This is a genomic window from Collinsella aerofaciens (genome assembly GCF_025289055.1).
In the GTDB taxonomy this organism is placed as follows: domain Bacteria; phylum Actinomycetota; class Coriobacteriia; order Coriobacteriales; family Coriobacteriaceae; genus Collinsella.
In genome coordinates this window covers 1-55937 of the sequence record NZ_JAESIQ010000019.1, presented here as the reverse complement: position 1 = coordinate 55937, position 55937 = coordinate 1, and the positions used below count along the sequence as shown (strand labels likewise).

The following is a 55937-nucleotide window of genomic DNA, read 5'->3' as shown; positions in this document are numbered from 1 at the left end:
AGCTGCGGAAACGCGGGGTCCGTTCAGGCTGTTGCGTTGAGATTGAAAATCAACCGCACTTACGGGTTTTCCTGGGACGGCGGATAAAACCCTGATGCAGCAAATACGCTATTGCAGTACCGGTGTGGACTTCGGTCTTTGCGGTAGATCTTACTATGTTGCTAATGCCTGTGTCGGCCAACAAACCCAGGGGGCTGTGATCTAGTTCCCACTCTAGGCCGTGCTCGCTTACCACCGTCCCAGGGGCAATGGCGATGATTGAGAACGTCTTGCCTTCGGCGCCTTCGATAGTCCACGACTCACCTGCGTGAAGGATACGGGCGACCACCTTGTCCTCGGTAATCCAGACAGGGGCATCCTCGTAGCCCGCGAGCAGGCCCAGTACGGAAAGCGCCATGTCCGGACGGCCGCCGGTGGCGCAGGTCGCAACCACTTCGGATCCCGGCCAGCGACGGCGGACGGAATCGAGCGCCAGCGCCAGATCGGTATAGTCCTTGTACGGGTCATGGCGCTCAACTTCAAAGTTGGTGGCGGCATCGACCAACGCGCGACCTGCGTCGCTCACCGTGTCGGCATCCCCCACATAAACGTCGCAGCCCAGGCCGGCACTCAATAGCGCGTCGAGGCCGCGGTCCACGGCGACAACGTAGTCGCACTCCCCTGCTAGCCTACGCAACAGATTCGCGCTCGCCACCACGGGCGAGCCGCAGACCACTAATACCTTGCAAGCCACAGCCCTCGCCTATCCCTCAAACGAAAGCACGCGGGCCAGATCCAGGTCCTCATAGCTGTCGATAAAGATGTCGCAGTTGGCGCGCACGTCGTCGCGCTTCATGCGGCCGTGCGGGTCATAAATGCCTACACGCTTAAAGCCGGCGACCCCAGAGCTCTTAAGTCCAAAGACGGCGTCCTCAAACACCCATGCGCGCTCAAACTTGTGCCCATGGCGCTCCTCCAGGCGGCGCAGCGCAAGCTCGTATACGTCGGGGAACTGCTTGGAGCGTCCTGCCTCACCCGTCGTGGTAACAAACTCCATGTAAGCGTCGAGCCCGGCACCAGCGAGCGCGGACTGCACCAGCTCGGCCGGCGTGGACGTGGCAACGCACATGGCAATGCCCGCCGCCTTCGCCTGCTCCAAAAATGCCAGGAGCCCCTCGCGAGGCGGCACCTTCGAATAGCCATCGATCAGGATGTCGCTCAGTTCGCGATACAGCTCCTCGCCATTCGCGCCAATGCCCCACGTGTCGTGGTAGGCCTGGCACTCGTCCTCGAGCGACAAATGCTCAAACTGGGCAAAATCGTCGACCGTCACGTCGACACCGTGCCGGTGCAATAACTCGGGCTGAGCATAAGCCCAAACGGGGGTGCTATTAACCAGCGTGCCATCGCAATCGAAAATAAAAGCAACCTTGGGAGTGGCGGAATGGGGCATAAACGAACCTTTCGATATCAAATGGTAAACATCCTGCTAAAAACGTTTTACCAAACGTCAGACAGACAATTTTGAAACCCAAATTGGTAAAACTGTCAAGAGTTTTACCACGGCAATTCTGCCAGTGGTATAAACATGTCGCTTACCGATTAAACGCCCCCGCAAATCCGCTTTCGTCCATAAAACTAACGCACAGGTGTTATCGTAGTTTCTGCCGAAAGTTCCACCGAGCACGCGAGGTGGAACGAATCACAGAAACTTCGCCGTCCCTTCGATTCGTGCAGCCTTGGACCTTTCGCATCTAGTCACCAAGGCAACACGCTGCCGCGTCATGATGGGATCAAACGTGAGCGATAAAAAGCTAAAGCCAGCAACCAAAAAGCCTGCTACCCGTAAAGCCGCCCCGCACGCGCCGGAGCTCACCAAAGACGATGTCTATCTGTTTGGCATCGGCACGTGGGAGCGTAGTTGGGAAAAGATGGGCGCGCACCCCGACACGCAGAACCGTACGCGCGGCTGGCGTTTTTGCGTTTGGGCGCCCGATGTAAAGAGTGTCCATGTCATTGGCGAATTTAACGACTGGGATGAGCAGGCCAACCCGTTGGTGCCCGTGCATACGAGCGCTATTTGGGAAGGCTTTATTCCCGGCGCCGAGCAGGGTCAGCTCTATAAATACCTCATCGAGACCAACGAGGGCGAAAAGCTCTACAAGGCCGATCCGTACGCCTTTAAGGCCGAGTGCCCTCCGGGTACCGCCAGCGTGCTGTGGACCCTCGATGGCTACAAGTGGAACGACGCCGCGTGGCTCAAGCGCCGAGCCGGCCACAACCACATGTCACAGCCGCTCAACATCTACGAGGTGCATATTGGCTCGTGGAAGCGCCACGGCGACGCGCCGCAGGGCGAGCCCGACGAGTACGGCAACTACCCCGGCCCCATGGACCCCTTCCCCGCGCAGCGCGGCGAGTTCTACACCTACGACGACCTGTCGGTGGAGCTCGTGGACTACGTGCGCGACATGGGCTATACGCATATCGAGGTCATGCCGCTTATGGAGCATCCCTTCGACGGCTCCTGGGGCTACCAGACGACCGGCTACTATGCCGCCACGTCGCGCTACGGCAACCCGCAGCAGCTCATGCACTTTATCGATGCGTGCCACGAGGCGGGCATCGGCGTGATCATGGACTGGGTGCCCGGCGGTTTTTGCGCCGACTCCCACGGTCTTGCCACCTTTAACGGCCACATGCTGTTTGAGCACGAGATTCACCCCAACTGGGGCACGCATAAGTTTGACTTCGCCCGCGGCGAGGTCCGTTCCTTCCTGGTCTCCAACGTGCTGTACTGGCTCGAGAACTTCCACGTGGACGGCATTCGCATGGACGGCGTGTCCAGCATGCTGTACCTCAACTTTGGTATCGACGATCCGGGGCAAAAGAAGTTCAACAAGTACGGTACCGAGGAGGACCTGGACGCCAGCGCGTTTATCCGCCAGGTCAACTGCACCGTGGAGGCCCACTACCCTGACGTGATGATGATGGCCGAGGAGTCCACCGCGTGGCCGCTCGTGACCTACCCGCCGCAGGACGGCGGCTTGGGCTTCCACTACAAGTGGGACATGGGCTGGATGAACGACACCCTGCACTACATGCAGACCGATTTTCCGTGGCGCCCCGGCAACCACGGGCTGCTCACGTTCTCCATCATGTACGCCTTTACCGAGAACTTCATCTGCCCGCTGAGCCACGACGAGGTCGTGCACGGCAAGTGCTCGCTGATCGGCCGCATGCCGGGCGACTGGTGGCGCCAGTTTGCCGGTCTGCGCACGCTGGCCTTCTACCAAATGACGCACCCCGGTGCCAAGCTCAACTTTATGGGCAACGAGATCGGCCAGTTTATCGAGTGGCGCTATTACGAGTCCATTCAGTGGTTCCTGACCGAGGAGTACGAGACCCACCGTCATCATCAGGCGTTCATTAAGGCGCTCAACCACCTGTACACCGCCGAGCCCGCCCTGTACGAGCGCGGCTACACCGACGACGGCTTTACCTGGATCGACGCGGATAACTCCAAGCAGTCCATCGTGAGCTTTGTGCGTCAGGGCGAGGACGTCGATGACGATCTGGTGATCCTGATTAACTTTGACCCGGCGAGCTACGAGAGCTTCCGCGTGGGCGTGCCGCGTGAGGGTGACTGGGAGGTTGTCTTTGACTCCGACCGTCCTGAGTTTGGCGGCAGCGGCTATGCCGGCGAGGAGCCCTACACCTGCTCGAGCGAGCCCTATCCCTGGAACGGGCAGATGGACTCCATCGAGATTAAGGTGCCCGGTCTGGCAGGCGTGGTGCTTAAGCGCCGCGGTCCCAGCAGCTACAAGCCGCCCGTGGTCGAGGAGCCCAAGAAGACAACGCGCAAGCGCACGTCCTCGGTGAAGCCCAAGGTCGCGGCCGCCAAGAAGGCTCCGGCCAAGTCCACCACGGCCAAGAAGGCAGCCACCAAAAAGGCTGCTCCCAAGGCCAAGGCAGCTGCTGTTAAGGCTCCTGCCAAGAAAGCGTAACAAAGGCGTTACCACTGTAATTACCCGCCTCGCCGAGGCGTAGGATACAAGTCATAACCGTTCCGGGAGAAACATCCCCGGGGGAAAGGAACGTATGAATAAGATCTTCGACAACAAGCAGGAGTTTACCGAGCTCTATCGCGATGCCGTCATGAGCATCAGCGGCAAGAGCGTCGAGGCCGCCAGTGACCTCGACCGCTTTAACGCCCTGGCCAAGCTCGTGGCCGAGAAGGCCCGCACCGTTGCCACCAAGAGCGACGCCCGCGCCACCGCCGAGGGCAAAAAGCGCGTGTACTACTTCTCGATCGAGTTTTTGATCGGGCGCCTGCTCGACAACTACCTGCTCAACTTTGGCGTGCGTGACATGGTCGCCGAGGCGCTCGACGACATGGGCTTTGACCTGTCCGTCATTGAGAACCAGGAGCCCGATCCGGCACTGGGCAACGGTGGTCTGGGCCGTCTTGCCGCGTGCTTCCTGGATTCCATGGCAGCCGAGGGCATTGCCGGCTACGGCAACGGCATGCGCTACCGCTACGGCCTGTTTAAGCAGGAGATCGTCAACGGCAGCCAGGTCGAGGCCACCGACGAGTGGCTCACCCACGGCTATCCCTGGGAGGTCCGTCGTCAGGATAAGGCCGTGACCATTAAGTTTGGTGGCCATGTTGAGGGCTTTGAGGAGAACGGCCGCACGTTCTACCGCACGGTGGACACGCAGGACATCCTGGCCGTCCCTTATGACATCCCCGTGGTGGGTTATGCCGGCGAGACCGTCAATAAGCTGCGCGTCTGGGCCGCCGAGCCGGTCGAGGAGCACTTTGACCTGGAGGCCTTCAACCGCGGCGACTACGCCCTGGCCGACGCCGAGCGCGCCGAGGCCGAGGCCATCAGCGCCATCCTCTACCCCAACGACGCCGGCGAGCACGGCCGTCTGCTGCGCCTGAAGCAGGAGTACCTGTTTGTTTCGGCCGGCATCTACAGCCTGCTCGACACCTTTGAGAAGGAGCACGGCGAGAACTGGGAGCTGCTGCCGCAGTTTGTGGCCATCCATACCAACGACACCCACCCCGCCATGTGCGGCCCCGAGCTCATGCGTATCCTCATCGACGAGAAGAAGCTCGAGTGGGACGACGCCTGGAACATCGTGACGCAGGTCGTGAGCTACACCAACCACACCATCCTGCCCGAGGCTCTAGAGAAGTGGCCCATCGGCACGTTCTCCAAGCTCCTCCCCCGCGTGTACCAGATCATCGATGAGATCAGCCGTCGTTGGCACGAGTCGTTCGACACCACGCAGGAGGGCTGGCAGGAGCGTCTGCGCCAGACCGCCATCCTGTGGGACGGCGAGATTCGCATGGCCAACCTGTCCGTGATCTGCAGCCACAGCGTCAACGGCGTGGCAAAGATCCACTCCGACATCATCAAGAACATCGTGCTCAAGGACTTCTATGCCCTGACGCCCGAGAAGTTCAACAACAAGACCAACGGCATCTCGCACCGTCGCTTCTTTGCCGAGGCCAACCCCACCTACGCCAAGCTCGTGACCGAGGCCATTGGCGATGGCTGGCTGAAGGACGCCTTTGAGCTGGAGAAGCTCAAGGAGTTCCAGAACGACACCGAGTTCCTGAAGGCCGTGGGTGCCTCCAAGCGTGCCAACAAGGAACGCCTGGCCGCCTACGTCAAGGCCGAGACCGGTCTGGTCATCGACCCCAACACCATCTTCGATGTTCAGGTAAAGCGCTTCCATGCCTATAAGCGCCAGCTCATGAACATCATGAAGGTGATGGACATCTACAACCGTCGCATCGCCGATCCCAACTTCCACGTGACGCCGACGACCTTCATCTTTAGCGGCAAGGCTGCCTCGAGCTACACCTTTGCCAAGGAGACCATCCGCCTCATTAACTCCGTGGCCGACGTCATCAACAACGACCCGCGCGTCAACGAGGTCATGAAGGTCTGCTTCATCCCCAACTTCCGTGTGAGCAACGCCCAGCTCATCTACCCCGCCGCCGAGATCTCGGAGCAGATCTCCACGGCCGGCAAGGAGGCCTCGGGCACGTCCAACATGAAGCTCATGATGAACGGCGCCATTACGCTGGGTACCCTCGACGGCGCAAACATCGAGATCGCCGACCTGGCCGGTCGCGAGAACGAGGCCATCTTTGGCCTGACCGCTCCCGAGGTCGAGCAGCTCTGGGCATCCAACAGCTACTTTGCGTGGGATACCCTCAACGGCGACCGCGAGCGTCTGGGCCGTGTGATGGACGAGCTCAAGGACAACACGTTTGCGGGTCTTTCGGGCAACTTCGAGAGCATCTACAACGAGCTCATGAACAACAACGACCCAGACCTGGTCATGGCCGATTTCCGCAGCTACGTCGACGCCTGGGAGGCGCTCACGGGCAGTTACGGCGACCAGGAGACCTGGAACCGCAAGGCGCTGCTCAACACCGCCTCCTCCGGCTGGTTCTCTAGCGACCGCACCATTCGCGAGTACCGCGACGAGATCTGGCACGCTTAAAGGCGCGCGAGCTCCCCTATGCCAGCACGGCATTACTCGACGGGCGTGACGTTGCGCCGCGCCCGTCGCTAATGGGTTTAGGAACATCGATGACAGAAGGAGAAATCGATGAGTAAGAAAGAATGCATCGCGATGCTCCTCGCAGGAGGACAGGGCAGCCGATTAGGGGCACTCACCCAAAAGATCGCTAAGCCGGCGGTTAGCTTTGGTGGCAAGTTCCGCATTATCGACTTTTCGCTCTCCAACTGCTCCAACTCGGGCATCGACACGGTGGGCGTTCTGACGCAGTATCGCCCCTACCTGCTGCATGCCTACGTGGGCTCCGGCGAGGCGTGGGATCTGGACAGCCGCGACGGCGGCGTGTCGATCCTGCCGCCGTACGAGACGCAGACCGGCGGCGCCTGGTATGCGGGCACGGCCGACGCCATTACGCAGAACCTGGACTACATCAAGGCCAACGACCCCAAGTACGTCCTGATTCTTTCGGGCGATCACCTGTATCGCATGGACTACCGCAAGATGCTCAAGACGCACATTGAGAACAACGCCGACCTCACGGTGAGCGTTATGCCCGTGCCTTGGGAGGAGGCCAGCCGCTTTGGCATCCTGACCACCGACCCCGAGGACGGCCGCATCACCAAGTTCACCGAGAAGCCCGATAAGCCCGATTCGAACCTCGCCTCCATGGGCATCTACATCTTCTCGGCCGACGTGCTTATCGAGGCGCTCGAGGAGGACGCTCTGGACCAGCGCTCGAGCCACGACTTTGGCAAGGACATCATCCCCAAGCTGCTCGGCGAGGGCAAGCGCCTGTACAGCTACGAGTTCCACGGCTTTTGGAAGGATGTCGGCACCATCGCCAGCTTCCACGAGACCTCGATGGACCTGCTGGGCAATAACCCCGAGTTCGATCTGTTTGACAAGCACTTCCCCATCATGTCCAACATCACCACGCGACCGCCGCACTACATTGGCCCGGACGGCCGCCTGGACGACTGCCTGGTCTCCAACGGCTGCAAGATCTACGGCACCGCTCGCCACTCGATCCTTTCGACCGATGTCATCATCGAGGAGCGCGCCGTGGTCGAGGACTCCGTGCTGCTGCCGGGTGCGCACGTTAAGAGCGGCGCGCACATCTGCCGCGCAATTTTGGGCGAGAACTCCACGGTCGAAGAGGGCGTGAAGCTCGGCTCTGTCGATACCACCAAGGATACGGCCGTCGTTGGAAATGACGTCGTTATCGGGAAGGGGGAATGATCCGATGATCAATCGCAAGGCCATCGGTTATATCACCGCTAACTACTCTTCGACTTACGGCAGCGTGCTGCTCAAGGATCGCCCCATCGCGTCCGTCCCGTTTTTGGGCCGCTACCGCCTGATCGACTTCCCGCTGTCCAACATGATGAATGCCGGCATTAAGACCGTCGGCGTTGTCATGCCGGGCAACTACCGCTCGCTGATCGACCACGTGGGCTCGGGCAAGGACTGGGGCCTGGACCGCAAGAAGGGCGGCATGTTCCTGGTTCCCGGCAACGCGTACGGCACCACCAAGGGCGGCATGCGCTTCCTGCTGCGCGACATCATCTCCAACAAGACGTTGTTCCAGCGCTCGGACAAGCCCTACGTTGTGATGATGGGCACCAACATCATCTTTAACATGGACCTCAACACCATCATCGAAGCCCACGAGAACTCCGGCGCCCAGATGACCGTCGTGTACTGCAAGGCCACGCGCAACGTCGATGACGAGACCAAGCTCGAGATCAACGAGAACGGCCGTCTGACGGGTGTGAGCGCCGGCGTCGTGTACGGCGACAACGCGTCCATGGACTGCTGCATCGTCAACCGCGAGACCCTGCTCGAGATTATCGATCACTACCAGGCCGCCGACTATCTGGACATGCTCGAGGCACTCCAGGGCGACTTTGGCAACATCGACGTGTGCAGCTACGAGTACAAGGGCGAGGTCGTGGGCGTGTTTAGCGAGAAGTCGCTGTATCGCCGCAGCATGGACCTGCTCGACCAGACCGTGGCCGACCAGCTCTTCGATCCCGAGCGCCCGATCCTGACCAAGGCGCACGACGTGCCGCCTTCGCGCTACGCGACCGGCAGCCATGCGTGCAACTCGATCATCTCGGCCGGCTGCATCATCAAGGGCACCGTGCGCAACTCGATTCTGTCGCGCGGCGTTGTGGTTGAGGAAGGCGCCTCGGTGACTAACTCGATCATCAACCAGAGCTGCGTCATCAAGAGCGGCGCCCGCGTTGAGAACGCCATTCTGGACAAGAACAACGTGGTTCCCGTCAACACCGAGCTTCGCGGCACGCCCGAGAATATCTTGGTGCTGGGCAAGGCTCCGTTAACTTCCGATACCACCATCGCTCGTTAACATTGGTGTCGCATAATCGCACGTAAACTGAAGAATAGCCGCCCGGTTAGCGCCTGGCGGCTATTCTCGAATTGCAACATGGGAGACAATATGGCAGAAACCAGCAAAAAGATGCAGATCGTGTTTGCCTCGGCCGAGTGCGCACCGTTTGTTAAGACCGGTGGCCTGGGTGACGTGGCGGGCTCGCTGCCTGCGGCGCTCGTGCGCGCCGGCGCCGAAGTCATCGTGATGGTGCCCAAGTACGCCACCATCAAGGACGAGTACAAGGCGCAGATGGAGCACTTTGCCGACTTTTACGTGAGCCTGGGCTGGCGCAACGAGTACTGCGGGCTGGAAAAGCTCGAGCACGACGGCGTCACCTATATGTTCATCGACAACCAGCGCTACTTTGCGCGCGACTATCCGTACGGCTTCTTTGACGACGGCGAGCGCTTTGCGTTCTTCTCCAAGGCCATCACCGAGAGCCTGCAGCACCTGCCCGAGGGCTTTGAGTGCGACATCCTGCACTGCAACGACTGGCAGACGGCACTGGCGCCCGTGTTTTTGCGCGAGTTCTACCAGGGCCTGCCGCTGTATGACCGCGTTAAGACCGTGTTCTCGATCCACAACGTGGCGTTCCAAGGCCAGTTTAGTGACACCGTGATGGAGGACATCCTGGGTGTGGCGCATATTCCCGCGGCCGCCTCGCAGCTGCGTTGCGACGCCTGCAGCATCAACTACATGCTGGGCGCGCTGCGCTATGCCGACGCCATCACTACGGTAAGCCCCACCTATGCCAACGAGATCCAGACGCCCGAATTTGGCGAGGGCCTGGACGGCGTTCTGCGCGAGCGTTCGTACGCGCTGCAGGGCATTTTGAATGGCATCGACGTCGCGGGCTTTGACCCGGCGACCGACAAGCGCATTGCCGCCAACTACACCGTCGAGGACCGTTCTGGCAAGGCCGTGTGCAAGGCCAAGCTGCAGGAAGAGCTGGGGCTCGAGGTTCGCGACGACCGTCCGCTTATGGTCATGGTCACGCGTCTGACGCGCCAGAAGGGCATGGACCTGGTCATGTACGCGCTCGACCGCATCCTGGCCGGCGGCGTGCAGGTGGCGGTGCTGGGCACCGGCGACCGCGACTACGAGGACGGCCTGCGCTACTTCCAGGACAAGTACCCCGGCACCATGGCGGCGCGCATCGAGTTTGATCCGGCACTGTCGCAGCGCATGTATGCTGCCGCCGACATGTTCCTGATGCCTTCGAAGTTTGAGCCCTGCGGTCTGTCGCAGATCATCGCCATGCGCTACGGCACCCTGCCCATCGTGCGCGAGACCGGCGGCCTAAAGGACACCGTGATCCCGTACAATGAGTTTACCGGCGAGGGCACGGGCTTCTCGTTTAGCAACTTTAACGGCGACGAGATGGGCGACGCCGTGTTCCGCGCGGCGCGTCTGTTCTGGGATAACCGCGATGCCTGGAACCAGCTGGTCACGCAGGCCATGAGCCAGGACTTTAGCTGGACGCGCTCGGCCGATAAGTATCTTGACCTGTACTTCTTTATGCATCCGGAGATTGAGCGCCCGGCGGGTGTGACTGATGTTGCAGCTGTCGATGAGCCCGCTGCCGCTGAGGCCGAGCCTGCGGCGACCGTTAAGGAGCCCGCTGCCGCTGAGGAGCCCAAGGCCGAGGAGAAGCCGGCGGCCAAGGCCGAAGTTAAGCCCGACGCGAAGCCTGCCGCCAAGAAGACGACGGCCCGCAAGACGACGGCTAAGAAGGCCACGACCACGAAGGCCGCTGCTAGCAAGACTAGCGCCGCTAAGGCAACTACTGCCAAGGCATCGACTACGCGCAAGCGTACGACCGCCGCTGCCAAAAAGGCCGCCGAGGCCGAGGTCGCTCCCAAGGTAAAGGCCGAGCCCGCGGCAAAGGCTCCGGCCAAGACCGCTGCCAAGAAGACGACCGCGTCCAAGACCACGACCGCCAAGAAGACCACGGCAACGAAGTCGACGACGACAAAGGCTGCTACGACGAAGGCCGCCGCGAAGACGACCCCGAAGGCTGCTGCAAAGCCCGCCGTCAAGGTCGAGGAGGCGCCCTCCGAGCCCAAGGCCAAGGCAGCTGTCGAGGCAAAGCCGACCGCCAAGACCACCACGCGCAGGCGCGCTACGACGACGGCCAAGAAGGCCACGACCAAGGCTGCTGCTCCCAAGGCAGAGGCTAAGGCCGAGGAAAAGCCCGCAGTAAAGGCCGAGCCGGCTCCGAAGGCCGCAGAGGTCAAGACCACTCCCAAGGCCAAGGCAAAGGCCGAGCCCGCCAAGGAGGCCCCGGTCTCCCCCGCCACTCCGGCCGAGGAAAAGGCTCCGACCAAGAAGACCTCCGTCCGTAAGGCAACGGCTACCCGCAAGCGTCACTAGTCTGGACGATTAAAACTTAATCCAACGCAAAAGAGGGCGCCCCAATTAGGCACCCTCTTCTTGGTTGAACTTCTGTATTAAAAAGAGGGCCGGTTTACTACGACAAAATAGCTCTGGCCGACCACGGCGTGCAATCTACGAAATTGGCAACGCTTCTACCTGCGGTTTTAGTATCACTAAAATGACTGTGGTTGAGATCATTCAAATCGTCGTAGTAAACCGAAGTACTTTTGTTTGACTACAAATAGTATCCGTCTGGGCGTTTTCGAATACCGCGAAAATTTGGATGGTAAAACGATTTTCTAGGACAACCGTTCGCCGATGGTAAACGGATGTTGTTTATACAGCCTGTGTACAACAGATATACTTACATCCTGTGCGTAAAGCCCATGGCCCGCAGGCCGTGATTCTATTGAACTGGACCGTATTATGAGATTGATTCACAACAGCCGTCTACCGCAGTTTCGCACTCCTTTTGGCGCCGTGACCGCTGGAACTTCTGTTTCGCTCTCGGTGATTTTGGAGGATGCCGACCCCAACCAGGCAACGCTCACCCTGCGTACCTGGGTCGATGAAATCGGTGAGTCTCTGTACCCCATGACGCACGAGGGCGACGGCATATTTACCGTAGAGCTTGAGTGCACTGAGCCCTGTCTTATCTGGTACAGCTTTATCTGCAATATCGAGGGCCAGCCCGAGGTCCGCTTGGGTGCACCGCAGGGCCGCACCGGCGGCGAGGGCGTAACCTACGACTACGCCGAGGTCCCGTCGTTCCAGATTACCGTCTACAAGCACCGCGAGAATCGTCCCACCTGGTACGAGCGGGGCATGGTCTACCAGATCTTCCCCGACCGCTATGCCCGCGACGAGCATTGGCGCGAGCGTACGCTGGCCGAGATCGAAAAACCGCGCAACGGAATCCAGCGCCGCATGGTCGAGGACTGGAACGAGCCGCCCGAGTACGAGCGTGCCGAAGACGGCTCCATCAAGACCTGGGATTTTTACGGCGGCTCGCTCAAGGGTATCCAAAATGACCTGCCCCGCATTGCCGAGCTAGGCTTTACGGCCATCTACCTCAACCCCATCTTTGAGGCCGCGAGCAACCACCGCTACGACACGGCCGATTACACCAAGATCGACCCGATTCTGGGCACCGAGCAGGACTTTACGGAGCTGTGCAAGGCGGCCGAGAAGCTCGGCATTTCTATCATCCTGGACGGCGTCTTCAACCACACGGGCGACGATTCGATCTACTTTAACCGCTACGGCAATTATCCCGGCGTCGGTGCTTGGCAAAGCGAGGACTCGCCGTGGCGCGATGCGTTTTACTTCCATGAAGACGGTTCGTATGACTGCTGGTGGGGCGTGGGCAACATGCCCGCCATCAACGAGAGCTCCGAGCTGGTACGCGAGCGGCTCCTGGGCAAGGACGGCGTGATCCGCAAATGGCTGCGCGCCGGTGCCCATGGTTGGCGCCTGGACGTGGCCGACGAGCTTTCCGATGACTTCCTGGCCGAGATCAAAAAGGCCGTGCTCGCCGAGAAACCTGACGCGCTGCTGCTCGGCGAGGTCTGGGAAGACGCCTCCAACAAGATCAGCTACGGCCATCTGCGCCGCTACCTGCAGGGCTCTGAGCTCGACTCTGCCATGGACTACCCCTTCCGCGACATGGTCATCGGCTTTTTGATGGGCTACAAAAACGCCTACCAAGCTGCTGAGGATATCGAAACCCTGCGCGAGAACTACCCGCGCGAGGCGCTGGCCTGCGCACTCAATCTGCTTTCGAGCCACGACCGTCCGCGCATCATCTCGGTGCTCGGCGGCGGCCCAGACGAGTCGCAGCTGCCCGAGAGCGAACGCAGCAAATGGCGCCTGGACGATAACTCGATGGGCCTGGCCAAGAGCCGTTTTTGGCTGGCGACGCTCATGCAGATGACCTTCCCGGGCGTACCCTCAATCTATTACGGCGATGAGTACGGCTTGGAGGGCCTCACCGATCCGGGCAACCGCCGTACCCTGCCGACCAAGGACCAGCTCCACGACTTCGATACGCTGGCCATTGTTAAGAACGCGTCTGCCGTCCGCCGCGCGCTGCCGTTTATGGTCGACGGCGAGATCAAGGCCTTCGCGCTCAACGACGAGGTGCTGGCCTACAACCGTACCGGTAAAGACGGCGAGTCCGCGACCGTCATCATCAACCGCAGCCTGCGCAATTCGCATCGCGTGACGATCCCGGCGCTCGGCGAATGCGCGAGTGACGTGATCAGCGGTCACGAGTGTGAGATCCATAACGGTACGGTCACGCTCGATCTGTATCCGCTGGGCTCGTCGATCATCTATCACCATGCCGAGCAGCGCCTGCAGGAGCCGCTCGATCACGGTGCGGGTGTTGTGTGCCATATCACATCGGTGCCGACCGACGACGGCAAGCCCGGTACGATCGGTGCGCCCACGCGTCGCTTTATCGACCATCTGGCCGCCATGGGCATGCGCTACTGGCAGGTTCTCCCCGTCAACCCCACGGACTTCTTCCGCTCCCCATACGCCGGTCCTTCGGCCTTTGCAGGCAATATCGACCTGCTACCCGAGAGCCACGAGGAGCTGGCCGCCGACTTTGAGACCTGGAAGGCCCGCGGCGGCGAGGATGCCGACCCGCTGTACACAGCGTTTAAGCATCGCAATGCCGATTGGCTCGAGAAGTACTGCGTCTACATGGCCGTTAAGAAGTACTTTGAGGGCGAGTCGCGCCACGATTGGCCGGCAGATGTCGCGCGCTACAACGAGCACCTAATCGACGACAAGCGCTTTCACAACGAGGCCGAGCTTCAGGCGTACATGCAGTACCGCTTTGACCTGGCTTGGTGCGAGCTCATGAACTATGCGCACAAGAAGGGCATCGAGGTTATTGGGGATATTCCTATGTACGTGTCTGACGATTCGGCAGACGCGTGGAGCGAACCCGAGAACTTCTGGCTGTCCGATACCGGCAAGGCAATCGAGATTTCCGGCGCGCCGCCCGACAACTTTGCGCCCGATGGCCAGGTGTGGGGCAACCCGACGTTCCGCTGGGACCACATGAAGCAGAACGGCTATACTTGGTGGATGGATCGCCTGCGCCGCGCGTTTTCGCTCTACGACCGTGTGCGCCTGGATCACTTCCTGGGATTCCACAGCTACTATAGTATCCCCGCGGGTAAGGCTTGCGCCGACGGCCGCTGGCTGGCGGGCCCGGGCAAGGACCTGTTCCAGACCGCCTACGACGAGCTGGGTCCGCTCAACTTTATCGCCGAGGACTTGGGCTATCTGACGCCCGGTGTTCGCGCCATGGCATCGACCTGCGGTTTCCCCGGCATGGACGTGCTGGAGTTTAGCGACTACGACGTCCGTTGCGGTGTGTATCCCACGCCCGGCAAGATTCTGTACACCTCGACGCACGATACGTCGACGCTGGCCGGTTGGTGCACCCGTATCTTTGCGGGCGGCGATGAACCGAGCGGTGTTGAGGTGGCGGCCAAGCTGATGAGCGACGCGCTGGCAAGCGATGCTCCCCTGGTGATGATGCCACTGCAGGATGTCCTGGGGCTTGGCGACGACGCGCGCATGAACGTTCCGGGCGTGGCCACGGGCAACTGGACCTGGCAGGCTGACGAGGCGGACATTGCAGCCGCCGAGAACAAAACCGCACAGCTCCTGCGCAACAACCATAGATTCTGGGGCGAAGCGTGATAAAACCCCCGATATAGGGTACAGTTACAGACGTTTGAATTTATGCGGGCAGAGTAATCTGCCCGCTTTGTGCTGAAAAGGAAGTACTATGGCGCGCTACGATTACAAGTGCTCGAGCTGCGGCAACGTGTTTGAGGTTGAGCATCCCATGTCCGAGACTCCCGAGGTCGTGTGCCCCAGCTGCGGTGCCCCGGCGGCCAAGACGTTCTCGGCCAGCGGCATTAAATTTGAGGGCAGCGGTTTCTACAACACCGATCAACGAAGCGGCGGCTCCAGCACCAACGCCACGAGCGGCTGCTGCGCCAATTGCCCGCATAGCCACTAGAAACCAAGCAGCCCCGCGACCGGCACCGATCGTAGGGCTGACTCTTTAGCTACCCAGGTTTCCTTGTGAGTTGCGGTGAAATAAGGACTGTTTGGCGGACAGAAGCGGCTTTTCAATCCCTATTTCACCGCAACTTAGTCGTTACTTGTGGACCAGTCTGGCGCAGAAGTGGCCGTCGTAGGAGTCGGCGTTTACGGGAACGCTTTGGAAGAGGCCTCGATCGTTCTGGCGTACGGAAACGAGCTTCTTGGCCTGATCGAACTCGGGGAGTTGCAGAATCTGTGCTTCGGAAAGCGGCGCCACGCTAAAGCCGGCACCCTCGGGAGAAGCAAGGAACGCGTCCACCACCTGTGTGTTCTCCTCGTCGAAGACCGAGCATGTCGCATAGATGAGCTCGCCGCCGGCAGCCACGCGCGCGGCAGCTTCCTTGAGCATCGTCAGTTGCAGTTTGGGCAGCTCAACCGTCACGTCCTTTTCGGTCAGTCGCCAAGGGATCTCGGGATGACGGCGCATGGTGCCGGTGCCCGAGCACGGCGCATCGATAAAAACCGTGTCGAACTTAACCGGCTCGCCAAGCATGGCATCAAACGATGTGAGCACCTCATCAAGCTCGCAGGCATCACCCGAAACCGTACGAACACCCTGAATACCGGCCTTATGCAGGCGAGCGAGATTCAGATCACACTTGCGATCATGCAGATCGAGCGCCGTATGCTGACGCTCATAGCCCGCACGCTTGGCCTGGCACATCATCACATAGGTCTTGGTGCCGCGACCGGCACCAATCTCAAGGCAGCTTCCAGGGCGCGTGGCAGCCGTGGCGATAAGCTGCGCGTTGAGATCAGATGCCACCGCGGCAGCACGCTCAAACACACCCGAAGCAACGGTAACCTGGGCATCAACCGGGGCATGGCAGCCCGGGAAGACAGGCGCGACGAGCTGCGAGATATACGGATCGGGCTTGGTCGCAAAGGCGTTCTCATGCAGGGCCAGCGGCGCGGGGGCCAGATTGCCAGCAAAGTTGAGCGCACCCTCTGGGGTATCGAACGAGGCCATAATACGAGCGCAAAGCCAACGCGGCAGACCCATCAGGCGCGACAGACGAACCAAGCGTCGCTCAGACTCATCTACATCGGACGCAGTGGCAAAGTTCTCAACGTTGTCCGCGACCTTATGCAGCACGGCATTGGCCAAACCTGAGGCAGACTTAGCTCCGCTGCGCACCAGCTCAACGCCCTGACTCACCGCAACGCGGCCAGGCGTATGTAGATAGAGCATCTCGAAGGCCGAGATACGAAGCGCCATGCGAACACGCGGCGCAACCTTTTTCGGCTTATCGAGAAACTGATCGAGCAGCTCGTCCAAAATACCCTGCGTGGCGGCAACACCGAGCGCCAGGCGGGCGGCAAATGCGGAATCGCGCTGGTCAATAGCCTTGGCCGATGCGCGAGAGGACAGCACATCACGCGCATACATACCGCGGCGATCGGCCTCCATCAGCACATCGAGCGCAAGCTTGCGTGCGGGAGACAGCTTGCTCATGACAAAACACCCCAGATAAGATCGGCGCCTTGCAGGCCAGCAGCCCAAGCAGAAGCGGCCATAGCACGCTTGCCATCGGGCTTAACCTCGAGCAACTCAACCGAGCCATCGGAAAGGCCAAGGTACACACGCTTGTTCTTAACGTCAACAGCGCCCTCGCCAAGCGAAACATCGGCCAGCGCAGCATCGAGCACGCGCACGGTCTTGCCGGCAATCACGCAACGGGCGGGCGCGGTATCGGATGAGGCCAGCACATGACGCACGCAATCAAGCGCCGCCATTTGCGGATCTAGACGCATCTCCAGTTTGGAAATCTTGGCAGCATGAGTGACGAGCGACTCATCCTGCTCAGTCCACATGGCGGTGCCATCTGCAAGAGAAGGAAGCGTATCGGCAAGCAGTTTGCCGCCAAGCTCACCAAGCTCCATGGTCAGCGCCTCAGCATGCTTACCGGCAACCGACGTGGAAGCCTGAGCACAATAAGCACCAGTATCCACGCCATGCCCAATGCGCATAATGGAAACGCCAGCAACCTCATCACCAGCAAGAATGGCACGCTGAATGGGAGCAGCACCACGCCAACGAGGCAGCAGCGAAGCATGGACATTCACAATACCAAGCGGCGCCATATGCAGCACGTCATCAGGCAAAATGCAACCATAAGCAGCCACACAGAAAATGTCAGCCTGGACAGCCTGAAGCGCCTCAACGACCTCAGGCGTCATACGATTTGCCTCAACAACAGGTAGACCAAGCTCAAGCGCCTTGGCCTTAACAGGAGACGGCTCCAACTTTTTACCACGCCCACGAACAGCATCGGGACGAGTAATAACAAGCGCAATCTCATTACCAGCCTCAACAAGCGAAGCCAGCGAAGGCACAGCAAAATCAGGCGTACCCATAAACACAATACGCATAAAGTTAGTCTCCTCTCAATAACGAGCCGAGACGGCTACAAAAAAGCGTTCCAGGTCGCAAGCGCACCCAGCCGCAAAAACAGTTCAACAAAGACAAATATACCCAAAACCAAAGAAAGAGCCGCATAAAAGCAGCCCTCCCAACAAAGCACCTATCAGCGAAGACGCCCTTCCCTGGCCCGACGGCACCCGGGCGAGACAAGCAGCGTCAACGTAGTCCCCGGAGCGCCCGCCTATATCGTCCCGCGCGCAGTTTCGCAGCGCAGCGAGAATGTTTGAGCACGGGATGATATAGGCGGGCGCCCCGGGGACGGACAAACCTACTCCGTCTCGCCCGGTCGAGCGCCGCGGGCCAGGGCGTCCTGGTACTCCTTGACGGCTTTAATCCTCTGCATCGGCTTCAGTCGCTCAAACATAGTGTTGCCGTGCAGATGGTCGATCTCGTGCTGCAGGCACACGCAGAACAGATCGCCCGTGGCCTCATAGCGAATCAGGTTGGCATCCAGGTCATACGCCTCGACGACGACATGGTCGGGACGCTCGATCTCGCAGCTAATGCCGGGGATGGACAGGCAGCCCTCGCTAAACGGAACGAGATGGTCGCTTTGCTCGACAATCACAGGATTGATGAGCACGTACGGATCGTAGTCGTTCTTGTCGCTGTAGTCGCAGTCGATGGTGACGAGCTGAATGAGCTCACCGATCTGCGGGGCGGCCAGGCCGCAACCGCCGTTGTCGAACATCATCTTCTTCATCTTCTCGGCAAGCGCCTCGATCGCAGGGGTAATCTCCTCGATGACGGCACACTCCTGGCGCAGACGAGGGTCGGGCGACAGTACGATTCCGTTGGCTTCCATGGCCATCCTTTCGGGTTGTTACATCAAATCATAGGCGTCGACGTCAACGCTCACGCTCACGCCGCGCACAGAGCCCACCTCTTTGAGGCAGGCGTCGATATCATCAGAGACATGGTACCCCACGGGCGACTTCACAAGCAGATGGAAGCGGTAACGGTCCTTGGCTCTCTCGATTACACACGAAGCTGGGCCCAGCACCTGCGGCACCGCGCTGCCCGCCCGCAAAAAGTCGGGCGCGGCAGCATGCCAGCGGCGCTTTAGAAGCTTTGCAATGCGCCCGATGTAGTCCTGCGCGTCGTCTCGGTTCGCCGACCACACCAAAATGTTGACCAGGCGAACAAACGGCGGATACAGGGCGTCGCGGCGCTGGTCCAGGTCGTAGACGGTAAAGATCGAGCGGTCGTGCTCGGCAACGGCGCGAATGACCGGGTCCTCGGGCAGGTAGGTCTGGATGATCACCTCACCGGGGCGATCGCCGCGGCCGGCGCGGCCCGCAACCTGCTCCAGCAAGTCGTAGGCGCGCTCTCCTGCGCGGAAGTCCGGCAGCTTGAGGGCGAAATCGGCATTGACCACGCCCACGAGCGTGACCTCGGGAAAGTCGAGGCCCTTGGCGATCATCTGGGTGCCCAGCAGCACAGCACAATCGGCGGCATCGAACTGCTCGAGCAGCTTTTTGTGCGCATCCTTGCCGCGCGTGGAATCGGCATCCATGCGAATAATGGCGACGTCCTCGGGAAGCATCTGGTGTAGCGCGTCCTCGATCTGTTGAGTGCCCAGACCCATTTTTGCCAGGTAGCGACTGCCACATTTGGGGCAACGGCTCGTGGGCGCGGGATACGGCTGCACGCGCCAAGACGAACCGCAGGTGTGGCACTGCAGCGTGTGTGTGCGCTCGTGATACGTAAGCGCGGTGGAGCAGTGGTTGCAGGTGGGCACGCAGCCGCATTCGCGGCACATCAGAAACGGCGCAAAGCCACGGCGGTTATGCAGCAGCACGGCCTTCTCGCGGCGCTCGACCACACGCTCTAGGCCCTCCATCAGCGGTTTTGAGAACATGGAACGGCTGCCGTGCGAGAACTCACGGCGCAGGTCGGCGATCCGAACCGTCGGCAGGACTGCGTGTCCCGGGCGCTCGGGCATCTCGACGCGCGTCCAGGTGGCACCGTTATACGTGCCACGGCGGCAGCGATCGAGGGCCTCAGCAGAAGGCGTGGCGGAGCCCAACACGAGCGGGCAGCGGTAGCGCCGCGCCATCTCGGCCGCGACCTCGCGCGCATGGTAGCGCGGACTAGAGCCCTGCTTATAGCTGGTCTCGTGCTCCTCGTCGATGATGATGAGACCCAGGTCGCTGAGCGGGCAAAAGAGCGCCGAACGCGCGCCGACGACAACGCGGGCCGCACCGCTGGCGACCATATCCCACTGGTCCAGGCGCTCGCCAGCAGAAAGACGCGAATGGAACACGGCTACCGTCTCGCCAAAGCGCGAGCGGAAGCGGCCGACGGTCTGGGCCGTCAGCGAGATCTCGGGCACCAGCACGCAGGCCGAACGGCCGGCCGCCAGCACGCGCTCAATCGCCGAAAGGTAAACCTCGGTTTTGCCGGAGCCGGTGACGCCGTCGACAAGGACCACGTCTCCGTGGGCGTCCAGACGGGCGCGCTCAATCTGCGCGAGTGCCTGTTGCTGGCCGTTGGTAAGGGAGACCGGCGCCTTACCGTTTGCTGAGGACAGCGTGGTCTGTTCATTGCAGCCACGCCACGCACGGCGTTCCTCCACCACCACGACGCCGCGCTTTTCGAGCGCCTTGATGGTCGCCGACATACTGTTGTAGAGAAGGTTGAGGTCGCGCGTCGTGACCGGCCCGCACTGGAGCGCCTCGATGAGCTGACGCTGGCGGACAGCAGTCCTGGGCGGCGTATAGTCGAAACCCTCGGGCGTGAGCATGACCCAGCGGTTTTGGATAGGCTTGACGGCGGGGCGCACAACTGTCCACACGCCGTCGTCGCCCTTGACCACACGCGGGCTGACGCCCGGGGGCAAGAACAGGCGCAGGCACTCGGAAAGCGTCGCGACATACTCACAGCTCATCCAGCGTGCGATACGGGCAGCCTCGGCGGTAAAGAGCGGTTTGCTGAGGATAGCCTCGATAGGCTTAATGCGCGCGGGATCGAGAGCGCTGTTGCCCTGCAGGTCGTCCAGCTCAGACGCAATGTCGACGATATAGCCCGCGGCGGCACGGTTACCAAAGTGGACCAGGACCGTGGATCCGATCTGCGCCTCGTTGGCAAGGGACCGGGGAATGCCGTAAGCAAACGGCTCGGACAGCGCACGGGTGGGAATGTCGAGGACTACGCTCGCATAGGCGGCGACGGGTTCAGGTGCGAACTCAGGCTTGGCCGGAGTCTCCTCCGGTTCCGGCGAACCAAACAGTGACAGTTGCTCGGCCATGGTCTCTGTACCTCCCATCCCATACGTCTTTAGAAACAAGAGCCCCACTCGTGGTGAGCGGGGCTCGGATACAAGCGTTTACACGGCTGCTACAGCGCCATCGTGCGGGCGCGGTCGATGCGCGCCAGGCAGTCGTCGCGGCCGACGAGCGCCATGGTCTCGCCCAGTGGAGGGCTCACCATGTTGCCGCAGACGGCGACGCGCACGGCCTGGAACACCACGCGCTTCTTAAGGTCCATCTGCTCGGGCAGCGGCTCAAGCGCGGCGTCGATGTTCGCGGCGGTCCACTCGGTGACACCCTCGAGAGCGGCCTTGGCGGCGTCCAGGATGGCACCCATGCCTTCCTTGGCTAGGCCCTTGTTAACGGACTTCTCGTCATACTCGAGCGTCTCGGCCGTGGCAAAGATGGGAGCGGCGACGGTCACGGCGTCGGTCGGCATCTTAGTGCGCGGCTTGACGATGGCGGCAAGCGCGTCGATCCAATCCTCGCCGTACTCGACGTTACCCTCGATGAGACCCGCCTCGTGCAGCTCGGGGACCATGATCTCGTCGGCAAACTGAGCATCGGACATGCCGTTGATGTACTCGGCATTGACCCAGTCGAGCTTCTTGGGGTCGAAGGTCGCCGGGTTCTTGGAGATGCGGTCGAGCGAGAACTTGCTGGCCAGGACATCGCGCGGGATGATCGTGGTCTCGCCGTCGAGCGACCAGCCGAGCAGCGCCAAGTAGTTGACGAAGGCGTCGGACAGGTAGCCGGCGTCGCGGTACTCCTCCACCGAGGTGGCGCCGTGGCGCTTGGAGAGCTTCTTGCCGTCGGCACCCAAGATCATGGAGATGTGGGCGAACGTAGGCACGGGCGCGCCGAGGGCCTCGTAGACCATAACTTGACGCGGGGTGTTGGACAGGTGGTCGTCGCCGCGGATGACGTGAGTGATCTTCATCATGGCGTCGTCGACGACGGTCGCGAAGTTGTACGTGGGCGTGCCGTCGGAACGGAAGATGACAAAGTCGTCAAGCTCCTTGGCGTCGAAGGTTACCTCGCCGTGGACGGCGTCGTGGATGACGACGTCGCCGCGGTCCTCGGGCACCTTGATGCGAAGGACGTAGGACTCGCCGGCCTCGATGCGACGGCGGGCCTCCTCGGGATCAAGATCGCGGCAACGGCGCTGATAGCCCTGGAAGGGGTCCTTGCGCTCCTGCGCGGCCTTGCGGTCGGCTTCGAGCTGCTCCTTGGTGCAGAAGCAGGGATAGGCCTTGCCCTCGTCCCAAAGCTTCTGGGCGGCCTGCTTGTACAGGTCCAGGCGCTCGGTCTGGGCGTAGGGGCCAAAATCGCCGCCCACCTCGGGACCCTCGTCCCAGTCCAGGCCCAGCCAACGCATGGCGCGCAGGATGATCTGCGTGTTCTCGTCGGTGGAGCGGGTGGGGTCGGTGTCGTCGATGCGCAGGATGAACGTGCCGCCGTTAGCACGGGCGAAAGCCCAGTTATAGATAGCGGTGCGGGCGCCGCCGATGTGCAGCTTGCCCGTCGGTGAGGGTGCAAAGCGGACGCGAACGTCTGATGCCATGGATATCTCCTCGATTGCAGGATGGATGTCTAACCGCACCAGTATAAAGCATCAAAGCAACCTCCGCACAAAGGGCACCGACCTACTCATTGGGGACAGACTTAAATGACCAGTCGTTGGAGACGTTCTTAGTTTAAGGCTGGTCATTTAAGTCTGTCCCCAATGAGTAGGTGCGGAAAGGGTGTGAATGTTTGATTTACGCGTTATGATGTGCCCTTGCATAGAGAGCCCGGCGGAATGGTAACGGTCGCCGGGACACGTTTTTGAAAGGACAATCATGTCAGAAGAACTTCGTTCCATCCCACCCCAACACGGGTCCTTTGTTTTTACGTCGGAATCGGTGACCGAAGGTCATCCCGATAAGATCGCTGACCAGATCAGCGATGCCGTCCTCGACGCAATCCTCGCCAAAGAAATAGAGCTGCAGGAGCAGGGCTACATCGCCCCCAACGGCGTGCCCGCCAACGTGGAGAACGTCCGCTGCGCCTGCGAGACCCTCGTTACCACCGGCACCGTTATCGTCGCCGGCGAGATTCGCACCCAGGCCTACGTCGACGTTCAGGAAATCGCCCGCGGCGTTATCCGCCGCATTGGCTACAACCGTGCCAAATTCGGTTTTGACTGCGATACCTGCGGCGTTATGAGCCTCATCCATGAGCAGTCACCCGATATCGCTCAGGGCGTTGACGAGTCCTTCGAGACCCAGACCGGCGCTACCACCGACCCGATCGACCTGATCGGTGCCGGCGACCAGGGCATGATGTTCGGTTACGCCTCCAACGAGACCAAGACCCTCATGCCCATGCCTCACTACCTGGCAAGCCGCCTGGCCGAGCGCCTGGCTGCCGTGCGCCACGACGGCACCCTGCCCTACCTGCGTCCCGATGGCAAGACCCAGGTCACCGTGCGCTACGAGGACGGCAAGCCCATCGAGGTCACGACCATCGTCATCTCCACGCAGCACGCCGCCGAGATCGAGGACATGGGCAAGATCAAGGCCGACCTCATCGAGCACGTCATCACCCCGGTCATGGCCGCCGAGAACATGCCGTGGGACAACGCCGACATCTACGTGAACCCCACCGGTCGCTTTGTCGTGGGCGGACCTATGGGTGACACGGGACTGACTGGCCGTAAGATCATCGTCGACACCTACGGCGGCTATGGCCGTCACGGCGGCGGTGCCTTTAGCGGCAAGGACTGCACCAAGGTCGACCGCTCCGCCGCGTATGCCGCGCGCTGGGTAGCCAAGAACGTGGTCGCCGCCGGTCTGGCCGACCGCTGCGAAGTCGAGCTTGCCTACGCCATCGGCGTTTCCAAGCCCCTTTCAATCATGGTCGACACCTTTGGTACCGCGCATGTTGCCGAGGACAAGATCGTTGAAGCCGTAGAGAAGACCTTCGACCTGCGCCCGGGCGCAATCATCCGCGACCTAGACCTGCGTCGCCCCATCTACGAAAAGACGGCAGCCTACGGTCACTTCGGCCGAGAAGACGCCGACTTCACCTGGGAAAAAACCGACCGAGTCGAAGAACTCAAAGCAGCCTGCGGCCTGTAAGCTAACGGCAAAAGCTACAGCCAAGAAACAACGCACCAAAAGAAGTACCGGCTCCAACCGGTACTTCTTTTTTATTTAAAGGTGGTGAAGATGAGCCGACCTGGGACATGGAATAGGTCATAGGCCGATAAATTTCGCAGCAGAGCGACTCCAACCATGTATCCTAAGTTCCGAGGGCTTTGGTATCTGGTCGGTCGCGAGTTCCGCACGAGCCGGAGAGCACTTAATGTGCTCTCCGTGCGAGCAGGACTGCCCGAGCAGGCGACCAAATACCAAAGCCCTCGGAACGGCGGGATAGAGTATGCCCCGCCCCTCGGGACGACGGGACAGATTAAAGGAGCACCCATGGCAGGCAAGCCGCAAACACTAGCTACGACCTCGGCATTCGAGATCTTGGGCCCCGTCATGGTCGGCCCCAGTTCATCGCACACCGCCGGCGCCCTGCGCTGCGCCCAAGTTGCCGCCAGCCTGCTGGAAGGCCGCATAACCAAAGTCACCTTTGGCCTGTGGAACTCCTTCGCCCACACCTACCGCGGCCACGGCACCGATCGTGCGCTCGTCGCGGGCATCCTGGGTCTCGACACCGATGACGAGAACATCAAGCAGGCCTTCGACCTCGCGCGCGAGCAGGGCCTCGAATATCACTTTGACATCAAAGGCGACGACGCCTCCATCCACCCCAACACCGTCGACATCGAAATGGTCGACGACACGGGCGCCACGGCACAGGTTCGCGGCGAGAGCCTGGGCGGTGGCAAGATGCGCATCAGCCGCATTAACGGCGTCGGCGTCGACATCTCGGGCATGTATTCCACGCTCTTCGTGGCACACAAGGACGTCCCCGGTGTACTCGCCGCGCTCACCAACCTGCTCGCCTACGCCCACGTAAACATCGCTTTCTGCCGCACCTACCGCACCGAAGTGGGCGGCCAGGCCTACTCCGTCTTTGAGACCGACGGCGCGCCCGACGACACCGTCGTCCCCATGCTGCGCAAGCTCGACAATGTCGATTACGCGACCTTTATCGAGCTCCCCGGTTCTGCCTCGTCGCTCTCTCCCGGCGTCTCGGCCAAGGAAATCTTCGACGACGGCGAGCAGCTGCTCGATGCGTGCGAGGAACTGGGGCTCAGCATCGGCGCCGTCATGGCCGTGCGCGAGGCGCGTCTGACCGGCGAGGCCCACGCCGTCGCCGCCATGCGCCGCGTGCTCGACGTCATGCGCGAGGAGACCACGGCTCCCATCGCCAATCCGCAGCGATCGCTCGGCGGGCTTATCGGCGGCGAGGCCAAGCTCGTCGAAGCCACCAGCCGCAACGATTTGAGTGCAAGCCTGATGGGCCCCGTTCAGACCGACGCCGTGGCCCGCGCCATGGCCGTGCTCGAGCGCTCCGCCACGATGGGTGTGATCGTCGCAGCTCCGACGGCAGGCTCCGCGGGTGTTGTGCCCGGCTGCGTGCTGGCGCTCGCCGATCGTCTGCAGCTCGACGACGAGCAGGTCATGGACGCGCTCTACTGCGCAGCCGCCATCGGCCTCAACCTCACCACAAGCGCCTGCGTTGCCGGCGCCGAGGGCGGCTGCCAGGCCGAGGTGGGAAGCGCCGCCGCCATGGCAGCCGCCGCTCTGGTGCAGATGCTCGGCGGCACGCCCGAGCAGGCGCTCGACGCCAGTTCCATCGCGCTGAGTAACCTGCTGGGCCTCGTTTGCGACCCCGTCGGGGGCCTAGTGGAGGTGCCCTGCCAAAACCGCAACGCCATCGGCGTGGCAGCGGCCTTTAGCTCGGCACAACTCGCCCTCGCAGGCATTAAGAGTTTAGTGCCGTTTGACCAGATGGCACATGTCATGCTCTCGGTGGGTCACGCGTTGCCGGCCACGCTGCGCGAGACGGCAAAGGGCGGCATCGCGCAGGCTCCGGCCGCACTTTCGGCCTGTGCAAAATGCGGTGTGTGCGGATAACGGCAAAGAACGACTCAAAGGTGGGACAAATGTCCCACCTCTTTTGAATGCCACCGTTTCCGTACCACAAACAGCAGGGCAATCGCTATAATGCAAGCCCAGTAAAAACACGATGAACCGCAAGGCGAAAATCGAAGGATATGCATACGATGTCGCAAAACGATCGAACTCAACTGATTCCCGATCCGCAGCAGCCGAGCAGGCACACCGGCGGCGTTCAATCGCCGCGTCCCATCGCGCCGAGCCACGGTCAGCAGCGTAGTGCAGCAAACGCTTCCCAACACCCGAACCAACAGCGACAGCAGCGTCAACAACGTCAGCAGCGCCGGGCAAACGGCAATGCGCCCAAGCAGCCCCCCACGCACGCTCGAGGCGATCGCGGCCCCGCGCGCAAACCCGCCGAGAACAATAAGTCGGGCAAAAAGACGACGTTCTTTGTCGTCCTGGGTCTAATCGTCATTGTCTATATCGTAGGCGTCGTAGCGTTTTCGCAGGTAGCCTACCCCAACACCACCATTGCCGGCGTCGACGTCTCGTTCTCCAACGCTTCGTCTGCCGCCACCAAGGTCAATTCGGCATGGAAGCACTATAAGCTCGCCGTGACAGGCGATGACTTTAGCTGGACCTATCAGCCCGAGTCCGATGAGCCCATCGTCGACGGCGAAGCTGCCGCAAAAGAAATCATCAGCCACAACGAAGCCTTTGTATGGCCGGTCCGCCTTGTGGAATCCTTAAGCGGCAAGACCAAAGCAACCGCCACCTCCAACGAAGTCGATCTTGATCAAGACGTCGACCTGTCCATGCTCTCCGACACCTTTAACCAAAAGCAGTTTGAGAAGGATCTGGGCGCCGCCATCGACGAGTTTAACGAGGGCCGTTCGGGCACGTTCGAGGCCAATAGCTCCTATGACGAACAGGCCGGCAAGTTTACCGTCGAGAAGGCGCGCTCCAACGAAAAACTCAACCGCGAGCATGTCATTAAATATGCCGAGCTCGAGCTTGCCTCGCTGGCCGAAACCGTAGATCTTTCCAAGCTCGGCAACGATGCCTATGAGCCGCTCAATGGAACGCTGACCGATGATCAGATTCAGGCCGCATGCGATGCCGCCAACAACTTCCTGGGCGTCAACGTGACCCTCAAGCTCAACGGCGAGGATGCCGGCAAGGTTGATGGCAGCTCCGTGTTGCAGTGGATCAGCTTTGCCGATCCCGCCAACCCCACGCTCGATACTTCGCAGATCAGTAGCTGGGCAGCCGAGCTCGCCAACGGCTTTAATACCGTGGGCTCCACTCGCTGGTGGACGCGCGCCGATGGCAAGCAGTGCGCCGTCGAAGGCGGCGACTTTGGTTGGTCCATCGACAGCAGCTCGCTCGCCAAGCAGGTCGAGGACGCCATTAACAACAAGCAGACCGGCGAGATCGAGATCAAGTACTCCCAGAAGGCCGACACCTTTACCGCAAAGGGAGAGCCCGACTGGAAGGCGTATATCGACGTCGACCTGTCCGAGCAGCACGCGCGCTACTATGACGAGAGCGGCAATATCGTTTGGGAGGCCAACTTTATTTCCGGCAAACCGGGCGAAGACGCCACCCCCGAGGGCGTATGGCAGATCAACAGCAACGACGGCGGCAGCACCCTGATCGGAGCCAAGGACCCCGAGACCGGTAAGCCCAAATACGAGAGCCCGGTGAGCTACTGGATGCCGTTTGAGGGCAACATGATCGGCTTCCACGACGCTACATGGCAAAACGACAAGAGCTTCGATAATGCCGAGTCCTATAAGTGGTGCGGCAGCCACGGTTGCATCAACCTGCGCCTGGCAGACGCCAAGGCACTTCACGACTGCATCAAAGTCGGTCTGTGCGTAGTTGTCCACTCGTAGTGCAACGCGCGCGTTCCTACAACGTGGAACCGCTGCGACCAATCTAACAGTTCCGAAAGAAACCATCCTATGCGCCCGCCCCAACCGGTGGGCGCATATACTTATCGAGGTACTTTCTATAAAGGAGACGCTATGCCGAATGTCCCCACGATCACCCCAGGCCCGGATGATACCGAGCACACGCCCGAAGATGTCACCGAAACGATTCCTCTGATTACAAACGTACATGCCGACAAGCAGAACGGACGCGCGAGCGATGCGACCGAGATTTCAGATGAAGAGGCATATGCCAAGCTCAAGGCAAAACGTGCCGAACGTCGACGCAAAAAGCTGATTCGACGCGGTATTGCCGCCGGCGTCGTATGTGCCATCGCGCTCATTGCCATTGTCGCAAACCTGGTTATCAATGCGCAGCCTCAGAGCGCTAGCGGTCCTGTGACCGATATGGTGACCGAGGGCACGTTTACCACAACGGTCGAGGCGAAAGGCCAGCTCAAACCCATTTCGTCCTCAGTGGTCTCCCCTTCTGTCGACGGTACGGTCGATTCGATCAACGTGCAGGCAGGCCAATCCGTCAACGAGGGCGACGTACTTATGACCATTAAAAACGACGAGCTCGATCGCAACGTTGCCGAGGCACAGCGTGCAGTTGCAGCCGCTCAGGAAGACCTCGCCAACGCGCAGAAAGCCGCAGCTGCCGCGCAGGCCACCCCAACGACGGACGTCGATGGAGCTTCCACAGCGGCTGGCGTCTCCGCCGCATCAGCGGACACGAACGCCGTATCGGCCGCGCAGCGCAGCCTCGCATCGGCCCAGGCAAACCTCGAACAGGCGAACGCCAAGGCAGCCAGCCGTACGGTCACGGCCCCGAGCTCGGGTAGCATCGTGGAGCTCAACGCCAAGGTGGGCGCCACGGTAACAGGCGGCATGATCATGGGCGAAAGCGATACGAGCAGCGGCAAGCAGTGCATGCAGATCGCCGACCTATCCAAGATGAAGGTGACCGTACAGGTGGGCGAAAAGGACATCGCCAAGATCGCCGTTGGGCAGAGCGCCAACGTCACGTATCCCGCGTTTCCCGATATCGTGAGCCAGGGCACCGTCACGGCTATCGCGTCGGTGGCAAACTCCGACGCCGCCAACGGTGGCGGCGGCAGCGTAACCTTTAACGTCGACATTCTCATTGAGGCGCCCGACGCGCGCCTGAAGCCGGGCATGACGGCCGAGGTATCGGTGGTGACCGAGCAGCTCGACGACGTGGTGATGGTGCCGACGATGGCGCTCATGACCGAAGACGGCGAACACTATTACGTCAACGTGACAACCGATGACGAGGGCAAGCAAACCCGTCGCGTGAAGGTGACCATCGTGACGCAAAACGACAACGAAGCTGTGGTCGGCAAGACGCAGGTCAAGCGCGACGACCAGGGAAACGAGATCAACCCTAACGTGCCGGTTACCAAGCTGCGCGATGGTGACACCCTCGTCATGGACACCGGAGCGAACGCAACGGCTGACGGCGGCTACAGCGCAGATTCTGGCAGTATGTCTGCCGATGAGGACATGTAATGCGTCCCGTCATCGACATTCGCAACGTGCACCGCATCTTTGAGAGCGAGGCGGGGTGCGCCCACATCCTGCACAACGTGAGCCTGGCAGTAAATCCCGGCGAATTCGTCGCTATTACCGGCCCTTCGGGCTCGGGCAAGTCAACGCTCATGAACATCCTAGGCTGCCTGGATAAGCCGACGGCGGGCGACTATTACCTGCAAGGGCTCAACGTGGCCGAGCTCGATGATGACGAACTCACCGAAGCTCGCGCCCTGAGCATTGGCTTTGTCTTTCAGAGCTTCAACCTGCTGCCGCGCCTGTCGGTTATCGAAAACGTTATGCTGCCGCTGGCCTACACCAATGTGCCCCGTAGCCAGCGCGAGATGCGCGCCGTGCACGCGCTACAGGCCGTCACGCTACCGGTCGACCACTGGGACCACCGCATATCCGAGCTCTCGGGCGGCCAGATGCAGCGTGTCGCCATCGCGCGCGCCCTCGTTAATGACCCGCCCATCATTTTGGCTGACGAACCGACGGGAAACCTGGACTCCGCCACTGGAGCGCTTGTGATGGAGACCTTCCATAAGCTCCAGGAGCGCGGCAAAACCATCGTGCTTATCACGCACGACCCCGGCATTGCCGCCGAAGCCGACCGCGCCGTGACCATCCGCGACGGCCGCATCCACGACGGCGCGTATATTCCACATGCACCGAAGACCCTGCGCAGCGCCGTAGATAGCCTGCCCAAGATTTCCGCCTCCGTCAACCCGCCGAAAGGAGAGATGGCATGAGCGCCCGCGATCTCATCCAGGAAGCCCTTCACTCGCTCGAGGCCAACAAGGGTCGCAGCCTGCTCACCATCCTGGGCATCGTCATTGGCATAGCCTCGGTCATCGCCATGACCTCGCTCATCGGCGGCATCCAAAACAGCCTGGTCAACAGCCTAGGCCTCAATGCAGCTCGTATGGTTCAGATCTATTCGTCGCAAGAACTCACCGATTCTGACGTTCAGAAGCTTCAAAAACTGGTGCCGCAGATAGAGCAGATCGGCATTGTCGACAGCGCTTATACCGAGTACAAGACCGGCGATAAAAGCTATACCGTCATGGCACAGGGTGTCGATAGCGACATGCTCGACGCCGTGGGGGCCAGCAAGCTCGTTGCGGGGCGTACTTATTCCCAGGCCGAGTCTCAATCAGGCTCGCGCGTGGCGCTCATCAGTCGCGGCGGAGCCGATCAGCTTTACGGCAACGAACAGGATGCGCTGGGGAAAACCATCAAGGTGTCCAACGGCGAGGTGCAGATTGTAGGCGTGATTGATGGCGGCAGCGACTCCATGGGCTCGCTCACGCTGTATATGCCACGCGAAACCATCTCCGGGCTGTTTGGCGACGAGAATCCTTCATTCCCCAGCGTGACGGCACTTGCCGCCGAGGGCACGGACATGGATGAGCTTTGTAAGACCATCGAGTCCAAGGTGCGCGCAATGAAGGGCATCGCGGAGGAGGATGAGTACGACAGTGTATCGGCGACATCCATGAAAAGCGCCATCGATGCACTCAACTCCTTTATGGGCGCGTTCTCGCTCATCATGGGTGCTGTCGCCAGCATCTCGCTGCTTGTCGGCGGTATCGGCATTATGAACATGATGCTCACCAACGTGACTGAGCGCATCCGCGAGATCGGCATCCGCCGCGCTCTGGGCGCCAGTCGTCGCGATATTACCGCCCAGTTTTTGGCCGAGTCCTCGGCGCTGTGCGTCACCGGCGGACTGTTGGGTGTCCTGATTGGCTATCTGCTGGCCTGGGCTCTTGCGATGTTTGCCTCCGGATCCGGGATTCTTGGCGAGCTCGGTGCCAGCGGGCAAATCACACCGAGTTTTTCAATCGCCACGGTGCTGCTGGCCTTCGCCGTCTCCGTCGGCATCGGCGTAATCTTTGGCTTCTACCCCGCTCGACGCGCGGCAAAGCTCAACCCGGTGGAGTGCCTACGCTACCAGTAAGTCACCACCAACAAGTTGCGGTGAATTAGGGACTGAATATGCTATCTAGCAGCAAAAACAGACACTATTTCACCGCAACTTATTGAAGGGCTGCTTGCGCCAGTTCCGGGCTTCGTCCTCGAGCTATTGGCGGATGACGGTCTTGTACGGTTCGAGCTTGCTCGAGGCGCTTCTCCTCGCTGGCGGGAGGGCGCACAGGCGCGGCGAGCGCCTAGCGCGCGAACTCCCGTAAGAGCGCGTCCTCCACTTCCCTAAGCGAAAGGGCCCCGCCTCCCTCGGCGGGACGGGCGACCACGATACAGCGCGCTCCCACGTCGCGCGCAGAGGCGATCTTCTCGGCCGTGCCGCCTACGGTTCCCGAGTCCTTGGTCACAAGCCACTGGGCGCCCACCTGCCGAAGCATCGCCTCGTTGAGCTCGCGGGTGAAGGGCCCCTGCATGCCGATGATGTGCGATGGCGAAAACCCCGCGTCGATGCACTTCGTTATAGCACCGGGCAGCGGGAGCACACGCACGAAGAAGCGCTCCGCGTAATCGACGACGCTCGTGTAGGGAGCAAGCTCCTTGCTCCCCGTCGTGAGAAGCGCGCGACCCGGGTTCTCGGAGAGAAAGCGCGCCGCGCAGGCGATCGACGTGACCGAGACGACGCCTTTGGGCAGCGCCTCGACCGGGCGCGCAAGGCGCAAGCATCGTGCACCCACGGCGAGCGAAGCGGCCCGGATGTTGCCGCTTGCGAGCGTAGAGAAGGGATGCGTGGCGTCGACGACGATGCGCGCGCCGGAAAGTTCGCGCTCCATGTCGGCCTCTTCGAGCCTGCCCGCATGCACCTCGATGCCCGGGAGCTCGCGCAAAAGCTCGCCTCCGTACTCGGTTGCCGCGTAGGCACGGGCGGGGATGCCCACCCCGCTCGCCCATTCGCACAGAAGGCGGCCCTCGGTGGTGCCGGCGAAGATACGCAGCGCCGGCGCGGATGCGGGCGCCGTCACTTCAGGCCGCCTGGGCGCGTGATCTCGTAGAGCAGCGCGTTCATAATGGCGGCCGCCACGGTCGAGCCGCCCTTGCGACCCCTCGCGACGATGGCCGGCACGCGTCGCGCGAGTAGCTCCTCTTTCGCCTCGACCACATTCACAAACCCGACCGGCACCCCAACGACGAGCGCGGGCGCGATCTTCCCCGCGTCCATGAGCTCGGCGAGGCGCAGAAGTGCTGTGGGAGCGTTACCGACGGCCACGATGAGCGGACCCTCGATGCCGCAAGCTTTGTCCATGCTCGCAACGGCGCGAGTCGTGCCCGCGGCGCGCGCCGTTGCGGCGACATCCGGGTCGGCCATGTAGCACACGGCCTGGCAGCCGATCTTCGCGAGCGCGGGCTTGCTTATGCCTGCGAGCGCCATGTTCGTGTCGGTGAGCACCGTGGCCCCTGCGCGCAGCGCGTCGAGCGCACAGTGCGCGGCGTCATGGGTGAACACGAGGGAATCGGCGTACGAGAAGTCAGCAGTGGTGTGGATGACGCGCTTCACGACGGGCTCTTCGAGCGGCGGGAACGTGCGGCCGCCGAGCTCTTCGGTGATGATCTCAAAGCTGCGCCGCTCGATGTCGCCGGGCGCCATCTCCTTGGAATCCATCTAGTACTCCACTCCTTCCCTTGCACATATCCCCTGCTCGTAGGGGTGTTTCTCGCACCGCATCTCGGTTATGTAGTCGGCCTTCTCCACGATCTTGCGGGAAGGCGCGCGCCCGGTGAGCGCTACTTCGACGCCGCGCGCGGACATATCGAGCGCGCGGTCCACGAGCGCCTCGTCGACAAGCCCCTTCGAAAGCGCGTCGAGCGCCTCGTCGAGCACGAGCAGCCCCTCCTGCGCGCCCTCGAGCTCGGCGAGCGCGGAAGCGAGGTTCCCATCGTGCAGCTCGCGCGTCGCGGCAAGTTCTTCCGACGTCATGGACCAGGTAAACTTGTCCGACGCCTTCCCCGCGAACACGGGCACGCCGAAATGCTCGGCGAGCAGGCGCACCTCCCCGCTTTCGCCGTCTTTCAGGAACTGCACGACGACGACGCGGCGGCCTGCGGCGAGCATGCGAAGGGCGAGGCCCATCGCCGCCGTGGTCTTGCCTTTGCCGTCGCCATGATACACGTGGATCATACGCCCTCCTCAATGATGCGGTAGACATACTCCATGTCGAGCGCCCCGCGCACGACGTCGGCCAGGCGGTCGAACTCGCGCGCACGATGATCGGCCGCGGACGCCGCGCCCGCGGCACCCACGACGCTCTCGGGCAGGCCGCGCATGCGCGCGAGCGAGCGCGCGAGGGCGAGCGCCACCCCCGGTTCGTCGAACAGGCCGTGGAGATAGGTTCCGAACACGTTTCCGCAGGCCGCGCCTTCTGGTTTGCCGCCAATCGTGCCCGCATGGGCGCAGGAGACGGTCGTTTCGCCGTCGTGAATCTCGTACCCGCGAGCCGTCATGCCGTTCCACACCGAGAACGCGCCTTGGGCGCCCGTGATGCGCAGTTCCGACTGGGCGAGGCGCTTTTCCTCCTTGAACACCGTACTTGCAGGAATGAGCCCAAGCCCGCGCGCGGTGCCAGCGCCTTCCCTGCCGTGCGGGTCGGAAAGCTCGTCTCCCAAAAGCTGGTAGCCTCCGCATATGCCGAGCACCGGCGTGCCCGCGCCCGAAAGCGCGCGTACACAGGCTCCGATGCCGCTAGCCGCAAGCCAGCGCGCGTCGTCGAGCGTGGTCTTCGAGCCGGGGAGCACCACCAGGTCGGGTCGGCCCAGATCAGTCGTCGAGGAAACGTAGCGCACGCCCACGCCGGGCACGCGCGAAAGCGGGTCGAAGTCGGTGAAGTTCGACAGATGCGGAAGGCGCACGACGACGACGTCGATGACGCCGCGCGCCTCGCGGGCAGATAGGCGCGGCGCGAGCGAGTCCTCATCGTCCAGGTCGAGCGTAAGATACGGCACGACCCCCACGACGGGGACCCCGCACATCTTCTCGAGCGGGGCCAAACCCGGGCGCAGGATTTCCACATCGCCGCGGAACTTGTTCACCACAAGCCCCCGCAAAAGCGCGCGATCCTCGGGCGCAAGGAGCGCGACCGTGCCGTAGAGCTGGGCAAACACCCCGCCTGGGTCGATGTCGCCCGCGAGCAGCACGGGGGAGGACACGGCGCGCGCGAGCCCCATGTTGACGATGTCGTTTTCGGCAAGGTTGATTTCGACGGGGCTGCCGGCGCCCTCGATGACGATGACGTCGTTTTCCTCCGCGAGCGAATCGAACGCCTCCAAAATCTGCGGCATGAGCGCCTTCTTTCGCGCGAAGTAGTCCCTCGCGGCGAAGGCTCCCTGCGCCTTGCCGGCCACGATGAGCTGGCTTCGGTGATCGCTTTCGGGCTTGAGCAGGATGGGGTTCATGCGCACGTCGGGCGCGATGCCGCACGCCTCGGCCTGCATGATCTGAGCGCGCCCCATCTCGAGCCCGTCGGCCGTGACACCGCTGTTAAGCGCCATGTTCTGGCTCTTGAAGGGAGCCACGCGCAGGCCGTCCTGCGAAAGCACACGGCACAGCCCCGCCGCAAGCAGGCTCTTCCCCGCGTTCGACATGGTACCCTGGATCATGATGGGCTTCGCCCTACCCACGGGTATCGACCTCCTTCGCCGAGCCTCGGCCATCCGCGCCCGCCATAGCGCCGCTGCAAGAAGCGCCGCCCCGTTCGTCGGGTTCGCCTTCGCCCGATGCACCTTCCGCCCGAAGCGCGCGGCTGAACGCCATCGCAAGCCGGGCATTCTCCTTGTGCGTGCGCACGGCGACGCGGCACCAGAAACGGGACAGTATCGAAAACGAGTCGCATGTGCGGACCAAAACCCCCTGTTTATACAGGCGCTCGGGGATGTCTTTCGCCGGCGTGCGGACTAAAAGGAAGTTCGCATCCGACGGCACGACGGAAAGCCCGAGCGAGGAGAGCTCGTGGGAAAGCCACGCTCGCTCGCCCGCCAATACATCGCGCGTGCGCGAGACGTATTCGACGTCTTCCAGGGCGGCGATGCCCGCGGCCTCGGCGACCGAGGAGACGGGCCACGCCTGCCCCGCCCGACGAATCCCCTCGATGAGTTGGGCGTTTCCGCTGATCAGATACCCCAACCGCAACCCTGCCATTCCGTAGAGCTTGGTGAACGCGGAGAGCACGGCCACATGGTGCGAACACGCGGCGCGTGCGGCCACGCTCCTTTCGCGGGCGTCGGGCGCAAATCCGAGGAAGCACTCGTCCACGACGAGCAGCGCGCCCACCTGCTCGCAGCGGCAAGCCGCGGCATCGATCACGCGGGGGTCGACGAGGCGCCCCGTCGGGTTGTTCGGATTGCAGAGGTACGCCACGTCTCCCGGCCCCTCGATCGCGCGGGCGAAGGAGGCGGGCACGTCGAAGTCATCCGCTTCGGAGAGCGGGAACTCCTGCACGCATGCGCCGTAGTACGATGCCGCCTCCGCATATTCAGAGAACGTCGGCGCGCACACGACGATGCGTTTCGGGTGCACCGCCGCGGCGAGCCGCCAGATGATGTCGGACGCGCCCGCGCCGCAAACGATAGTATCTTCGGGAATGCCCTGGGTGCGCGCTAGGGCACGAACGAGGGCGAGGCTTTCCCTATCGGGGTAGGCGTCGATTCGAGAAAGCGCCTTGCAAGCTGCGGCGACGGCGCGCGGCGATGGGCCTGCCGGATTCACGTTCACCGAGAAGTCAATGAGGTCGGATGCGCCCCCTTCGCAAGCGATGCCGAGCGATTGCGAGCTGCCCCCATGCGTACGGGCGCGGAGGATTCCCCCGGCAGCCCGGGGCGCGGCGTGGTCTTCCCTCATACCATCGCCCCCACGGCGAGCACGACCGCCGCGCGCGCGGCGCCGAAGACGACGAGCGCGCATACGGACGCGGCGAGCATGAGCCTTGTCGCCCGGGCGATGTCGCCCCACTCGATTTCGCGGGACGCGTCGCCTATCGTCGGTTTCTCAACGAGCTTGCCGAAATACACCGCGGGTCCTGCCAGGCGCAGCCCGAGCGCGCCCGCGCACGCTGACTCGGTCTGCGCCGCGTTCGGGCTCGCATGGCGACGCCTGTCGCGGCGCCAGATGCGCGCCGCCCCGCACGCGTCGAGCCCGACGATCGGGCACACGGCGATCATGAGCAGGGCCGATAAGCGCGAGGGAATCCAGTTCACCGCATCGTCGAGGCGCGCCGAGGCGCAGCCGAAGTCGATGTAGCGCGCGTTTTTGTAGCCCACCATGCTGTCGAGCGTGTTCACAGCCTTGTACGCCATGCCCAAGGGCGCACCCCCGATCATAAGGTAGAAAAGCGGCGCGATGACGCCGTCGCTCGCGTTCTCCGCCACCGTTTCCACGGCGGCGCGCGCAACGCCCTGCTCGTCGAGAACAGACGTGTCGCGTCCCACGATGAGCCCGACGGTTTCGCGCGCCGCGACAAGGCCGCCCTTCGAGAACGCGCGGGCCACGGCCAGGCTCTGGCGGCGCAGCTCGCATGCCGCAAGAATCTGATAGCTCGCCCATGCCTCGGCCACGAAGCGCAAGCCGGGGTGAACCATGCCGCAAAGATGCAGGATTCCCCAGGTCAAAAGCCCACACGCAAGCGGAAGCGCCACGGCGAGCACAAGCCCTGCGGCGCGCGTGCCCGCGGACGTTTGCGGGAATGCGCCCCGCAGGCGGCCTTCGGCCCACGTGATCGCGCGCCCCATGGCGACGACGGGATGGGGAAGCCAGCGCGGGTCGCCGAAGGCAAGGTCGGCCGCGAACCCGGCGGCGACGGCAAGAATCGTCATCACCGGGCATCGCCCCCCGAAGCGGGGCGAACGTCGCGAAGGCAGCGCCCATCCCAGGTGGCGGCCCATGCGCCGCCCGGCTCGGTATACACGTCGAAGTATTCCATTTTCGGGACAGCAAGCTCGGAAAGCAGCGCTTTCACGGTACCCGCGTGAACGACGAAGACGGCGCGCCCACTCCCCTGGGCGCGCTCCGATTCGCACGCCTCCCGAAACGCCGCGACGACGCGGCGGGTGAAATCGCTCTTGCCCTCGCCATGCGGGCAGCGCGTCTCGCACCAGGAGTCTACCCAGGCGCGGTAGCGCGCATCCTCTTTAAGCTCGGCGGCGCTTCGCCCCTCGAAGTCACCGAAATCCATCTCGCGCAGACCGGGGCATGCCATAAGCTCCGCATTCGGGAAGAGGATGCGTGCCGTCTGGTCGGTGCGGGCCATGCCACTCGTGATAACACGGAACACGTCACGATCGCACGCGAGCTCGCGCAAAGCGCGCTCGCCCGCGCTCGACAGGGGCTCGTCGGTGCCCGCCCCGCTGTAGCGATGGTCTTCCGTGCCCGCCGTGGCACCATGGCGCACGAAGACGACTTCCAAAGGCGCGCCCGCGCCCTGCGTCCCTCGAGGCGCATCGGCAAGGTTTCCTTTGATGACCTGGGAAATCCCGCACGTCATGCGCACGACGACGTCGGCGCGCGCAGCAAGCGCGCATCCCAGGCGCCCCGCGCGCTCGCGCCATTGGGCGTCTTCCGCACGCATAGGGACGACCCCCGAGCCGACCAAGGGCAGAATCACTGCGTCGAAGCCGATCAGCCGCTCGAGCGCCCGGTCAGCGTCGAGCGCGCGTACGAGTTCCTCAGCACGGTACGCGACACGGCCGGCAAAAGCCGCGGGCACGCCGCCCTCCGCAAGCTGCGCCGCGTCGACGAAATTGTCCGCCGCGAACCCGAGCTTTTCGCGCACGAAGGTCCTCTTCCCCGAATGCGCGCCACCTACCACGAGAATCATAGGAGCATACCCCCCGCCACCAGCATGGCAAGCATCGCGAGCTCGGCCCATTGCAGAAACCATCCGGCCAAATCCCCCGTCACCCCGCCGAAGCGGGACAGGGCAACATGACGGTACCATGCGAGCGCCAAAAGCCCCGCCACCGCCATAAGGGCGCCGACGGCCTGAGCGCACGCGACCATCCCTGCAGCCGAAGCCGCAGCGAAAGCGCAAAGCGGCACGACGATCGCCGCGCGCTTCTTAGCAGGCGAGAGTCCTGCGGCCATGCCGTCCGCCCGCGCGGCAGGCCAGCATTCTACGGCGAGCCCCGAAAGCGCGCGGGAGAACACGAGCGAGCACAGAAGCGCGAGGAACGCCCCCGCCGTAAGCGGCAGCGCGGTGAACAGGGAAAACTGCAGAATAAGGTACACAACAACACCGATGACCCCGAAGGCGCCCGCCCGCGGGTCGTGCATGATCTCGAGCTTTCGCTCGCGCGGGGCCCAACTTGCAAGCGCATCGGAGGTGTCGCAGAGCCCGTCTAGGTGGATGCCTCCCGTCACCGCCACAGGCAACGCCACGAGCACGGCCGCGACGATGGTCGCGGGCACGCCGAGCAGGTTCGCCACGTGCCCCCACGCCGTCATGAGGAAGCCTTCCGCGAGGCCCACCAGGGGAAACGCGGCAAGCGCATGGGTTGACCCGAAATCGGTCCAGGCCGATTTCGGGACGGGGATGCGCGAGAACGTTCCGAACGCCGCGCCAATTGCCTCTGCTATCTTCACCTTGTAGGTCCTTCGCCTTTCAACCACACGGGAATCCCGCATACCACTTCGACTGCGCGGTCGGCCAGCGCCGCCACGCCCGCGTTCACGCGCGCGAGCGCGCGCCTCCATGCCTCGGTCCCCTCATCGTAGCGCATCCCATCGCCGAACACGTCGACGGAGACCACCACCGTATACGCAGCCGCCTGAACGAGCCGTTCGATGTCTCCGAGCACCTCGCGCGCCGTAGCGTCGGGGTCACGTGGGGACAAGCCGCCTTCCGCGAAGAGCTCGTTCGCAACCAGGTTGCCCACGTCCTCCAAAAGAAGCGTGCAGCCGCGCGGAAGCCCGGACACTGCGGCACCCACGTCACGCGTGCGCTCGAGGGTGGAAAACCCCTTGCCCTCGCGCAGCGCCCGATGGCGCGCGATGCGGAGGGCGCCCTCTTCCCCGAAGGGCTCCATCGTTGCCAGGTACACGCGGGGGCCGTCGTGCCCAAGGCACAGGGACTCGGCATAGGCGCTCTTGCCGCTCGCGGCGGCGCCGATAACGAACGTCACCGTCATTTCCCAGCCTCGAAATGCTCGTAAGCAGCCATGCCAGTCGCCGTGAACGTCTTCCCATCCCGGTACACGCGCAGCGCAGAATCCAGAAGGGGCAGATACGCCATGGCGCCCGCGCCCTCGCCCAAGTGCATGCCTGCGTCGAGGGGTGCCTTTATGCCGAGCTCGCGAAGGAGCTCCTGGCTTGCGGGTTCACTTGATGCGTGGGTGCCCACGAGGTAGCCCAAGGCGTTGGGGCAAAGGCGCGCTGCGCACAGGGCCGCCGTGCAGGATATGACCCCGTCGAGGAGCGCCGGCGCCTTCGAGACAGCGGCCCCCAGGTAGAAACCGCACATCGCCGCGATGTCGAAGCCGCCCACCTTCGAGAGCACGTCGATCGGGTCGGCGGGATCGGGCGAGTTCGCATCGATAGCGCGCTCGACCACGTCGCGCTTGCGCGCGAACGAGGCGTCCGAGAGCCCCGCGCCGCGCCCGACGAGGCTCCGTGCGTCCGCCCGGAGGAGCACTGCGGCCACCGCCGCCGAGGTGGTCGTGTTGCCGATGCCCATCTCGCCCGCGGCGAGAAGGCGCACGCCGGCGCGGGCAAGCCCGCACGCGACGGCGATTCCGACTTCGATCGCGCGCACGGCCCCATCGCGAGACATAGCGGAACCGTGCGCGATATTACCGCTCCCCCGCCGCACGTTCGCGAGCACCATGCGCGCGTCTTCTATGCCCCGGGCCATACCCACGTCGACGGGCACGACCTCGGCACCCGCGAACGCCGCCATGCGGCAGGCACTCGTGGCCCCCTCGCACATGTTGCGCGCGACGGCTCGCGTCACGTCTTGTCCGCTTTGCGACACGCCTTCGGCAACGACCCCATTGTCGGAGAAGAATACCGCGAGCGCACGGGGAAACTCGGCCACCTCGGCGCTCCCCTGAGCTGCGGCGATACACGCGACGGCGTCTTCAAAGTCGCCCAATCCCCCCAAGGGGTGCGCGATGGAGTCCCACGCGGCGTACGCGGCGGCGCGGGCGCACTCGTCTGCGGGCGCGATCCGGGAGAGCGCGGCTTCGAGCACGGCGCCCGGCGCCGACGAGAACGCGCGCTCGACTTCCTCGCGGATGCAGGCAAGCGCGGTTTCGGTTGCTTCAGCCATGCCGTCTCCTCTCTGCGAACGACGCTGCGGCAGATGCAAACGCGCGCGCAACGTCGGGGTTCGCAGGATAGTACACATGCGGGAAGCCCGCAACCAGGGACGGGGTGGTCGTCATGCACGGCCAGCCCTTGTCGCGCCGGGGCTTCTGCGCCCAAAAGTCGCCGCCCGGGCAGGTGGACTGCCAGTAGTGGAACTCGTGCGCGCGGATGCGTGTGCCGCGCGGCCCGTAGAGCCCGTCGCGTTGAGAAGTGAGCTCCACGTACCCGAAATGGGACAGCCTTCCCCCGTTCTCGCTTGCGCCCTCAAGGGCGCCCGCAACAGGCCAGCGCCGCCCCTCGCTATCGGCGATTTCGCGCTGCAGATACAGAAACCCACCGCATTCGGCGACCGTCGGCATGCCGGATTCCACCGCGCGCCGCACCGCCTCGCGCATCGGCGCGTTCTCGGAGAGCTGCCGCGCATGGAGCTCCGGGTAGCCGCCCCCCAGATAGAGGGCGCTTGTCCCCCGGGGCAACTCGCTATCACACAGAGGGCTGAAAAAGGCCAGCTCGCAACCCAGGTCCTCGAGCGCGCGCAGGTTCTCCTCGTAGTAGAACGAGAACGCCTCGTCACGCGCGACGGCGACGATGGGCCGCGCTCCCGCGATCGGCTCCAACCGGTATGGTTCCTCGCGGATATCGGGTGCCGTCGCCGCTATTTCGAGCAAGCGGTCGACGTCGACGCTCTTTTCCACCAGCTCGGCCATCTTGTCGATGCGCGCGGAGAGCTGCTTGACTTCGTCGGCGGTCACAAGCCCCAGATGCCGGCTTTCGAGCGAGAACGCCTCGTCGGCGGGGATATTACCCAAAACCGCGACGCCCGTGTGCTTCTCGATCGCAGGCTTCGCGTAGGCGCAGGCAGCGGCGCTCGTCTTGTTCAGCACGACGCCGCGCACGTTCGCACAAGGCAGGAACTCGGCGATGCCGCGGATTACGGCGGCGAGCGATAAAGACGCCCCGCGCCCGTTCACCACTAAAACGACCGGCGTTTCCGTGTCGCGCGCAACCTGGTAGCTGCTCGCGTCGGCCACGCCGGGCGCCATGCCGTCGTAGAAGCCCATGACCCCCTCGAGCACCGCGACATCCGCGCCCGCGGCGCCGCGTGCGAGTAGGGCGCGCAGCGTCGGGGAGTCGGTGAAGAAACCGTCTAAGTTGCCCGAGCGCGCACCCACGACGCGGCGATGAAAGAGCGGGTCAATGTAGTCGGGGCCGCATTTGAAGGCCGCGCATGCAAGGCCGCGGCGCGCGAGCGCGCGCAGGAGCGCACACGTTACGACCGTCTTGCCGCTCCCGCTCGAGGGCGCAGCGACCATGAAGCGCGGGATGGACGTGCTCACCGGGCACCGCCTTCCCCACCTGCACCACGCGCGCTGACGAGGAACACGGGGTTTTGCGCCTTCATAAGATGATGCGAGCCTACAGCCTCGGCGCGGGCGGCCGACAACTGGCACGCCTCGAACCCCTTAAAGCGCGAACCCGAGAGGAGCGCGCACGCCTCAGTGAGTGTCTCAATGGTGACGCATGGCACACACAGGCGAACCTGCGAATTCTTCTCGAGCGCCGCCTCCACGATGGAGGGAAGCTCGCCCGCGCTCCCGCCGACGAACACGGCGTCGGGGACGGGCAGTTTCGCGAGCGCTTCGGGAGCGACGCCGGGGACCGCATACACGTTGCCGCACCCGAATGCATCCGCGTTCTCTCGGATGAGCCGCACGCCGGTCGCGTTGCACTCGACCGCCCATACCGACCCCGCTCGCGCGACGAGCGCCGCCTCGATCGACACGCTCCCCGTGCCGGCGCCGACGTCCCACACGGTGTCGGTCGCGGTAAGGCGCAGCTTCGCGAGCGCGACGGCTCGCACCTCCTGCTTGGTCATGGGAACGTCACCGCGGATGAAGAGCTCGTCGGGAATGCCCGAGGAAGCGTACGGCCAGCGGGAGCTCGCGGCGCGGGATGCGCCCGCAGAGTCCACCACGGAAGAAGTCGCCGCGGGCGCAGACGCGCCGGCCGGCGCCTCGGAGGCTGCGCTAGAGCCCGCAGGCGACCCGGCGCCGCCTGCGAAATCGATAAGCATCACGTTCAAGTCGTCGAACGTCTGACCTGCGATTTCACTTGCGGTCGCACAGATGATGCGCTCGTCGGGGTACGACAGGCGCTCGGCCACCGTCACGCGCGCGTCCCCGAAGCCCGCCTGCACAAGCTCGCCGGAAAGCCGCGAGGGGTCTTCCCCGCCCGACGTGACGAGGAAGAGCTCACCTGCGCGCTCGGCCTCGGCCACGATGTCGCACGCCACGCCGTGAGCGCTCGCAAAGCGCCAATCCTGCCATGGACGCGCGAGGCGCGCGGCGAGATACGACGCTGAGCTTATGCCGGGAATGACGCGCACGTCCACCTGCGCGTTGCCGGAGAGCGCCTCCACCAGGCGGCGCGCGCCGCTGAACAGCCCCACATCGCCCGTCATCACGACCACGGCGCGCTGCCACGACGCCGCATCGGTGAGCGCGGCGACGATGTCCGCCGTCTTCACGAGCTCGCATCTCACCACGTCGGGCGGCACGTCGATGCCGGCAAGCGCGCGATGAGCGCCGATGACCACATCGGCGATGTCGATCGCGTCGAGCGCCGCGCGCGAGAGCAAGTCGGGGTTTCCGGGCCCCGCCCCGATGATCGTTACCTTTCGCATGGAATCTCCCGATACCCGCGCGGCGTGACCATACGGCCGCCTACGAGCTTCGTGTCCGCGTTGCCGACGAACACGGTGGTGAACATGTCGGCGTCGATCTCCCCCAGCTCGGAGAGCCTGCACATGCCCGACTGCTGCCCCTCGCGCCCGATGTTGCGTACCCAGCCGCAGAGCGTGTCGGGGGCCTTCCATTCGAGCATAATCTTCGCCGCGCGTGAGAGCCTGTCGGCGCGCTTTCTGCTGCGCGGGTTGTACAAACAGATGCAGAAGTCGGCGCTCGCCACGGCGGCGAGCCTGCGCTCGATGACCTCCCACGGCGTGAGCAGGTCGGAGAGCGACACGACCGCGAAGTCGTGGGCAAGCGGGGCGCCGAGCACCGCCGACCCGCTCTGAGCCGCGGTGGCCCCGGCGATAACTTCCACGTCTACATCGGGGTAGTCCTCCGCAAGCTCCAGCACGGGGCTCGCCATGCCGTACACGCCCGCGTCACCGCTGCACACGAGCGCCACGGCTTCTCCGCTCTGCGCGCGCGAAAGCGCCAGGCGGCATCGTTCGACCTCGTGCATCATCGGCGTCGCGAGATGCGCCGCGTCGGGCACGGCGGCGAGCGCGAGCTCCACGTATTTCGTGTACCCCACAACGATGTCGGCCGCCTCGAGCGCGCGCCGGGCCGCAATCGTCATGCCGTCGGGGCCGCCCGGGCCGATCCCCACCACGAAGAGCTTTCCCATCACCGCTCCTTAAACGAAAGTTCGATAGTTACCTTGGAAAACGCGACGGTCACGCCGCCATGAGCGAGCTTCGGGAAGATAAGTTTGCCCCCGTCCGCGAGCGCCGCGCGCTCGCACACGTTGTCAACCCCCACCGTCGCGCGCACGAAATCAGATGGCGAAACGCTGCCTTCGACTTGCGACAACTCATCTGCGGAATACGTCGCAAGCGGAATATTGCGCGCGCGGCAGAAGGCGAGCAGACCCTCCTCGTGCGCCTTCACGTCAATCGTCGCCGCCTTGCGCACGGCCGAAGGCGAGATACCCGCCTGCCCGCACGCGAGAAGAAACGCCTCCTCGATCGCTTCGGCGCACGCACCGCGACGGCACCCTATGCCCGCAACGATGCAGGGCACGACAAGGCGAAGCGGCTCGGGCGCAGGCGCCTGCGCCCGCACGCCCGCCGGCTTCCCCGTCTCACCGGCGGGCACGACCTTGCCCGTTGTCTCCGCCACGCGAACGGACGCACCTTCATTCGCGCCAGCAAACGGCGACACGACGATATCGGCCCGAGCGCGGTCGGACGCAATGTCAACTCCCTCAGGCGGTTGTCCCGAAATCGGCATGTCGGAATAGAGCGCCACGCGCCCGCCAGAAAGCAGCCGCGCCGACACTCGCTTGATGGCCTCGGGATTCGAAACGGGGAGCCCCGCACAGCGCGCCCACGTATCCACCGCCCACACGCCGCGGACGTCGGTCGCCGTGGTGATGACGGGGATGGCCCCTGCCGCGCGTGCCACAGTTTGCGCAAGCTCGTTCGCACCGCCCAAATGCCCCGACAAAAGCGGGACGGCAAAGCGCCCCGCCTCGTCGATCGCCACAACCGCGGGATCGTTTACCTTCGAGGCGACATGCGGCGCGATCGCCCGCACGGCGATGCCCGCCGCGCCCACGAACAGAAGCGCGTCCGACGCTTCCCACGTGAGCGCCGTCCATGCGCGCAGGTCGGCCTTCCCCTCGCCGAACCCGCGCGAAACGGAAACGTCCCAGCCAGGGTCATCTTCACCTGTCTGCGCGCAATCGGAAAGCGCGCGTGCGGTGCGCTCCGCCAACGCATACCCCCTCTCAGTGAACGCTATGCAGGAAACCCTCATCTAGCGCACCACCATCGTCGAGAAGTAGCTGCCCCGATCGGGCACATCGTCGAGCGAGCGGTACACGCGCTCGCCCGGAAGCCCACAGTCCTCTACGAGCTCGGCACCGTCGAAGGCGCCCTCCTCGCGAAGGATGCGCTTCGTGTCCTCAAGCGAGCGGCGCGCCTTCATGACCACCTTCGTCCCCGGCCAGCCGATTGCGCGGCGCACCCCGTACAGCACGCCTTTACTCATACGTCGCCCCCAATTCCCCGATAACTGCATCGGCGCCCGACGTGCGGAAAAGCTCGCGGCGCTCGGCGTCGAACACGACCGCGGCGATGTCGCATGCGCCCGCCGCGCGGCGGCGCAACCTGTCCTCGATTGCCGCAGCGAGCGAGGCACGCGCAGCGTCCCCCACGCCGGCGGCCTCGATTACCTCGAGCGCCGCCGTGGTCGTGACCGACGACATGATCTCGCGCACGGTCTTCGCGCCCGCGCCGGCCAAGGCCGCGTGGGCGGCCAGAATCTCCGCGCGGCAGTCAGCGGTACGCGAATGGGTGTCCATGATGCCGCCAGCGACCTTCACCAGCTTGCCGATGTGTCCCACAAGAAGGACATTGGTGAATCCCTCGCGAACGCAGCAATCAATCGCATCGCCCACAAAGTTGGAGATGAAGACCACCGGCGCTCCGTTTAGGTGGAAATGCCCCGAGATGAACTGCCCGCCGTAGTTGCCGGGCGTGAGCACGACTCCGCGCCGCCCCATAGCCGCATGCTGCCGGATCTCGAGCTCGATGCTGTCGCGCAAGGCAGCGAGGCTGCGCGGCTCGACGATGCCCGTCGTGCCTAGGATGGAGATGCCGCCCTCTATCCCCAGGTGCGGGTTGAAGGTCTTTTCGACAAGGGAAACGCCCTCGGGTACCGAAATCGTCACAGCAATATTTCCAGAAAAGCCGTGCGCGGCGCACACTTCGCGCACCGCCGAAGTGATCATCGCGCGCGGCGTCGCGTTGATGGCGGCCGCCCCCACCGGCTGCTCGAGCCCGGGCAACGTCACGCGCCCCACGCCCACGCCGCCATCGACGGAAACTTCCGATTCGCGCGCGGGCACGCCCTTGCTGCCCACAGCGCCCGTGCCCGACCCCGCATTTTCCACGCGCGCGTACACGAGCACGCCGTCGGTCACATCGGCATCGTCGCCTGCGTCCTTTCGCACGGCGCACTGGGCACACCCCTCGCCGATGCATGCGTCGACCACGTTCGCTTCGACGGGCAGCCCGCCGGGGGTGACGATCGACACGAGGCCGACGGGCTTTCGTGACAAGAGCATCTCGCAGGCCGCCTTCGCCGCGAGCGCGGCGCAGCTCCCCGTGGTGTAGCCGCAGCGCAGGCGGGTCGTCCCGGTATATATGTAGTGCTCGAAGGCCACGCTAGCTGCTCGCCTTCCGATAGCCCGTGGCAAACGAAGGGTCGTAAAGCTTGCTGCGCTCGTACGACTCCGCTTGCGCGCCGTCGTGCGCAAGTCCGCCGCGAGCTCCGAGCACGCGGCCAACCACCACGAGCGCCGTGCGGTCGATGCCCTCTCGCGCGCCCGCATCGGCGAGCGTGCCCACCGTGCATCGCACCACACGCTCCTCAGGCCAGGTCGCCTTGTACACGAGCGCCGCCGGCTCGTCGGAGCTGCGGCCCGCGGCCAAAAGCTCAGCGGAAAGCTCGGCGAGCATACCCGAGCTCAGGAAGATGACCATAGTCGAGCCGCTTTCCGCCATGGTGCGCATGCTCTCGCCCGCGGGCATGGGGGTGCGCCCGGAAAGCCGCGTGATCACGACCGACTGGCTGATTCCCGGCAGCGTGTATTCCTGGCGAAGCGCCGCCGCGGCACCGCAAAAGCTCGACACGCCGGGCACCACCTCGTAGTCCACGCCGCGCGCGTCGAGTGCGTCCATCTGCTCCTGGATGGCGCCGTACAGGCACGGGTCGCCCGTGTGCAGGCGCACCACTTCCTCGCCCCGCGCATCCGCCGCGCACATCACGTCGAGCACTTCCTCCAAGGTCATGTGCGCGCTGTCGTAGACGATGCAGGATTCCTTGCACTCAGCGAGCAGCTCGGGGTTCACAAGGCTTCCCGCCCAAACGACCACGTCGGCCGCGCGCAGAAGACGCGCCCCGCGCAGCGTGATAAGGTCGGCGGCGCCCGAACCTGCTCCAACGATATGAATCATCCGAGCCTTCCCTTCCCGTTTCTCATCGCAACCGTTTACGCCGCCATTCGCGCAGCGGGCAAAAAACGGCGCCTGTGGCGGCAATCGGCGCAAATACGCAGGCAGGAGGCGCAATGCCGCCCGCCCTGGCTTTGACACGTTCACAAGCGCCCACTATCATAGTAAAAGTTTCGGCAACGAGCATATGACAATCGGATAAAAGGAAATGACCGGCGCGGCGCCCGCACAGCCCGCGCTGGCTTGCGGAGGGAACCAGGTGGGAATCCTGGGCAAGGGACATTACTGTATAGGACGCGCGGGCGAACCGCCTCGCGCCCCAAGCCAGACTGCTTCGCCTTTTCCTCACGGCATCGCCGTGGCGTTAGCTCCTTGTGAACCCCGAGGGGTGCGCTTTTCTTTCGCTTGTGCCGACAAGCAACTGTCGCCGGGGGACCGGCAAACCGAGGAAAGGAAAAACCATGTCCGACCAGATGTCACGCCGCGGCTTCATGGGCGCCGCAGCAACCGGAGCCTTCGCGCTCGCCGGAGTCGCGCTCGCGGGCTGCTCCAACACCTCCGCGAGTTCCGAGAAATCGAGTGAAAAGGAGAAGGCCGTGAAGCCGGTCATCCTCGTCACGAGCTTCGGCACGAGCTACAACGACTCGCGCCACATCACCATCGGCGCCATCGAAGACGCTATCCGCGAGAAGTACTGGCAGGACTACGACATCCGCCGCGCCTTCACCGCGCAGATCATCATCGACAAGCTGAAGAAGCGCGACGGCATCACGATCGACAACATGACCGAAGCGCTCGACCGCTGCGTGAAAGACGGCGTGAAGGAAATCGTCGTGCAGCCGACGCATCTCATGGGTGGCCTGGAATACACCGACGTGAAAGACGAGCTCGACAAGTACGCCGACAAGTTCGACAAAATCTCGCTCGGCGACCCGCTGCTCACCTCCGACGACGACTACAAGAAGGTGGCCGCAGCCATTAAGGAGAACATGGCGTCCTTCGACGACGGCAAGACGGCGCTGTGCCTCATGGGTCACGGCACCGAAGCCGATTCCAACGCCGACTATGCCAAGATGCAGGAAGTGTTTAAGAACGAGGGCTTGACGCAGTTCTTCGTCGGCACCGTCGAGGCTGAACCGACCTGCGAGGATGTTATCGCCGCCGCGAGCGCCGCAGGCTACAAGAAGGCCGTGCTCGCGCCGTTCATGGTGGTCGCGGGCGACCACGCGAACAACGACATGGCAGACGAGACCGACCCCGACAGCTGGGCTGCGAAGTTCGTGGCCGCCGGCTTCGAAGTGACGTGCCTGCTCCAGGGTCTGGGACAGAACGTCGCGGTCGACGAAATCTACGTCTCGCACGTGGACGACGCCATCGCCAAGCTGTAAACTCGCCGCGCACGGGGGCGCCGGTCGCGTCCCCGTGCAACGGGCATGCGCCTTCCCCGACTGACGGCGCATGCCCGTTGCATTCGCATCCCGTCAGCCCACCGCACGGCGCGGGCGGTCGAAGCGATTGAAAGGAACCCCCTCCATGTTGAAGAAAACCCTCGCCTTCGCCCTGTCAGCGGCGCTTTTCGCGTTCTCGCTCGCCGGCTGCGGCGGAAATTCAATCGACAGCGCAAAGGCAAGCGATGCCGATTCCCAGGAAAAGACCGAACAGGCGGCCGATGCGCCCGAGGGCGCAAGCGCTGCCCCCATCACCGCCGACAAGGTGGCCGACGGCACCTATCCGATCACCGTAGATTCCAGCTCGAACATGTTCAGGATTGTGGACGCCCAGCTCATCGTGGAAAACGGCTCCATGCACTGCGTGATGACGCTTTCCGGCACGGGCTACGGCAAGCTCTTCATGGGCACGGGCGACGAGGCTGCCGCCGCGAGCGAGGCCGACTTCATCCCCTATGTGGAAAACGCGGAAGGCAAGTACACCTACGACGTGCCCGTTGATGCGCTCGACGAGGACACCGCCTGTGCCGCGTGGAGTATTAGAAAAGAGCGGTGGTACGACCGCACGCTCGTGTTCGAATCCGCCGGCGTCGATCTGCGCGCCGACGCACTGAAGTAACACCATGCGGTCGATTCTTCCCAAGGGGGAAAGCAGAAAGCGCCGCAGCATCGCGGTGCGCGTGATCGCCTGCATTCTCGTCGCCCTGCTCGCGCTTCCCTTCGCGGGGTGCAGTGCGAGCCCGAACGCGACCGGTGGCACGGCGGGCTCTCAGGAATACACTGTGAGCGTCTCGCTTGCCGGCGGGTCAGGGCGCGCAAGCATCGCCTCACCCACCACAATTGTGAAGGATGGCGACGCCTACACCGCGACCATCACCTGGTCGAGTTCAAACTACGACAAGATGACCGTCGACGGCGTAGACTACGCGCCCGTAAACGACGGCGGCAACTCCACGTTCGAGATACCCGTCACGCTCGACGAGGACATCGCCGTGTCGGCCGAGACTGTCGCCATGTCGACGCCGCACACCATCGACTACACGCTCTACTTCGACTCATCCACCATGAAGAAGAAAACGGGCGACGATGCAAGCGGCGACTCCCCTGCGGGAACGGCTTCAAGCGCCGCGGCCGACTTCCACAACGCAGATTTGGGCTGCGGCTGGGAGCCGACGGGGACGCTTCAGCTAGAATACGCCAAGCACTTCACTGTCGACGAGTTCGAAGGCGGCTTGCGGCTTATCTGCGTTTCGAACGGGGAGCGCTTCCTCGTGGTGCCGCAGGATGCGAAGGTACCTGATGGGTTGAGCTCCGACATCGCGGTCATAAGGCGCCCCGCCGACAAGGTGTACCTTGTGTCGTCGGCGACGATGTGCCTGGTCGACGCACTCGATGCGAACGACAACATCCTCATGTCGGGCACGAAGGCCGACGATTGCTCGGTCGCGGGCTTCAAAAGCGCGCTCGAAAGTGGGGCGATCGCCTACGGCGGCAAGTACAGCGCGCCCGACTACGAGCGAATATCGGCCTCGGGCTGCACGCTCGCCATCGAGAACACCATGATCAACCACACGCCCGATGTGAAGGAAAAGCTGCAGAAGCTCGGGCTCGTCGTGCTCACCGAACAGTCGTCGAGCGAGCCCGAAGCACTCGGGCGCGTCGAGTGGATTAAGCTTTTCGGCGTCCTGTTCGACAAGGAAGACGAGGCCGCGCACCTGTTCAACGAGCAGAAGGCCCGCGTCGAGCAAACGTCGAGGCTCGCGTCGTCAGGTAAAACCGTGGCGTATTTCTACATTAACTCGAACGGGGCCGCCGTCACGCGGCGGGCGGGCGACTACGTGGCGCAGATGATCGAGCTTGCAGGCGGCAACTACGCGCTCGATGACGCGCAGACGGCGTCGACGTCAGGTTCGTCAGTAACGCTCGAAATGGAGCGCTTCTACGCGACGGCGAAGGATGCCGACATTATCGTCTACAACGGCACCATCGACGAATCGGTTGCCACCTTGAACGACTTCGTAGGCAAAAACGCGCTATTGTCGCAGTTCAAAGCCGTGAAGAACGGCAACGTCTGGGTCACAAGCGCCGACATGTACCAGCAGATGACTTCCACCGCCGACATTATCGACGAGCTGCACGGGGCGTTCACCGGCGATGACGCGAGCAACTTCCATTATCTGAGGAAGCTCGGCTAGCGCCATGAGAAGCCGGCTTTCCATGACATACGACGAATCGGGGCGCGCCGCGCGGTGTCGCGTCGTGACGGCGCTGCTCGCTGTTGCCCTCATCGTGCTCGTCGGGGCCAACCTGTGCATCGGGAGCGTGCTCGTGCCCGCAGACCACATCCCCGGCATCCTTTCGGGAGGCGCGGCCAATTCCATGGAAATCCAGATCATCTGGGAGATTCGTCTGCCGCGCGTGCTTTCAGCCGTGCTTCTCGGCGGGGCACTTTCGCTCTCCGGGTTCCTGCTGCAGACGTTTTTCAACAACCCCATCGCCGACCCGTTCATCTTGGGCGTCTCCTCGGGCGCAAAGTTCGTCGTCGCGCTTACGATGATCGTACTTCTGGGCGCGAACCAGGCCATGTCCTCGCCGGCCATGGTGGCCGCAGCGTTTCTGGGATCGCTTATCACCATCGGCTTCGTGCTCCTCATCGCACGGCGCATAAGTTCCATGGCCATGCTCATCGTGGCGGGCGTCATGGTGGGATACATCTGCTCGGCGGCGACGAACTTTCTCATCGCCTTCGCCGACGACCAGTCCATCGTGAACCTGCACAACTGGTCTTTGGGTAGCTTCTCGGGTTCGAGCTGGGACGACATCGCGGTCATCGCGGTCGTGGTGATCACCGTGAGCGCATGCGTATTCGCGATATCGAAGCCCCTTTCCGCCTTCCAGCTGGGAGAAGCCTACGCGAAAAGCGTCGGCGTGAACGTCGCACGCTTCCGCGTGGTGCTCGTCCTTCTAGCGAGCATGCTCTCCGCCTGCGTGACCGCGTTCGCTGGTCCGGTGTCGTTCGTAGGCATCGCGGTTCCGCATCTCGTTAAGTCGGCGCTGAAGTCGTCGAAGCCCATCCGCGTGATTCCTGCGTGCTTCTTGGGAGGCGCCATCTTCTGCGCGGGCTGCGATTTGATCGCGCGCACGCTGTTCTCCCCCGTCGAGCTTTCCATCAGCGCCGTCACCGCCATCTTCGGCGCGCCGGTGGTTATCGCACTCATGTTGAAGAAACGAGTGAGGTAGATGGGGGAATTCATGCCGCGGCCCAAAACGCTCAGAGGGGAGTCGAACCTCGAAACCCCGGTCGCAACGAAGGCTGACGGAGCGCCGCTTTTCCGCATAAGCGACCTGTCGGCGGGCTACGACAAGAAGGTCGTAGTCGAAGGCGTCGAGCTGGAGGTTCGCGCGGGCGACGTCGTGGCGCTCATCGGGCCGAACGGCTCGGGCAAGTCGACCATCTTGAAAACCATCACACGCCATCTGGCACCGCTTGCCGGCGCGGTCGAGCTCGACGGGCGGGAGATTTCCCGATGGAAGACGGCGGAGTTCGCAAGGAACCTTGCCGTTATGCTGACAGATCGACCCCGGACCGAGCTCCTCACCTGCCGCGATATCATAGAGGCGGGAAGGCATCCCTACACCGGGCGAATGGGCACACTCTCGCCCGACGACCATAGTCGGGTCGACGAGGCCATGAAAACCGCACATGTGGAAGAGTTCGCCGAGCGCGACTTCATGCAGATAAGCGACGGGCAACGCCAGCGCGTCATGCTCGCACGCGCCATCGCACAGGATCCGCGTGTGCTCGTGCTCGACGAGCCCACGTCATATCTCGATATCCGCTACCAGATCGACCTGCTGCGAATACTTCGCCACCTTGCGAAATCGCGGAATGCGGCTGTCATCATGTCCATCCACGAACTCGAGCTCGCGCAGAAAAGCGCCGACAAGGTGATTTGCGTGAAGGACGGCCGGGTCTTCCGCGCCGGCGCACCCGAGGACATATTCACGCGCGAGACGATTGGCGAGCTCTACGGCCTTCAACATGGCACCTTCAACGAGCGCTTCGGCAGCGTGGAAATTGGGCGCCCACACGGCGATGCGCACACGTTCGTCATCGCCGGCGCAGGTACGGGGTCAGCTGTGTTTCGCCAGCTAATCCGGCAGGGCAAGGCGTTCTACGCGGGCGTTCTGCACGAAGGGGACATCGACTGCGAGCTTGCGCGCGACCTGGCGACGGAATGCGTGGCCGAGCGCGCCTTCGAGCCGATCGGGGATAAAACCATAGCCCGCGCCAAAGAGCTCCTCGTCCACTGCGCGCGTCTTATCGTGTGCCCCGCCGCCTTCGGCACCATAAACGCCCGCAACGCAGAGCTCGTCGAGTTCGCACGCTCGCATGGTATCGAGGTCATGCGAGCGTGCGAAGGCGCATCGGAGGATTCCAAAATTGGAGTGGGAAGGATAAACTGGACTTTCTTTTAAGGATCCTCAGGCTACAGCTCCTACGCCGGCAAGGTCTCCAAGGCGCCGGAGAACCTCAGGAACAGGAATTTCCACGCCGACGAGCCCAACTAGGCCTAATCCAAGCGAGATTCCAGACTCGACAGACCATTGAGAGTCAGATCGTTGGCGACCTCAGAGACGCGCTCGATAGGAACCGAGCCGTCAGACAGCGCCCACGTGCGATAGATACCGATAATACCCGACAGCAAAAACGCCAGATAGTAGTCGAACATTTCGTCCTTGAGACCTTGGGGCAGCAGATCTCGCTCGGCAATCTCGTGCTCGAGCGGCGCACGAAGACGAGCCATGAAATCATCGAGCGGAATATTCTCGATCAGCTGACGATTGAGCACCAAGTTGTTGCACAGTGCCTCGTTAACGGTTTTAAAGAAGGTCGCCGCCGCGCTCAGGGCGCGCTCGTTGGTGTCGCCGTCCATGGAAGCAAGCGTTTTCTCGACCGAGTCGACAATCATCTCCACCACATCGACGGCAATGGCATCGAGCAGGCCGTCAACCGTACCAAAGTGAACGTAAAAGGTCTTGCGGTCGACATTGGCCTCGCGCGCGATGGCACTCACCGTAATGTCTGCCAGCGGCTTTTCCATGAGCAGGCGCTCGAAAGCCGAAAGGATGGCATTACGGCTGCGAACGATGCGACGATCAAGACGCGGTTTGCTGGTTGCCATGGGCGTGTCCCTTCGATATGCGAGCATTCATCAACAGATGAGAGATAATCTACGTAAGAGGATTATCCCCCATACAGCACAAATATGCCTCGCATCATGAAGAACGCACGACTGCCCTACTGCGACTTAGGGTGCTTCTTCTTATTGAGTGCCGACGGAGATACGCGAATACCGTCTCCTGTCTGACGCACATAGGCCTTATGAGCCGGCTTTGCGGTCCCAGAAGCCTTCTGAGCGTGCTTCTTGGGATCAACGGTAACAGCATTCGTGGGGTGCGGCTTAGTGGGCGCAGAGGGCGTCTGAAGCGTGCGGCCGAGCTTGCGCATCACGCGATCCCAGCGCGCATGGATGCTCTCGTTGTGGGCGCTCTTAAGTCCCAGCAGGGGCGCAGCCAAAATGGTAGGCGCAATAAACGTAATGAGACGCCACAGCAGATAGCCGGCGGTCGAAGCCGAACCGAAGAAATGACCCAAGAACAATGCAAAGCCGCCCTCAGCGCCACCAGTTCCACCGGGCAAGGGAACCGCAGAGCTTAACAGCTGGACAAAGGCGCTCGCGGCCATGACCGAGAAAAAGTCGACCTCGTGGTGGCCAAAGGCAAGCATCAGGAAATACGGAACCAGATAGAAAAACGCGAGCTGCAGCATGGTGATAAACACGGTGAGCAGCATGGAAGAAAAATGTCCGGCCGAAAGCTTGAACTTCTCGGAGAAGGAGTAGATCTCGCCATCGACAAACGTGCGCCAACCCTCGATCTTAGTGGCCGAGACACCAATGCGCTCGAGCCAATTGATGATGCAATGGGCGACGCGCGTGACGGTCTTAGGCATGAGCGCGACGGCGAAGATGCCCAGCAAGATGCAGCAGTGTCCACCAAAGCTAAAGACGCACAGCAGCGTCATGTCGCCGTAGCGTTCGGCAAAAAACGGCATACGGGCGAGCAGCAGGATAGCGCCCCAGGCGACCAGGCCAAACTGGTACACGATAAAACGCGTGAATTGCGTGGCGCCGGCCTCGCCCACGTTTTGGCCGGCCTTGGTCAGGCGATAGATCTGAGCCGGGGTGGAGCCCATCATCATGGGCGTCAGGTTGCCAAAGAAGATGCCACTCGCCTCGACCGAGATCAGGTCGCGGATGCCGACGGGCGAATTGGGATCGAGCCAGACGGCGATCGCATAGGCCACAATGCCAAAGAACAGGTACATGAACATGCAAAGACACGCGACAACGAGCCATAACGCCTGGACGCTCGACATAGCGGCCCAGAACTGCCCCATCTGCCCGGTTACCACCAGATAGACGATATAACCTACCAGCACGACGCCGATAAAGATGGCGCCGCGGCGTGCGCTCTTATTGTCATCTCCGCCCGAGGCCTCAACCTCGACCTGGGGCTTAGACGTATGCTGAGAGGACTCCGTCATGAGACTCCTTCTAACAGTCAAAATATCTTGGATATTGTACCCGTAAGGGCCATAGGCAGAACGCAAAGCTCTGGTTCAAACGGGAATTGCAGACGGTTGTTTAAAAATAAAAAACCCGGCCTTCCATAGGAAGTCCGGGTATCAGATGCGTGGTAGCCCGTACCAGATTCGAACTGGTGATCTCCGCCTTGAGAGGGCGGCGTCC

Annotated in this window: 44 protein-coding genes; 18 read left to right on the top strand and 26 right to left on the bottom strand. The window is 62.9% G+C overall.

The annotated features are described in order from the left end of the window. Positions 1–49: 49 nt before the first annotated feature. Together JMJ97_RS06950 and JMJ97_RS06945 are read right to left on the bottom strand one after the other, a co-directional pair. A complete protein-coding gene (locus tag JMJ97_RS06950; protein ID WP_260699666.1) occupies positions 50–733 on the bottom strand; it encodes a thiamine diphosphokinase in 684 nt (227 codons plus the stop codon). A gap of 9 nt (positions 734–742) precedes the next feature. Further along, positions 743–1432, bottom strand: coding sequence for an HAD family hydrolase (locus JMJ97_RS06945; RefSeq protein ID WP_260699665.1), 690 nt, complete (start codon positions 1430–1432; stop codon positions 743–745). Between the two features lie 331 nt (positions 1433–1763). Between JMJ97_RS06945 and glgB the strand changes: the two genes are divergently transcribed. The 7 genes from glgB to JMJ97_RS06910 all read left to right on the top strand — a co-directional run bounded on the left by glgB (position 1764) and on the right by JMJ97_RS06910 (position 15344). After that, positions 1764–3986, top strand: a complete 2223-nt coding sequence (gene glgB / locus JMJ97_RS06940) for a 1,4-alpha-glucan branching protein GlgB (protein WP_260699669.1) — start codon at positions 1764–1766, stop codon at positions 3984–3986. Positions 3987–4080: 94 nt separating this feature from the next. Further along, entirely contained in the window at positions 4081–6507 is a 2427-nt protein-coding gene (locus tag JMJ97_RS06935) for a glycogen/starch/alpha-glucan phosphorylase (RefSeq protein WP_260699664.1), read from the top strand. A gap of 108 nt (positions 6508–6615) precedes the next feature. Next, positions 6616–7764: a glucose-1-phosphate adenylyltransferase gene (locus tag JMJ97_RS06930; RefSeq protein WP_006233920.1), complete on the top strand. Its 1149-nt coding sequence runs from the start codon at positions 6616–6618 to the stop codon at positions 7762–7764. Positions 7765–7768: 4 nt separating this feature from the next. Beyond that, on the top strand, positions 7769–8896 hold the full coding sequence (glgD, locus tag JMJ97_RS06925) for a glucose-1-phosphate adenylyltransferase subunit GlgD (protein WP_260699663.1): 1128 nt from the start codon (positions 7769–7771) through the stop codon (positions 8894–8896). A gap of 90 nt (positions 8897–8986) precedes the next feature. After that, entirely contained in the window at positions 8987–11293 is a 2307-nt protein-coding gene (gene glgA / locus JMJ97_RS06920; protein ID WP_260699662.1) for a glycogen synthase GlgA, read from the top strand. Between the two features lie 429 nt (positions 11294–11722). Continuing rightward, on the top strand, positions 11723–15019 hold the full coding sequence (locus JMJ97_RS06915) for a 4-alpha-glucanotransferase (protein WP_260699661.1): 3297 nt from the start codon (positions 11723–11725) through the stop codon (positions 15017–15019). Between the two features lie 88 nt (positions 15020–15107). After that, positions 15108–15344, top strand: coding sequence for an FmdB family zinc ribbon protein (locus tag JMJ97_RS06910; protein WP_006233925.1), 237 nt, complete (start codon positions 15108–15110; stop codon positions 15342–15344). Positions 15345–15485: 141 nt separating this feature from the next. Here the strand turns inward: JMJ97_RS06910 and JMJ97_RS06905 are convergent, their stop codons facing one another. The 5 genes from JMJ97_RS06905 to gltX form a co-directional block, all read right to left on the bottom strand. Beyond that, complete coding sequence (locus tag JMJ97_RS06905; RefSeq protein WP_260699659.1) at positions 15486–16886, bottom strand: RsmB/NOP family class I SAM-dependent RNA methyltransferase; 1401 nt, start codon at positions 16884–16886, stop codon at positions 15486–15488. Further along, complete coding sequence (fmt, locus tag JMJ97_RS06900; protein WP_260699658.1) at positions 16883–17803, bottom strand: methionyl-tRNA formyltransferase; 921 nt, start codon at positions 17801–17803, stop codon at positions 16883–16885. The genes JMJ97_RS06905 and fmt overlap by 4 nt, the downstream gene beginning before the upstream one ends. 320 nt (positions 17804–18123) lie before the next feature. Further along, on the bottom strand, positions 18124–18660 hold the full coding sequence (gene def, locus JMJ97_RS06895) for a peptide deformylase (protein WP_055250379.1): 537 nt from the start codon (positions 18658–18660) through the stop codon (positions 18124–18126). Positions 18661–18678: 18 nt separating this feature from the next. Beyond that, positions 18679–21105, bottom strand: a complete 2427-nt coding sequence (priA, locus tag JMJ97_RS06890) for a replication restart helicase PriA (protein WP_260699657.1) — start codon at positions 21103–21105, stop codon at positions 18679–18681. 89 nt (positions 21106–21194) lie between these two features. Next, complete coding sequence (gltX, locus tag JMJ97_RS06885; protein WP_260699656.1) at positions 21195–22670, bottom strand: glutamate--tRNA ligase; 1476 nt, start codon at positions 22668–22670, stop codon at positions 21195–21197. A gap of 277 nt (positions 22671–22947) precedes the next feature. Between gltX and metK the strand changes: the two genes are divergently transcribed. The 6 genes from metK (at position 22948) to JMJ97_RS06855 (ending at position 31617) form a co-directional block, all read left to right on the top strand. After that, positions 22948–24228 carry a methionine adenosyltransferase gene (gene metK, locus JMJ97_RS06880; protein ID WP_260699655.1) on the top strand — a complete coding sequence of 427 codons (1281 nt, stop codon included), beginning with the start codon at positions 22948–22950 and terminating at the stop codon, positions 24226–24228. A 345-nt stretch (positions 24229–24573) separates the two neighbouring features. After that, positions 24574–26181: an L-serine ammonia-lyase, iron-sulfur-dependent, subunit alpha gene (gene sdaAA / locus JMJ97_RS06875; RefSeq protein ID WP_260699654.1), complete on the top strand. Its 1608-nt coding sequence runs from the start codon at positions 24574–24576 to the stop codon at positions 26179–26181. Between the two features lie 149 nt (positions 26182–26330). Continuing rightward, positions 26331–28064 carry a L,D-transpeptidase gene (locus JMJ97_RS06870; RefSeq protein ID WP_260699653.1) on the top strand — a complete coding sequence of 578 codons (1734 nt, stop codon included), beginning with the start codon at positions 26331–26333 and terminating at the stop codon, positions 28062–28064. Positions 28065–28196: 132 nt separating this feature from the next. Continuing rightward, complete coding sequence (locus tag JMJ97_RS06865) at positions 28197–29633, top strand: efflux RND transporter periplasmic adaptor subunit (protein ID WP_260699652.1); 1437 nt, start codon at positions 28197–28199, stop codon at positions 29631–29633. Beyond that, positions 29633–30406 (top strand): ABC transporter ATP-binding protein, encoded by a 774-nt coding sequence (locus JMJ97_RS06860; RefSeq protein WP_260699651.1) that lies wholly within the window; start codon positions 29633–29635, stop codon positions 30404–30406. Before JMJ97_RS06865 ends, JMJ97_RS06860 begins: the two co-directional genes overlap by 1 nt. Next, the gene (locus JMJ97_RS06855) at positions 30403–31617 is read left to right on the top strand and encodes an ABC transporter permease (protein WP_260699650.1); all 1215 of its coding nucleotides are present in this window, start codon (positions 30403–30405) and stop codon (positions 31615–31617) included. The genes JMJ97_RS06860 and JMJ97_RS06855 overlap by 4 nt, the downstream gene beginning before the upstream one ends. Before the next feature lie 211 nt (positions 31618–31828). On the opposite strand, the gene cobK is transcribed toward JMJ97_RS06855, so the two are convergent. From cobK to cobM, 17 genes are read right to left on the bottom strand one after another with little or no spacing between them, the layout of a single operon-like run. Further along, positions 31829–32602, bottom strand: coding sequence for a precorrin-6A reductase (gene cobK / locus JMJ97_RS06850; protein WP_260699649.1), 774 nt, complete (start codon positions 32600–32602; stop codon positions 31829–31831). Continuing rightward, positions 32599–33240: a precorrin-8X methylmutase gene (locus JMJ97_RS06845; protein ID WP_117839769.1), complete on the bottom strand. Its 642-nt coding sequence runs from the start codon at positions 33238–33240 to the stop codon at positions 32599–32601. The genes cobK and JMJ97_RS06845 overlap by 4 nt, the downstream gene beginning before the upstream one ends. Continuing rightward, complete coding sequence (locus JMJ97_RS06840) at positions 33241–33756, bottom strand: cob(I)yrinic acid a,c-diamide adenosyltransferase (RefSeq protein WP_117839768.1); 516 nt, start codon at positions 33754–33756, stop codon at positions 33241–33243. Further along, complete coding sequence (locus tag JMJ97_RS06835; protein ID WP_260699648.1) at positions 33753–35252, bottom strand: cobyric acid synthase; 1500 nt, start codon at positions 35250–35252, stop codon at positions 33753–33755. The genes JMJ97_RS06840 and JMJ97_RS06835 overlap by 4 nt, the downstream gene beginning before the upstream one ends. Next, positions 35245–36468: a pyridoxal phosphate-dependent aminotransferase gene (locus JMJ97_RS06830; protein WP_260699647.1), complete on the bottom strand. Its 1224-nt coding sequence runs from the start codon at positions 36466–36468 to the stop codon at positions 35245–35247. Before JMJ97_RS06830 ends, JMJ97_RS06835 begins: the two co-directional genes overlap by 8 nt. Beyond that, on the bottom strand, positions 36465–37439 hold the full coding sequence (gene cbiB / locus JMJ97_RS06825; protein WP_260699646.1) for an adenosylcobinamide-phosphate synthase CbiB: 975 nt from the start codon (positions 37437–37439) through the stop codon (positions 36465–36467). The genes JMJ97_RS06830 and cbiB overlap by 4 nt, the downstream gene beginning before the upstream one ends. Continuing rightward, positions 37439–38395 (bottom strand): histidine phosphatase family protein, encoded by a 957-nt coding sequence (locus JMJ97_RS06820; protein ID WP_260699645.1) that lies wholly within the window; start codon positions 38393–38395, stop codon positions 37439–37441. The genes cbiB and JMJ97_RS06820 overlap by 1 nt, the downstream gene beginning before the upstream one ends. A 41-nt stretch (positions 38396–38436) precedes the next feature. Next, a complete protein-coding gene (gene cobS / locus JMJ97_RS06815; RefSeq protein ID WP_260699644.1) occupies positions 38437–39246 on the bottom strand; it encodes an adenosylcobinamide-GDP ribazoletransferase in 810 nt (269 codons plus the stop codon). Then, positions 39201–39743, bottom strand: a complete 543-nt coding sequence (locus tag JMJ97_RS06810) for a bifunctional adenosylcobinamide kinase/adenosylcobinamide-phosphate guanylyltransferase (RefSeq protein ID WP_260699643.1) — start codon at positions 39741–39743, stop codon at positions 39201–39203. The genes cobS and JMJ97_RS06810 overlap by 46 nt, the downstream gene beginning before the upstream one ends. A 2-nt stretch (positions 39744–39745) precedes the next feature. Further along, positions 39746–40888, bottom strand: coding sequence for a nicotinate-nucleotide--dimethylbenzimidazole phosphoribosyltransferase (locus tag JMJ97_RS06805; protein WP_260699642.1), 1143 nt, complete (start codon positions 40886–40888; stop codon positions 39746–39748). Next, on the bottom strand, positions 40881–42263 hold the full coding sequence (locus tag JMJ97_RS06800) for a cobyrinic acid a,c-diamide synthase CobB (RefSeq protein ID WP_260699641.1): 1383 nt from the start codon (positions 42261–42263) through the stop codon (positions 40881–40883). The genes JMJ97_RS06805 and JMJ97_RS06800 overlap by 8 nt, the downstream gene beginning before the upstream one ends. After that, a complete protein-coding gene (gene cbiE / locus JMJ97_RS06795; RefSeq protein WP_260699639.1) occupies positions 42260–43609 on the bottom strand; it encodes a precorrin-6y C5,15-methyltransferase (decarboxylating) subunit CbiE in 1350 nt (449 codons plus the stop codon). The genes JMJ97_RS06800 and cbiE overlap by 4 nt, the downstream gene beginning before the upstream one ends. Further along, positions 43597–44340, bottom strand: a complete 744-nt coding sequence (gene cobJ / locus JMJ97_RS06790; protein ID WP_117769633.1) for a precorrin-3B C(17)-methyltransferase — start codon at positions 44338–44340, stop codon at positions 43597–43599. Before cobJ ends, cbiE begins: the two co-directional genes overlap by 13 nt. Further along, positions 44340–45473 carry a cobalt-precorrin 5A hydrolase gene (locus JMJ97_RS06785; protein ID WP_117769632.1) on the bottom strand — a complete coding sequence of 378 codons (1134 nt, stop codon included), beginning with the start codon at positions 45471–45473 and terminating at the stop codon, positions 44340–44342. Before JMJ97_RS06785 ends, cobJ begins: the two co-directional genes overlap by 1 nt. Beyond that, positions 45474–45707 (bottom strand): SAM-dependent methyltransferase, encoded by a 234-nt coding sequence (locus JMJ97_RS06780; RefSeq protein WP_260699638.1) that lies wholly within the window; start codon positions 45705–45707, stop codon positions 45474–45476. Next, positions 45700–46884, bottom strand: a complete 1185-nt coding sequence (gene cbiD / locus JMJ97_RS06775) for a cobalt-precorrin-5B (C(1))-methyltransferase CbiD (protein ID WP_260699667.1) — start codon at positions 46882–46884, stop codon at positions 45700–45702. Before cbiD ends, JMJ97_RS06780 begins: the two co-directional genes overlap by 8 nt. 1 nt (position 46885) lies before the next feature. Further along, complete coding sequence (gene cobM, locus JMJ97_RS06770; protein WP_260699637.1) at positions 46886–47677, bottom strand: precorrin-4 C(11)-methyltransferase; 792 nt, start codon at positions 47675–47677, stop codon at positions 46886–46888. Positions 47678–48135: 458 nt separating this feature from the next. Between cobM and JMJ97_RS06765 the strand changes: the two genes are divergently transcribed. The 5 genes from JMJ97_RS06765 to JMJ97_RS06745 all read left to right on the top strand — a co-directional run bounded on the left by JMJ97_RS06765 (position 48136) and on the right by JMJ97_RS06745 (position 53601). Next, on the top strand, positions 48136–49062 hold the full coding sequence (locus JMJ97_RS06765; protein WP_260699636.1) for a sirohydrochlorin cobaltochelatase: 927 nt from the start codon (positions 48136–48138) through the stop codon (positions 49060–49062). 145 nt (positions 49063–49207) lie between these two features. After that, positions 49208–49741, top strand: coding sequence for a hypothetical protein (locus tag JMJ97_RS06760; protein ID WP_260699635.1), 534 nt, complete (start codon positions 49208–49210; stop codon positions 49739–49741). A 4-nt stretch (positions 49742–49745) separates the two neighbouring features. Beyond that, positions 49746–51317 carry an ABC transporter substrate-binding protein gene (locus tag JMJ97_RS06755; RefSeq protein ID WP_260699634.1) on the top strand — a complete coding sequence of 524 codons (1572 nt, stop codon included), beginning with the start codon at positions 49746–49748 and terminating at the stop codon, positions 51315–51317. A gap of 22 nt (positions 51318–51339) precedes the next feature. After that, a complete protein-coding gene (locus tag JMJ97_RS06750; RefSeq protein WP_035138214.1) occupies positions 51340–52362 on the top strand; it encodes a FecCD family ABC transporter permease in 1023 nt (340 codons plus the stop codon). Continuing rightward, the gene (locus JMJ97_RS06745; protein ID WP_260699633.1) at positions 52363–53601 is read left to right on the top strand and encodes an ABC transporter ATP-binding protein; all 1239 of its coding nucleotides are present in this window, start codon (positions 52363–52365) and stop codon (positions 53599–53601) included. It abuts the gene before it with no gap. Between the two features lie 95 nt (positions 53602–53696). Here JMJ97_RS06745 and JMJ97_RS06740 read toward each other — a convergent pair whose 3' ends face one another. Together JMJ97_RS06740 and JMJ97_RS06735 are read right to left on the bottom strand one after the other, a co-directional pair. After that, positions 53697–54308 (bottom strand): TetR/AcrR family transcriptional regulator, encoded by a 612-nt coding sequence (locus tag JMJ97_RS06740; RefSeq protein ID WP_052044155.1) that lies wholly within the window; start codon positions 54306–54308, stop codon positions 53697–53699. A 116-nt stretch (positions 54309–54424) separates the two neighbouring features. Beyond that, positions 54425–55732, bottom strand: coding sequence for a lysylphosphatidylglycerol synthase transmembrane domain-containing protein (locus tag JMJ97_RS06735; protein ID WP_260699632.1), 1308 nt, complete (start codon positions 55730–55732; stop codon positions 54425–54427). Positions 55733–55937 lie beyond the last annotated feature (205 nt).

Coding starts and splice junctions, on each gene's coding strand:
- JMJ97_RS06945 (WP_260699665.1), bottom strand. CDS start 1,432: ATGCCCCATTCCGCCACTCCCAAGGTTGCTTTTATTTTCGATTGCGAT.
- glgB (WP_260699669.1), top strand. CDS start 1,764: ATGATGGGATCAAACGTGAGCGATAAAAAGCTAAAGCCAGCAACCAAA.
- JMJ97_RS06935 (WP_260699664.1), top strand. CDS start 4,081: ATGAATAAGATCTTCGACAACAAGCAGGAGTTTACCGAGCTCTATCGC.
- JMJ97_RS06930 (WP_006233920.1), top strand. CDS start 6,616: ATGAGTAAGAAAGAATGCATCGCGATGCTCCTCGCAGGAGGACAGGGC.
- glgD (WP_260699663.1), top strand. CDS start 7,769: ATGATCAATCGCAAGGCCATCGGTTATATCACCGCTAACTACTCTTCG.
- glgA (WP_260699662.1), top strand. CDS start 8,987: ATGGCAGAAACCAGCAAAAAGATGCAGATCGTGTTTGCCTCGGCCGAG.
- JMJ97_RS06915 (WP_260699661.1), top strand. CDS start 11,723: ATGAGATTGATTCACAACAGCCGTCTACCGCAGTTTCGCACTCCTTTT.
- JMJ97_RS06910 (WP_006233925.1), top strand. CDS start 15,108: ATGGCGCGCTACGATTACAAGTGCTCGAGCTGCGGCAACGTGTTTGAG.
- JMJ97_RS06905 (WP_260699659.1), bottom strand. CDS start 16,886: ATGAGCAAGCTGTCTCCCGCACGCAAGCTTGCGCTCGATGTGCTGATG.
- fmt (WP_260699658.1), bottom strand. CDS start 17,803: ATGCGTATTGTGTTTATGGGTACGCCTGATTTTGCTGTGCCTTCGCTG.
- def (WP_055250379.1), bottom strand. CDS start 18,660: ATGGAAGCCAACGGAATCGTACTGTCGCCCGACCCTCGTCTGCGCCAG.
- priA (WP_260699657.1), bottom strand. CDS start 21,105: ATGGCCGAGCAACTGTCACTGTTTGGTTCGCCGGAACCGGAGGAGACT.
- gltX (WP_260699656.1), bottom strand. CDS start 22,670: ATGGCATCAGACGTTCGCGTCCGCTTTGCACCCTCACCGACGGGCAAG.
- metK (WP_260699655.1), top strand. CDS start 22,948: ATGTCAGAAGAACTTCGTTCCATCCCACCCCAACACGGGTCCTTTGTT.
- sdaAA (WP_260699654.1), top strand. CDS start 24,574: ATGGCAGGCAAGCCGCAAACACTAGCTACGACCTCGGCATTCGAGATC.
- JMJ97_RS06870 (WP_260699653.1), top strand. CDS start 26,331: ATGTCGCAAAACGATCGAACTCAACTGATTCCCGATCCGCAGCAGCCG.
- JMJ97_RS06865 (WP_260699652.1), top strand. CDS start 28,197: ATGCCGAATGTCCCCACGATCACCCCAGGCCCGGATGATACCGAGCAC.
- JMJ97_RS06860 (WP_260699651.1), top strand. CDS start 29,633: ATGCGTCCCGTCATCGACATTCGCAACGTGCACCGCATCTTTGAGAGC.
- JMJ97_RS06855 (WP_260699650.1), top strand. CDS start 30,403: ATGAGCGCCCGCGATCTCATCCAGGAAGCCCTTCACTCGCTCGAGGCC.
- JMJ97_RS06845 (WP_117839769.1), bottom strand. CDS start 33,240: ATGGATTCCAAGGAGATGGCGCCCGGCGACATCGAGCGGCGCAGCTTT.
- JMJ97_RS06840 (WP_117839768.1), bottom strand. CDS start 33,756: ATGATCCACGTGTATCATGGCGACGGCAAAGGCAAGACCACGGCGGCG.
- JMJ97_RS06830 (WP_260699647.1), bottom strand. CDS start 36,468: ATGAGGGAAGACCACGCCGCGCCCCGGGCTGCCGGGGGAATCCTCCGC.
- cbiB (WP_260699646.1), bottom strand. CDS start 37,439: ATGACGATTCTTGCCGTCGCCGCCGGGTTCGCGGCCGACCTTGCCTTC.
- cobS (WP_260699644.1), bottom strand. CDS start 39,246: ATGCGGGATTCCCGTGTGGTTGAAAGGCGAAGGACCTACAAGGTGAAG.
- JMJ97_RS06805 (WP_260699642.1), bottom strand. CDS start 40,888: ATGGCTGAAGCAACCGAAACCGCGCTTGCCTGCATCCGCGAGGAAGTC.
- cbiE (WP_260699639.1), bottom strand. CDS start 43,609: ATGCGAAAGGTAACGATCATCGGGGCGGGGCCCGGAAACCCCGACTTG.
- cobJ (WP_117769633.1), bottom strand. CDS start 44,340: ATGGGAAAGCTCTTCGTGGTGGGGATCGGCCCGGGCGGCCCCGACGGC.
- JMJ97_RS06785 (WP_117769632.1), bottom strand. CDS start 45,473: ATGAGGGTTTCCTGCATAGCGTTCACTGAGAGGGGGTATGCGTTGGCG.
- JMJ97_RS06780 (WP_260699638.1), bottom strand. CDS start 45,707: ATGAGTAAAGGCGTGCTGTACGGGGTGCGCCGCGCAATCGGCTGGCCG.
- cobM (WP_260699637.1), bottom strand. CDS start 47,677: ATGATTCATATCGTTGGAGCAGGTTCGGGCGCCGCCGACCTTATCACG.
- JMJ97_RS06765 (WP_260699636.1), top strand. CDS start 48,136: ATGTCCGACCAGATGTCACGCCGCGGCTTCATGGGCGCCGCAGCAACC.
- JMJ97_RS06760 (WP_260699635.1), top strand. CDS start 49,208: ATGTTGAAGAAAACCCTCGCCTTCGCCCTGTCAGCGGCGCTTTTCGCG.
- JMJ97_RS06755 (WP_260699634.1), top strand. CDS start 49,746: ATGCGGTCGATTCTTCCCAAGGGGGAAAGCAGAAAGCGCCGCAGCATC.
- JMJ97_RS06750 (WP_035138214.1), top strand. CDS start 51,340: ATGACATACGACGAATCGGGGCGCGCCGCGCGGTGTCGCGTCGTGACG.
- JMJ97_RS06745 (WP_260699633.1), top strand. CDS start 52,363: ATGGGGGAATTCATGCCGCGGCCCAAAACGCTCAGAGGGGAGTCGAAC.
- JMJ97_RS06740 (WP_052044155.1), bottom strand. CDS start 54,308: ATGGCAACCAGCAAACCGCGTCTTGATCGTCGCATCGTTCGCAGCCGT.
- JMJ97_RS06735 (WP_260699632.1), bottom strand. CDS start 55,732: ATGACGGAGTCCTCTCAGCATACGTCTAAGCCCCAGGTCGAGGTTGAG.